Raw genomic sequence first — 56023 nt, forward strand, 5'->3', positions numbered from 1 at the left:
CGGACGGGTAAAGCTGGCGAAGGCTTCGGCAAAGGCGTCGACGGCCTCGCGATAGCCGCGATGCGCCTTGCCCGCGTCGCCGAACGCCTTGACCACGGGAATGCCGCCCACGAACTCGACCGTTGCGCCGTTCAGGCGCCCAAGCCGCTCGACGAACTCCTGCATGTTCGCCCCTCCGGCCTTCATCGCCCGGCGCAGGAACAGGAAGAAACCGGGAAATGGCAACAGCGCCGCAAGCGCCATGTGCCAGTCCTGCGCGAACAGGTAAGCAACCGAAATGACGATGGCGCCCGCGGCGCGTCCCACTGCCGTATAAAAATGGGCGGTCAGGCTGTGCAGCGTGCCGATGTCGTCCTGCATCGCCTGCTTGACCTCGCCCGACGCCTTGCTGGTGAACCAGCCCAGCGGCACCTGGGACAGCCGCTGCGCCGCGGCCAGACGCAGGCGATGCGTAAGGCGGTTGTCGGCCAGATGGGCGGTCAGTTCGCCGGCCGAGATCAGCCCCATGCCCGCGAACATGCTCGCGACGCTGGCGATGACGGTCCATCCGATATCGGTCCAGGCTGGCGCAGATGCGGAGTCCCCGGCGCCGAGGCCGGCGAAGACGATTCTGGCGATGTGCGCAATCCCTGCCAGCGGCACCAACGTGAGCATGGTACCCACTGCGGCCAGCACAGCGGCTGCCATTAACTGCCCGCGTATGGGGGCCAGCACCAGGCCTAGCGGGCCGGGCTTTGCAGGCTTGGCCGCGGCTGCTTCAGAACTGCTCATGAAATCGAAGTGCTCAGATGTGGGTGATAATTATTTGCATCACTATAAACTAATTTCCGCAATTAGTTTCATTACCATAAACTAAATAAATCGGGCCGGGTTAAAGTGAGGGATGAATGACCCCACGGAACCAGGAACAGCCATGACACCGCCAGAGCGCCGCCCGGCGCGGGGACGCCCTCCCACCATCACCCGGGAGCGTATTGCCGACGCCGGCATTGCAATGGGCCTGCCGAACATCACCTTCGTCGGACTCGCGGCGGCGCTCGGCGTCAGCCATATGGCGCTGTACAAGCACGTGCCCAGCCTGGAAGAACTCAAGCGCCTGGTCGCCGAAGAGATCTTCAGCCGCTGGCAGATTCCGCAAGCCTGTAGCAACGAGCGCGGCGAATTGAAGCAGTACCTGACCCTGTTCGCCGCGTCCGTGCGGGACTTCGTCAAGGCGCATCCGGGCGTGACGCCCTATGTGATCCGCAGGCTGGCGGCCACCCCGTCCATGCTCGCGAAAATCACCGAGCAACAGCGCCATATCGCCGATGCCTACGGCATTTCCAGGGAGCAGTCCCGCATCCTGCTGGCGACCGTGGCCTTCCACGGCATGGCGGTCGCCGACACGGTGTATTCAGTCGCCGGGCTGGAGCCGGTGGTGGACGCGGAACGGGCGGCGGAAGAGTCCGAAATGGAAGGGGAACTGGATCAGGGCATGCAGGCGCTCATCATCGGCCTCTTGGCCATGCTGGAAGATGGCCCACGGCAAGCTGTTGCGGAACAGGCCAAAAAGCGTGTCCCTGCGCAACTGAAGCCATCGCGCGGTTGACCTGCGGCGCAGGCGTGGCTCCTGCTTTTAGATTTCCTAAATTCAAGATTGAGAAATGATCGCTGTACCCGGTCTCTTCCAGGAAGGAGAATTTCCAGACCGCAGCGAATCCTGAATATCTAGCCAATCTTGAATGAGCAAGCCCATGCTGAACCTATACACCGACAGTTCTCCGAACGGCTACAAGGCCACCATCGCCCTGGAGGAACTGGCACTTCCCTACCGCCTGCATCATGTGCGCATCGCGCAGGGCGAGCACCGCCAGCCGGAGTTTCTTGCGCTGAACCCGCATGGCCGCATCCCGGCCCTCACCGACGAAGACACCGGGGTCGTGCTGTTCGAGTCGGCGGCGATACTGCTGTACCTCGCCGAAAAAACCGGGAAGCTGCTGCCCGCGGACACCCAAGGCCGGTGGGAAGCGATCAAGTGGCTGCAATTCCATTCCAGTAGCGTCGGCCCCATCATCGGACAGCGCGTGAACTTCGAAGTGTTCGACAAGGCGCGCAATCCTGCCGCGCTGGAACGCTACCAACGCCTGACCGAAGATGCGCTCGCGGTGCTGGACCGCAGGCTGGCCGACCATTCCTATCTTGCTGGCGACACCTACTCCATCGCCGACATCGCGCATTTCGGCTGGAGCCATATCGCGCGCATCATCGACTTCGATTTCAGCCATCACCGGCATCTGAGCGCATGGCACGAACGCGTGGCGGCCCGGCCTGCGGTCGCCAAAGGCATCACCCTGCCTGCGCCGGCAACGGGCGCCTGAAAGCATCGAGGACTGTCGCAATGGATACCACTCACTCGCTCCATGACACGGCCGGAGCGTCGCACTTCGCCTTCTCCGCGCATCCCGGTTATCGGCGGATGTTCGCACCCGATCGCCTGACCCTGGGCATTTTCCTGCCGCTGCGCTTCTACGAAGGCAGCATGGCGGTCCTTGCGGGCCAGGCGGAACTGGTACGGCAGGTCGACCGGCAGGACTTTGCTGCCGTCTGGGTGCGCGACGTGCCCTTGTACTCCCCTTCCTTCGGAGATGCCGGCCAGGTCTTCGATCCGTTCACCTACCTGGCATTTCTGGCGGCGCAAACGAAGAAGATCGCCTTGGCGACGGGGAGCGCAATCTTTTCCCTGCGCCACCCCATCGATCTGGCCAAGGCGGCGAACACCATCGACCAACTGTCGGGCGGGCGGCTGGTGCTGGGGATCGCATCGGGCGACCGGCCAGTCGAGTTTCCCGCTTATGGGCTGAACCATGACGAGCGCGCAACGCGTTTCGCCGAAGCTGTCTCGTACTTCCGCCAGCTCATGCGCCCAGGACGCCTGGAGATCGATTCGTCGCTGGGGCGCTTCAGCCGCGCGGAATTCCTGCCCAAGCCCGCTGCGGGCGTCATTCCGCTCATCGTCACCGGTTCGTCGGGGCAGTCCTTGCCGTGGATTGCCGAGCACGCCGATGGCTGGCTGACCTATCCCGATGCCACGGATACCCCGATGGGACCACAGCGCCTGGGCGAAAAAATCCGCGCCTGGCGCGCGCTGATACCCGATGGCGGCTTCCGTCCGCACATGACCAACGAATGGCTGGACCTGGCCGACGACCCCGACCATCCGCGCACGCCCTTGCACAACGGCTTCGTGCTGCGCACCGGCAGGAAAGGCTTGATCGCGTTGCTGGAGGAATGGCAGGCGGCCGGGGTCAATCACGCCGCGATCGGCATCCAGTTCTCGCAACGGCCTGCCGCGGAAGTGCTGCAGGAACTGGCGGAGGAAGTGCTGCCGCATTTCCCCACGCATCAGGGGCCGGCGACCTTGCCGGATGCCTGGTAGCCCACGGAGGCCGCTACGCTATCCTTGACGGTTTTCATCCCGCACCCCGTCATGGCGCAGCCCTCCGCCCGCATCCTCGAAGGAACCATCGACCAGATCCGCCTCGCGGTGCCTCTGGTGCGGCACGATGCGTTCCTGCGCATCGGAACAGAAGCCGTGATCGCCGCCGGGCTGGAGGCGCCGCAGATCAACCAGCTGCAGCGCTTGCACCAACAGGGCATCCCCGTGCGCATGGGCGTGATGGACGGCGAAGAAGAGCAGGCGGTCTTCTCCTGGGCGGTTCCAGCGCGCGGAGATCCCATCCCGCCGCGCTACTACCAGACCCTGAAACGGCGCGGCTGGCGCGAGGCCGCCATCGGCGGCGCGATCGCCGCGGCGTTCGTATGGCTGGCGTGGCTGCTCGGCATCGCCAGCCTCACGCGCGTGTTCCTGATGGTCTTTTCGCTGGTCGTCGCCCTGGTGGCGCTGGTAGTGGCGGGGTCGGCCTTGCATGGCCTCTGGCATAACCGCCGCCACCGTCCGTTGATACTGGCGAGCGAGGCGCTCTTCGATCCCGAGCAACGGCCCGCAGCCGGCACGCCCGCCCCGCCGCCCAAGCCGCCACGCCTGGAGCCGCTATCGACGCAGGACGAAGGCGAACCGCCCATCGGACATGTGCGGGGCCATCTCGTCGGCCTCACGCATGAAATGCGCCAGGTCCACAAAGGTCCCAACTATGGCATCTACCGCTACGCCGTCAATGGCGAGAACTTTGTGATGATCGCCCAGGAAGCGTTCGGCGACGCGCTGCCCTTCCTGGCCGAGAACGACCGCGTCGAAATGGCGGTGCGCGCGGCCCCGGCCCACGACGGACAGCGCGTCGTCTATGCGCTGCGCAATCTTGAAGACGGCCGCTGCTATATGTGCCACCGCTACTACGGCGGCGAACAAGGCCGGGACACCCCCATCCGCGTAGGCATGAGCCAGCGCGCGCGCATGCTCAAGCTGATGGGCGCGCTGTTGCTGACCGCCTGGCTGTTCGTGGTCGGCCTGCAGTACTTCGCGGGATCGGACGATGGCTCGTTCCAGGACTTTCCCGAACTGGCGGTCTTCCTATTGGCGCTCTTCTTCGTCGTGTGGCTGGGCTTCGCCCTGCCCCTGCTGTGGCTGGACACGCGCTGGCGCATGGGCCGGCCCACCCGGCGCCAGCGTTTCACCCAGCGGGTCTACGCCATGCTGGATCTGGGCACGCCCCTCGCGCCATCGCGGCGCATTGAAGACGTATAGCGCGCACGCAGGCTTCAGTTGCCCAGCAGCTTCACGGTCTGCGGGTTGTAGCCGAAATACGCGCCGCCGCAGCCCGTATGGGCTTGCGCGGCGGCGGGCAGCCCGGTGGCGCGGACGGACAGTTCGCCGCGCACGCGGATCTCCCGATAGCGCTCGGCCGCCACCGTCTCATCGGGCAGGAAGTACAGGCGCACGCGCAACAGGCCCTTGCCCGGATCCTTGCTGCTCGCCGCGCTGAAGGCCGGCACATTAACCGTCGCCTCGCGCCAGGTCCCGGGCTGTTCCAGCGTCTGCCAACGCACCCGCAAGGGCTGCTCCAGATCAAGTAGTACCGGGCTGCCGCCACGCACCGGATCGCAAGGCCGCGACAACACGCTGCGCGTCGCGTACGAACCCATGTCGTAGGCCTGGCCGTTGATCTCCACCCTGGCGATGGTCTGCGGCGTCAGGTTCTGCAGGCCGAATATCGCCAACCCAGGCATCCCCGCCGACTCCATCCGCTCATCGGTCGTGCCGGCGAAGCGCGCGAGGCCAGGCGCAACCTCGACGTGGTCGGCATAGTGGTAGTAGTGATAGACCACCACCTCAGCCTCGCCCTGCGAGGACGCCGAGGGCAGCTTGCCCAGATCGGGATACGGCAGGCGCTTCAACGGCACGGACGCGCCCGGGCTTCCGTCCTGGCTGGAGTACACGTAGTGGTCCACGCCGTCCTTCAGGCGCGCGCCCTGGTAGGGGAAATTCTCGCTGGCCGCTGACCCCTGGTTCGGATAGCGGTGAAAGCGCGAAAACATGTATTGCACTGCCGACCCGGGCTCCAGGTACGGCGACGAGCCGGAAGACAAGCTTCCGCCGCGCCTGTCCGTCCAGATGGTGCGCCCGCTCAGATTGACGTGGACCTCATCGATCGCGGGGTGAGACGCCCGAAAGCGGTCGTACCGGCCCTGCTCGATGGAGTCGCTGACGGGCACGATGGCCAGGGCAAGCACCGCAGGCAGGAACATCAAGCCATGGACACGCCCCGGCACCTGGCCCTTGTCGCGCACCATGTACACGATCCAGCAAAGCGCCAACACCACGGCCAGCGGCCCGCCGAACAACACGCCATAGCTCAGCAGCGCCTGCGCGCCCCAACCGAGATTGGGGGTGGAAACGAACACGACGCCCAGGAATGCCAGCAGTCCCGCCAGCAGGAGGGAAACCGCGATGCCGAACCAGTAATCCCGGATCTTCTTCAAGTGGATCGTCCTCGTCAGTTGCGGCCTGGCAGCGCTGCGCCGCTACGCTGGCCGTCTATTTGCCCTTGCGCAGCGACAGCGGCACGCCCCAGACCGGGTCTTCCATACCCTGCTTGCCCAGCGGCGTGATCTGCATCGGTATCATCGTCGACAGGAGTTTACGGTGCTCATCGCTCACGTTCGCAAGCCGCTCGATGTACTTCTGCGTGAACTCCATGGGCGCCGGGCGAGTGTAGACGGTCAGGTCTTCAAGCGGGCATTCGATCATCTTGGGATCGACCGCGCGGCAGGCGGATTGCCGGTACTTGTAGCTAGGCGTCTTCAAATGCATACGCTGGCTCAGCACCAGTTGGCCGCCCTTGAGCGTGAAGCTTGCCAGCGCCTGCTGCGGCGGGATGCGGGCCTGCACCTTGATCGCCGGAATGTCGCGGGAATCGGTCTGTTCGACGTAGCCCGCCGCACCGAGCTGCGTGGTCTCGCTGTACTGCTGCTCGCCCCAGCTCACGCAGGCGCCCGAAGCCATGTGCACGGCGGTGCAGACCTTGCGCGTCTTGGTTTCGGTGCCGTAGGTAGCGTCGCGCCAGTTGGTTTCCCGGTAAAACTCGCGGTAGAGCTCGGGCGACAGATAGGCAGTGCCGTTGGCGCCGCGGCCAGAACCCACCTTGCCGCCCGGAGCGCCGACCTGCTCAAGCAGCGCATTCAGCTTGTAGTCGTCGCCGCCGGTCAGCAGGTATTTGCCGGGCGGCAGGATATGCACCTCGAAAGCCTGGAACAGATAAGTCGCGTTCTTGTCCCGCTGCAGCGCATTGGTCTCGAAACGGCGGCTGAAGGTGATCCGCGGGTCCTTTTCGAACATCCAGATGACGTGCGAGGTCCACTTGGTCATTTCCAACGCGTCGCCCAGCGAACGATGCGGCATGATGTCGGCCACCAGCACCACGGCCATATCGTCCTTCAGCGCCGCGTCTATCAGGTCCAGCAGCTGGGCATAGCGCGGATCGTTCCTGGTGCCCTCGGCGCTCAGGAACGGGTGCTGCGCGCAGCCCGACAGGGCCAGCGTGAGCGTCAGGGCGGACAGGGCAAGTCGCGGGCGCGTCAGGGTCATGGAGTGGTCCTTGATGTAAGCGGTATCGGTCTGTTGAGCGCGGATACTACTGGCTCGGGGCCGGACCGCAATCCTTGCGTGACGGCTGAAACACGCCCTGGCCGGAGCTGGTCCAGCGCGCCGCGGACTCACTCAAGCACCCGGCCATGAATCTCGGCGGCGAGCCCAGCAACGGCGCGGGCTGCGAACCCGCGCCGCCCAGCCGCCAGGCGTGGGCACCCTGATCGCTGACACAAAGGGTTTGAAATTATTTGTTGCGATTGTTTCCCGTCTCGGCGACGCTAGGCGTCGTCCATAGCGATTCCGCCCGGAGACCCCCCATGTCGCTCGCGCTTTACGGCCATCCCTTTTCCTCCTACACGCAGAAGGTGTTGATCGCCCTGTACGAAAACGGCACCCCGTTCGAGTTCCGATGCATCGGCCCCGACACGCCGCAACACGCGGCCGAATGGCTGCGGCGCTGGCCTCTGCACAAGTTTCCGCTGCTGGAAGACGGGGACCGCAACGTCGCCGAGACCAGCATCATCATCGAGCACCTGCAGCTGGAGCATCCCGGTCCGCAGCGCCTGCTGCCCGCCGATCCCAAGGCCGCCCTGGAAGTGCGCTTCCTGGATCGCTTCTTCGACCTGCACGTCATGAACTGGACGCAGCATGCGGTCGGCGGCGCGCTGTCTGGCGACGAGGCCAAGCGCCGGGAAACGTTGGCGCTGGCCGTGGAAAAACTGGAAGTCGCCTACGCCTGGCTGGAAACGCATCTGGCCGGCAGGACCTGGGCGACTGGCGAGGACTTCACGCTGGCGGACTGCGCCGCCGCGCCGTCGCTGTTCTATGGCGACTGGACGCACCGGATCGCCGAGGCGTATCCGGTGTTGCGCGCGTATCGGGCGCGCCTGCTGGCGCGTCCGTCGTTCGCGCGGGCCGTGGAAGAAGCGCGGCCATACCGGCCGCTGTTCCCGCTGGGCGCGCCGGACCGGGACTGATTCCGGCCCGCCTGGAACCTCACTCGTTGCCGGCGGCCATGTCCCATACCTTCTGGGCGATGGGGTTCTTCTGTTCCTCGATGATGTGGGCCATCAGGCCCACCGAGCGGCCTATCATCGTCAGCGCCTTGCCCAGTTCCGGTGTCAGGCCCATGTCCAGCACGATGGCGCCCTTGGCCCCGGTGGCGTTCAACGGAATCTTGCGGCCCGACTGCCGAGCGGCCGCCGCGGCCAACTCCACGGCAAAGCGCGAATAGTTGCCGTAGTAGCCGCAGTCCCGGGCGATCTCGAACATCTTTTCGCAACGGGGATCGCCGTCCACGTGTATCGGATGCCCCACGCCAGGAATCTTGCGCTTGGCCGCTTTGTTGGCCTTGACGCATTCCTCGGCATACTGGCGCAGTTCCCCGTCCGTGTAGCTGTCCTGTGGGGGCAAGGCGTCGCGCAGGAAGCGCGCGGCGTATTCGATCACGCCCAGGAAACGGCTGCCGGCGCCCAGCAGTCCCGCCGCCAGGGCGCCCTGCATGGCCTCGGGCGCGCCATGCAGGGTCAGCCGCGCCGACAAGGCGCTGGGCGTGAGGCCATGATCGGTCGCGCTCACCAGGAACAGGTTGAGCATGGTCTTGAGCTGGGGCGTGGGGAACTCGCCCAGCAGCTCCAAGGCCAGAACGTCGATAAAGTCGCGCTTGAAGAGGTCCTGCACCAGGTCATGGCCACGCACCAGGATGGTATGGGCGTCGCCGCCGCCGATCTTGCTGTCGAACATCTGAAATCTCCGTATTTTTTTGGGGGCAGCGGCCTCCAGGATGGAGGACGGCCGCTGCACCGGTTCGCTATTCGATGACCGCGTCCAGGGCCACCACGCCCTGGCCCTGGTTCAGCACCACCAGCGGGTTGACCTCCAGCGATTGCACGCCATCGCCCAGGGCGGTGAACAATGCCGCGATGCGCTGCACGGCATCCACCAGAGCCGCCTTGTCCCGCGCCGGCAGGCCGCGATGGCTGGCCAGGCGGCGCGCGATGCGCGTCTGGTCCAGCGCCTGCTCGACCTGCGCGCGGCTCGCGGGCAGGTGGCAACGCGCCACGTCGGCCTCGACCTCCACCCACACGCCGCCCGTGCCCATGCTCAGCACCGGGCCGAAGACCTCGTCGCGATGCAGGCCCACCAGCATTTCAACGCCGTCCACCACCATTTCCGACACCAGCACGCCGCGGATGGCGGCGGCCGGCACCTGATGCCGCGCCGCGTTCGCGAGGATGCGTTCGAAAGCCTCGCGCACCTCGGCCTCATCGCGCAGCCGCAGCTGCACACCACCGATTTCGCTCTTGTGCAACACGCCGTCAGCCACCAGCTTGAGCGCCACGGGAAAGCCGATGGCGCGCGCCGCCGCTGCCGCCGCTTCAGCGGAAGCAGCCTGGGATTCCCTAGGCGAACGCACGCCATACTGCGCCAGCAGCGCCTTGGCCTGCGCTTCGTTGCAGGGCAGTTGAACGGCAGGCGCAGCTGCCGGCAAACCCGCGGGCGGAACGTCCTGAACCTCTTCCACAGATTGTTCCGCATATCCGCTGACGCGCTTGAGCGCCTGCATGGCATTGCGCAGGCTGTAGACGGGCGCGAAGCCTTCCTGGATCAACAGATCGTGGGCCGGTCCGCGGCGGCTGCTCATCCAGACGGGCACGAAAGCCTTGGCCCCGCCCCGCGCCACGGCCAGCATGTTGCGCACCAGTCCTTCGGTGCTGGCCGAATAGTTGGAAGTGATGGGATAGAGCACGGCATCGACGCCCGGATCGGCGAACAATGGCGCCAGGCAGCGCCGGGCCAGCTCCGGATCGGTCAGCGCCTTGGTGGTCAGGTCCACGGGATTGGTCAGCGCCGCGTAGGCAGGCGCATGCCGCGCCATCTCTGCCACCGTTGCGTCCGCCAGCACGGCCATGGCCAGACCGGCTTCGCCCACCTTGTCGGCCGACAGCACGCCCGCGCCGCCCGACGACGAATACACGCAGATATTGCGCAAGCTGCGCACGCCCACGCGCGATATCAGGCTGGCTACGTCCAGCAGCTCATCCAGGTCTTCCACGCGGATGACGCCGTACTGCGAGAACACCGCATCGTTGACGGCATCCTCTCCGGCCAGCGAGGCGGTGTGCGACTGCGCCGCCTTCTTGCCAAAATCCGAGCGGCCGATCTTCAGCGCGATCAGCGGCTTGCCCGCGCGGCGGGCGGCGGCCGCCGCCGCGATGAAGCGCGGGCCGCTGCGGATGCCTTCCATCACGGTGCAGATCAGGTCGGTGCCGGGATCATGCGCCAGCCAGTTGATGAAATCCGCGCTGTCCAGGTCCAGTTCGTTGCCGGTGGAGAACCAGCGCGAGAAGCACACGCCGCGTTCGTTGCCCTGCATCAGCGAACGGCCCAGGCCGCCGCCCTGCGTCACCAGGCCGATGCGCGAAAGCTTGCCGGTCCTGCCGTCGTTGCGGAATTCAGTGGAAAAGGTCAGTCCCAGGCGCGGCGCCAGCATGGTCATGCCCGCGCAGTTGGGGCCATACAGGCGCATGCCGCTGCGCTGGGCCACTGCCAGCATCTCGGCCTCGACCGAGCGTCCCGCCTCGCCCAGTTCGGCGAAGCCGCCCGTGAACACGATGGCGTAGCGCACACCCTTCGCGGCGCAAGCGCGCAGCGTGGCGACGGCGGATTCCGCCGGCACCAGCAGCAAGGCCACGTCGATGCCATGGACCGGCACCACGTCCACGCTGGCATGCAAGGGCTTGCCGAAAAGCTCGCCGCCCTTGGGGTTGACCAGATGCACCTCGCCGTCGAAATCCGAATGCTCCAGCACGTTGACCACGGTGGTGTGGCCGAGTGTGCCCGGCTTGCTGGAAGCGCCCACGATCATGACCGACCGCGGCCGCGTCAATTCCACCAGGTCGTCGAAGCTGACCTTGGGATCGAACTGGGAAGGACTCGCGCTCATGCGGCCTCCGGTCGGCATTTCATCAAGGTGGTCCATTCGGATTCCACCACGGTCTCGCCGTTCTGGTTCTTCACCGTGCGCAGCATGGTGACACGTCCCGTTCCGGGGCGCTTCTGCGACAGCGTCTTCTCGCCTATGCTCAGCTCGACATGAATGGTGTCGCCGATGAGCACCGGCTTGCGCCATTGGCAGCGCAGTTCGGTCAGCGCCAGCCGGGTGCCGTCCATCAGGCGGTACACCGGCATGCGAGTGGTCAGGCCCGAGGCGATGGCCAGGGTCAGCATGCCGTGCGCGGCGCGCTGGCCGAAGGGATGGCCGGCGGCGAACACCGCGTCCGTGTGCAGCGCGTTGTAGTCGCCGGACAGCCCGGCGAACTGCACCACGTCGGCCTCGGTGACCGTGCGGCGCGGGCTCTCCCAGGATTGCCCGGACACCAGGTCCTCGAAGTACAGGCGCCGGCCCAGGTGTTCGTCCAGATCGAATGGCGTGCTCATGCGTAGCGCCCTCCCGTCACGTGCACGGTTTCGCCCGTGGTGAAGCCCGCCAGACGCGACGCCAGGAAGGCCACCGTGGCGGCCACGTCGGCCGGATCCCCAAGACGGCCGACCGGCGTGTTGGTCTTGGCGCGTTCGGTCAGGTCTTCATAGTCGGGGCGCTTCTGCATGCGCGGGGTCGAGATGACGCCGGGAGCGACCGCATTGGCGGTGATGCCGAACTTGCCTGACTCCAGCGCCAGCGAACGGGTGAAGCCGATCAGCCCGGCCTTGGCGGCCGAATAATTGGTCTGCCCCGGATTGCCCAGATGGGCGCGCGAGGCAATGTTGATGACGCGGCCGAAGCGCTGCTCCATCATCAGCGGCAGCACGGCGCGCGAGCAGTGGAAGGCGCCCAGCAGCGTCACGTCCAGCACCGCGTGCCAGTCTTCCTCGGACATCTTGGTCAGATAGCGGTCGCGCGCGAAGCCCGCGTTGTTGACCAGGATGTCCACTTTCTGCCAACGCTGCGCCGCCTGCTGCACGGCGCTGCCCACCTCGTCCTTGTTGGTTACGTCGGCGCGCACGCCCAGCACCTGTCCGCCCAGGGCCGACAGTTCCTTGCAGGCCGATTCGATCGCCACTTCGTTGGCGTCGCACACCACCACATTGCAGCCTTCCTGCACGAAGCGCCTGGCCATTGCCATGCCCAAGGTGCCCGCGCCGCCCGTGATGAAAGCGGTGCAACCCTTCAGTTCCAGATCCATGATGCCATTCCATTCAAGTTTCAATGTTCCTGCCGCGCCTGGCCCGACCGGGCCCGGCGTTCAATCGACCTGCAAGCGCGCCTGTTCCACCAAGGCCTTGGCGCCCGCCCGTTCCTTGGCCCAGAACGCCGCGAAGGCTTCCGGCGTGCTGCCCACCAGCGGCGTGTAGATGCGCGCAAAGCGCTCCCGGACCTCGGGCATCTGCAAGGTTTCGCGCAACGCGCCTGAGAACTTGTCGACGATGGGCTGGGGCGTGCCGGCGGGCATGACCACGGCCTGCCAGGTCGTCACCTTGAAGCCCGGCACCCCGGATTCGGCCACCGTTGGCACGTCGGGCATGTCGGACACGCGCTGGTCGCCGCTGACCGCAAGCGCGCGCAACGCGCCTTCCTTGATGAAAGGCGCAGTGGTGGAACGGCTGTCCACCATGAAGGACAGACGCCCGGCGATCAGGTCCTGCAAGGCCGGGGCGCTGCCCTTGTAGGGCACGTGCGTCATCGGCGCGTTCAGGGCCAGCGACAGCGCGGCGCCGGCAACGTGCATGGAGCTGCCATGTCCGGCGGACCCGTAAGACAGCCCGGCGTCGGGCTTCTTCGCCGCCTGCACCAGGTCCTGCATGGTCTGGAACGGCGAAGACTTGGGTACCACCACCACCAGCGGCGAATCGGTCAATTGCGTGACCGGCACGAACGCCTTGCCCGGATCGACCTGCACACCCTTATAGAGGTAGGTGTTGATGGCCAGCGGTCCGACGTTGGCCCACAGCGCCGTGTAGCCGTCGGGGTCGGCCGTGGCCACGGCCTGGTTGGCGATATTGCCGTTGGCCCCTGGCTTGTAGATCGGCACGATGGGCTGCCCCAGCTTTTTCGACAGCTCGTCCTGCACCATCTTGAAAGCGATGTCCGAAGCGCCCCCGGGCGCGAAGCCGATGACCATGCGGATCGGCCGGTCGGGCCATTCCGCGTGCGCACCCGCCGCCAGCACGCAGGCGGCCAGGCCCGAGGCCAGTTTGACGATGAACTTCATGTTGTCTCTCCTGAGCGACACGCTAGATGGTGGTGTCGTACTTGACGTTCTTGAGCTGCGTGTTTTCGTAGATGGCTTCCAGTCCGCGCTCCTTGCCGATGCCGGACTGCTTGTAGCCGCCGAAGGGCGCGTCGAACGACGTACGCAAACCCGTGTTGATGGCCACGCTGCCTGATTGCAGGCCGCGCGCCATGCGCAGGGCGCGGCCGCCGTCGCGTGTGTACAGCACGGCGGCCAGGCCGTAGCGCGTGTCGTTGGCGATGCGCAAGGCGTCGGCCTCGTCGCGGAAGCCGATGAGGGATTGCACCGGGCCGAAGATCTCGTCCTGCGCGCTTTGCATGCGTGCATGGGAGTTCAGCAGCAGCGTTGGCGACACGAAGTAGCCCTTGGCCGTGTCGCCTTCCAGCTTCATGGTCCCGTAGTGCGCCGGCAGCGCGCCCTCTTCTTGCGCCAGCGCTACGTACTTTTCTACACGTTGCTTCTGGGCCGCGCTGACCAGCGGCCCCATCTCGGTGGCCGGGTCGGCGGGCGAGCCGATGCGCACGGCGTCCAGGCGTTGCGTCAATAGGCCCAGGAATTCCTCGCGCACGGACTCCTGCACCAGCAGACGGGTGCAGGCGATGCAGACCTGGCCGGAGTTCTTGATGATGTCGCCTGCGGCCACGGCCGCGGCCTTGTCCAGCGGCGCGTTCTCGAACACGATCAGCGGCGACTTGCCGCCCAATTCCAGCGTGACCCGCTTCACGTCCGCGGCGCCTGCCGCCAGAATGCGCGCGCCCGTCACGGTGCCGCCGGTGAACGACACCCGCGACACCAGCGGATGGGTGACCAGCCGTTCGCCCACCGTGGCGCCCGGGCCGTTGACCACGTTGACCACGCCCGGCGGAAAGCCGGCTTCCTCGAACAGGCGCGCCAGCGCCATGGTGGACAGCGGCGTCACCTCCGAGGGTTTGAGGATCACCGTATTGCCCGCGGCCAGCGCCGGACCAAGCTTGTTGACGGTAAGCGTCATCGGGTAATTCCACGGCATGATGAGCGCGCATACGCCCAGCGGCTCGCGTATCGTGAAATTGAGCACGTCGGCGTTGCCCACCGGAATGGTCTCGCCACGCAGGGCCGGAATGATGCCCGCGAAGTACTCCAGCGACGCCGGCATGCCCTTGAGCGAATCCAGCGAATGCGTGATGGGCTTGCCCACGTTCAGCGTTTCGATCCAGGCAAGCTTCTCGCGGTCGCGCTCGAACAACTCGGCCAGGCGCCGCAGCAGCTTGCCGCGCTGGGCTGGGGTGGTCTTGCGCCAATGCGTCTCGAAGGCAGTGTGCGCGGCCTGCACGGCGGCGTCGACGTCGGCGGCCGAGGCTTCATGCACATGGGCAAGCACCTGCGCCGTGGCCGGGTTGAAGGTCTCGAACGTGCGGCCTTCGGCGCCTGCGCGCCAGTTTTCCCCGATCAACAGTTCGTAGGGGTGGGAATCTATGACATCCATGCGGGCGCTCCTTACGCGGCCATTTGCAGGTATAGGGATTGGATTTCTTCGGGCGCCAAGACACGCGGATTGATGGGCATGGAGGCGCTCAGCATGGCCTGGCTGGCAAGCTGCGCGGCGTCCTGCGCCGACAGCGCCAATCCGGCAAAGCGCAGGGGAATGCCCGCCAGCCGCGCCAGCGACTCGACCGCCTCGATCAGGGCCGTGGCGTCCTGTTGTTCGTCTTCGCTGGCGGCTATGCCCAGGGCGCGTGCGGCCTCGGCGTAAGGTGTCGCGGCGGTCTGCGCCGTGTGGCGCGCCACCACGCTGAAGATCGGACCCAGCACTTCCGCATGGGCCATGTGGACTCGCGATTCCAGCGGCGTGCACATGGCATGCACCGCGTCCACCTTGCTCATGCCGATGGCGAGGCCCGCCATGTAGGCGCCCATCTGCATGTCGGCGCGTGCACGCAGGCTGTCCGGCGCGCGCAGCACGTCGGGCAGCGCCCGCATGCACAGGCGCAAGGCCTGCAAGGCCATGGCCTTGCCGACCGGGGAAGGATCGGTGTTGATCCAAGCGCCCAGCGCATGCAGCACCGCGTCGAAGCCGCCTTGCGCAGTGGGGCGCAACGGCAGGCTGAGCGTCAGATCGGGCTGCAACGCCACCAGCGACGGGCGTGCGCGCAGGGAACGGTACAGGCGCTTGCGGCCGTCGTCGCCCTGGATCAGCGCGGCCGAGCTGCTTTCGCTGCCGGTGCCCGAGGTCGTGGGTACGGCGATGAAGAGTGGATCTGTGCCTTCGACGGCGGAGTTCAGCCAGGCCTGTCCGCGCGGCGTCGGCAATTCGTCGGCTTCCAGTCCGCCAGCCAGACAGGCGTAAACCGCTTTGGCCACGTCGATGGCGCTGCCGCCGCCGACGGCCAGGATACTGGCGCAGTCCAGGTCGTGCGCCGTACCCAGCGCCGCCCGCACCTGCGCGATGGCGGGGTTAGGCACCACGCCGTCATAGACATGCCATTGCAGTCCCGGCACGGCCGCAAGCGCCGCCTCAACGGCAGGCCCCAGCGCCCCCCAGGTGCCGGCGTCGGTCACCACCAGCGGCAGGCGCAGTCGCGGGCCGGCAGCGGCGAGCGTTCTGGCCAGGGCGTCCGCGCCCCAGTGACAAACGCCCGGCCAGGCCATCACGCCCTGGGCCTGAAGCGCACAATCTTGCTGACCGCTCACATCGTCCTCCTGATCTTGCATAATTTGCTATGCGAATTTATAATTCATTTAGTGAATTGATAATAGAAAAGGAGCTTGTCCATGTCAAGAGCCTCATCCCGCACGCCTGCCAACGACGCAGCCGAAGACACCGCCGAACCCGACCGCCAGTTCGTCACCGCGCTGGCCCGCGGGCTCGACATCCTGCGTTGCTTCAGCGCCGAACGGCGCATGTTGGGCACGACGGAACTGGCGCATCTGACCGGCCTGGCCCAACCCACGGTCTGGCGGCTGTGCCATACCCTGCAAAAGACGGGATTCCTGACCGCCGTGCCCGGCAAGGACAAGCTGCAATTGGGCATCGCCGCCATCGCGCTGGGCGGCGCCGCACTGGCAGGACAGGAAGCGCTGGACGTCATACGGCCGCTGCTGCAATCCCTGGCCGATCGTTACCAGGTGGCGGTGGCGCTAGGCCGGCGCGACGGCGACAGCATCGTCTACCTGCTGCGCTGCCAAGGGAACTCGCCGCTGCTGATGAACCTGCGCGTGGGTTCGCGCATTCCGCTATTCCATAGCGCGATCGGCTGGGCCTACCTGGCCTGCTGCTCGCCCGAGGAACGCGAGACCCTGCTCCAGGAAGCCCGCGCATCCGGCAAGGCCGGCGACGCCGCGGAACAACAAGCCATCGCCGAAGCCATCGCCCTGTATGCGGAGCGCGGCTTCGTCTATCACGAGCGCCCCGCCTACCAGATCAATACGGTGGCCGCCGCCATCGAATTGCCCGCCGGCGAACGCTACGTGGTCAGCTGCGGCGGCCCCGCAGCGCTGCTGCCCCGGTCACTGATGCTCGACGAAGCCGGCCCCACGCTGCAGCGGCTGGCAGGCGAGTTGCAACCCATCCTGCTGATGGGGAGGCACGTGTGAACCAGGCTCTCGCGCCGGCCGATGCCACTGAGGTTCCGCCACGCTGGCCCACCCGCATCACCGAGCTGATGGGCATACGCTGGCCGCTGCTGTTAGGCGGCATGATGTGGCTGTCCGATGCGCGCCTGGTGGCCGCCATGGTGCGCGCGGGCGGCATGGGCTTCATGACTGCGCGCAGTTCGCGCACGGACGAGGATTTCAGGCAGGCGCTGCGCGACTGCCGCGAACTGACGGGCGGCCTGCCCTTCGGCGTCAACCTCACGCTGTCGCGCCGCGCGGCCCACAACGACGCCATGCTGACGCGGCTGCGCATCGCGCTGGAAGAAGGCGTGCGTCTCTTCGAGACGGCGGGGCTGCCGCCCACGCCGCTGCTGCCCACCCTGCGCGAGGCCGGCGCCATCGTCATCCATAAATGCGCGCACGTGCGCCACGCCGTCGCGGCGCAGAAGATGGGCGTGGACGCGGTCACCCTGGTCGGCATGGAAGAAGGCGGCCACCCAGGCAGCAATCAGCTGCCCACTTTCCTCAACGGCGCTTACGCCCTGGAACAGCTGCACATTCCGCTGGCGCTGGGCGGCGGCATCGGCCACGGCCGGCAGATCGCCGCGGCGCTGGCGCTGGGCGCCGACGCGGTGGTGATGGGCAGCGTCTTCACCCCCGCGCAGGAAACCCCGGCGCACACTGCCTACAAGCAGCGGGTGGTCGACACCAGCGAGCACGGCACCCGCGCCGTGCTCGGCAGCCTGGGCGACACCTGGCGCATCCTCGACAACGAAAACGCGCGCAAGGTCGCCGCCCTGGAGCAGGCCGGCGCAAACCGCTACGCGGACTTCGGCGAACTGATCAGCGGCGAGCGCACCCAAGCCCTCGCCTACCAGGCGGGCCAGCATGAAGAAGGCATGCTGTCCATGGGACCGGCGGTGGGCTTTGCCCGCGGCATCGAGCCCGTGGAAAGCATCGTCCGGCGGCTGCAGCAGGAATGCGTGCAGGCCAGCATGCGCTTCCGGCGCATGGTCGATTCCGCCTGAGCGCCGTCCCGCGCCAGCGGGATATTCCCTCCCTCGATCCCTGCCCCGCCCTTGCGCGCGGCAGGGATTTTTCATGCGCTGGCGCAGCCGATTTGGCCGCCGGCTGCCAGCCCGTTATTGCGGCGTCCCGACAGCCGCAGTATCATCAATTCATTAAACGAATTAATAATTCGCTGTGTGAATTATTAAACGGACCACCCAAGAGTCCGCCAAGCGCATCACAAGCGCGCTCAACCCAGAAAAACAGGAGACAGGAATGAAGTTCAGCAAGTTGGTCGCGGCAGCCCTGCTGACCGCCGGCTTCGCGACGGCGGCCACGGCCGCGGAATGGCCCGACAGGCCGATACGGGCGGTAATCGGCTTCGCGCCGGGAGGGCCTTCCGACATCGCGTTCAAGATGATGCAGGACGAGTTGAGCAAGAAGCTCGGCCAGCCCGTCATCCCGGAGTACAAGCCGGGCGCCAATGGCAATCTCTCGCTGCTGGCCGCCGCCAGCGCCCCCGCCGACGGCTACACCATCCTGTGGACCAACGCGGCCACCATCGCCGTCAACCAGTACCTGTACAAAGATCTGAAGGTCGATCCGGCCAAGGCGTTCGCGCCCGTGGCGCAACTGACGGATTCGCCGCTGGTGGTGGTGGTGCCCAAGGATTCGCCCTACCAGACCATGGCGGACCTGATCGCCGCCATCAAGGCGGACAAGCAGGCCACGCTCACCTACGGCTCGCCGGGCTACGGCAGTTCGGCGCACACCGCGGCCTCCTCGCTGGCGCTGGCGCTGAACACCAAGCTCACGCACGTGCCGTACAAGGGCAGCGCGCCCGCGCTGCAAGACCTGATCGCCGGACGGCTGACCTTCATGATCGACAGCCGCTCCAGTTCCCTGCCATACATCAAGGACGGCATGCTGCGCCCCCTGGCGGTCAGCGGCGCCACCCGCGTCAAGGATCTGCCGGACCTGCCCACCATCGCCGAGTCCGGCGTCCCGGGCTTCAAGGTCACCACCTGGCAGGCGGTGGTCGTCCCCACCGGCACGCCCAAGCCCATCATCGACAAACTGGCCCAAGCCCTGGAAGAAACCGCCGCCATGCCTATCGTGCAGGAACGGTTCGAGCGCATCGCCACACCCTTGGTCAGCAGTTCGCCCGAGGCGTTCGCCAAGTTCTGGGCGGAGCACCGCGAGGTCACCCGCGATCTCGTGGAACGCGCCAACCTGAAGCTGGAGTAAACGCATGAGCAACATCGACCTGACGCCCGAACAAGAGGAACTGCAGCACAGCATCCGCCGCTTCATGCAGGCGGAAGTGGCGCCCATCGTGGCGCAGCACGAAAAGGCGCGGACCTTTCCGTTCGACCTCATGCCCAAGCTGGCGGATCTCGGCTACCTGGGCGGCAACCTGCCGGAAGACCAGGGCGGACACGGCATCGACATGCCGACCTGGGCCATGATGATGGAAGAGCTGGGTTACCACTGGCTGTCGCTGCGCACCATCGTCAACATCACCAACGGATCCATCAAGCGTTTGGCCGCTCATGGCTCGCCGGCGCAGAAGGAGAAGTACCTCAAGCCGCTCATGGCCGGCCGCCTCAAGGCCTGCACCGGCCTGACGGAACCGAACACCGGCTCCAATATCGCCGGCATCCAGACGCGGGCCGAGCTGGTGGGCGACGAATGGGTCATCAACGGCCGCAAGCTGTGGATCACCAACGGCTGCGACGCGGACTTCGCCATGGTGGTCGCGCGCACGTTCAGCCCCACCTGCGAAGGCAAGCTGTCGACCTTCATCGTGGAACGGGCGCTTGCCAACTACGACGTGCGCAAGCTCGACACCATGGTGCTGCGCTGCACCGGCACGGCCGAACTCGGCTTCACCGACGTGCGCATCCCGAAGGAAAACCTGGTCGGCGTCGAAGGCGCGGCGCTCGCCGGCACCCTCAAAGGCCTGGACGCCGCGCGCTTGAACATCGCCATGGGCGCCGTCGGCGCCGCGCAGGCAGCCTTGGACATGTCCATCGACTATGCCAAGCAACGCGAGCAGTTCGGCCGCCCCATCGGCAGCTTCCAGCTGGTGCAGAAGCACATCGTCGACATGACGGTCCGCGTCGAAGCGGCGCGCGCCCTGGGCATGCGCGCCGCCCACGCGCTGGAAGCCGGCAAGGACGTGCGCCAAGCCTGCTCCATCGCCAAGCTCTACGCCACCGAGGCCGCCCACGAAGTGGCCAACATGGCGCTGCAAGTGCACGGCGGGCTGGGCTATTCGGAGGAGTACCCGATAGAGCGCATCTTCCGGGACACGCGCGGCGGCATGATTCCCGAAGGCACGACGGAGATCCAGACGCTGATCGCGGGGCGGGAGATCCTGGGGATGAACGCGATCAGCTAGGCAGCGGAAAAACCTAAACGCCGGCGTCGTGCTCCCAGGCACGCATCCGGGTGCGGCAATGCCGCAGCGCGCGCGTGAGATGCTTGTTCACCATGTCGGTGGATATGTCGAGCTTGCGGGCGATCTCGTCGTGAGACATGCCTTCGACCTGCCGCATCAGGAATGCGCGGCGGCACGCCGACGGCAGTTCATCCAGGGCCCGCTCCAGACGCGTCAATTGCTGACGGCGATATAGCTGCTCTTCCTGCAGCGGCGCCTCGCATCGCACGGCTTCCGCTTCGGCATCGAGCGACAGCGCCTGAATGCCGCGCCGGCTGCGGTACAGATCAGAGCAAAGATTGAGCGCAGCGCGAAACAGGAAGGCCCGCGGCTGGGCGATGACGCACTCAGCGTTGCGGTCCAGCACGCGCGCATAAGCCTCCTGGGCCACGTCGGCAGCGTCGTTCGCGTCGCCGAGCTTACGCCCTAGAAACCGCAGCAACTCTTTGTAGTACTGCTCCATTCGGACATTCCCCCGCGATGATTCCGAATAAGGCGCGACGGGTGAAATCCTGGATAATCCCACCTGATTCCATGCGTTCCACCCCTCGGCGCCGCAGCGCGACCGAAGTGTAACAAATCTCATTCATATTAACTGCCATGGCCGTCCCTCCCACGACTTTCTCCGGCAACCAGGATGATCTCCTGACCGAGCAGGCCGTCGAATGGTGCGTGCGCATACACGACGAATCCTGTTCCGAACAGGATCGCGCCGCTCTGCAGGCCTGGCTCGAGGCAGATCCGCGCCATGCCCGCGAGTACGAAGCGGTGCGTGATCTGTGGTCGCTGTCCCGGGAACTGCCGGCTACCCCCGCGACCGGAGCGGCTCCCGCCCGGGCATCGCGCACGCCGCGTCCCTACACCCGCTGGGCGCTCGGCGCCTGCGCGCTAACTCTGGGTTGTTGGGCCGCGGGTTGGTGGTTCGCCCTGCTCCCCAGTGCCTATCATCGGTATGCCAGCGGCACGCAGATGACCACCGTCACGTTGGGCGACGGCAGCGAGGTCGACATGAACATCGACACCTCCATGGTGTATCGCAACTACCGCGACACCCGGCGCGTACGCCTGAGCGACGGCGAGGCCTATTTCCGCGTGTCGCACGACGCCAACCAACCTTTCGTGGTGGAAGCGGGCCGGGGCACCATCACCGTTACCGGCACCGCGTTCAATGTCTGGAAATCCGGCGATACCGTCGTCGTCACCCTGCTCGAAGGCAGCGTCGACTTGCGCACCGACACAGGCGGCAGGAAGGTAAGCATGCAAGCGCTGACGCAGGCGCGCTATACCGAACGCAACGAGCCGCAGACCCGTACCGTCAGCGGCTCGGCGTCGACAGCCTGGCGCAACGGCAAGCTGGTGCTCGACAACACCACGCTGCGGGACGCCATCATGCAGATCAATCGCTACCTGCCCGTCGAGGCGCGCTATACCTCGATCGACCCCGCCATCGCCGGTCTGCGCCTTGGCGGCACCTACGAAATACGCAATGTGGCCGAGCTGGCTCAGGCTCTGCCCAACATTCTGCCCGTCCGCTCCTTGCGGCGTCCGGACGGCAGCCTGGCCCTGGTGGGCGGCCCGGCTCCATAGCGCCCGGCTGACGCCTATTCGGCGTTGAAGTTTCATTTAGTTTCAATTTCCCGTTCCTAGTGGGGCCGCGGATTTCGTCTCAGGGATTGATAACGGTAATTATTTTCAATCCCCTTTGGACAGCCCATGCGAGCCAGATCGACCGCGTCCTCCCGCGCACCGTTTGTTCCCCTCATCCCCCGCCGTTTCCTCCTGCCGCTGTTTGGGGCATGCGCATGGCTAGGCGCCGCCTCCACGCAAGCAGCGCCCGTCGATATCGATATTCCATCCCAGAGCCTGTCACGTGCATTGCATGAGCTTGGCAATCAGGCACGGCTGCAGGTCCTGTATAGCCAGGACCTGGTCGAAGGCCTGCGCAGTCCGGGCGTACGCGGCCGCATGGAGCCAGCGGAAGCGTTGGAACGCCTGATAAACGGCCGCGGCATCCGCTATTCGATCCAGAACGACACGGTTACCCTGACCCCGCAGCCCCACACGGCCACGCTGCCGCCAGTGAATGTCGTGGGGACCTTGCCCGACGCCGAAACCTATGTGGCCACGGCCACACTGGCCGGCACCAAGACGGATACCCCGCTGATCGAGGTGCCGCAATCGATCTCGGTAGTCACTGCCGCGCAGATCCGGGAACAGAACCCGCAGACACTGGGCGACGCCGTGCGCTACATCCCCGGCATCGTGGTGCAGGAAGGCTTCAACCGCACCGATGACCCCTTCATCATTCGCGGCTTCGATGTCCGCACCAACCCAGGCGTCATGTTCCGCGACGGCCTGAAAGTGCCGCTGCCACACTACAGCGCGATGTCCGAGCCCTATGCGCTCGATCGCATTGAAGTCGTGAAAGGCCCGGCGTCGGTCCTGTATGGCCAAGCCTCGCCAGGCGGGATCGTCAACGTGGTGTCGAAGCGGCCGACCGACACGCCCTTGCACGAACTGCAACTCAGCGGCGGCTCGCACGACAACAAGCAACTGGCGGGCGACTTCGGCGGCCCTCTCGACGACGCAGGGCGGCTTACTTACCGATTGACCGGCCTGGTGCGCGACGCCGACACCATGATCGACCATATTCCGGATGATCGTCTTTACCTGGCGCCCGCGCTCACCTGGCGCATTGCGCCCGACACCTCCCTGACCTTGCTTGCGAGCTACTTGAAGAACAAGACCATCAACAACGCGGGGTATCCGCTGGAAGGGTCGGTGCTGCCCAATCCCAACGGCCGCATCGCGCGCGACCGTTTCACCGGCGAACCCGACTGGAGCAAGTGGAACCAGGAAGTGGGCAACGTGGGCTACCAATTCGCGCACCGCTTCAACGAAACATGGCAATTCAGGCAGAACCTTAACTACGCCCAATCCCGCAACCGGGTGAACCATGTGTACTGGAACACTTGGGTGCCCGGCAGCAATTTTTCGACAGCCGAACGCGGCGCCTACCGGCGCGACGACGACGCGCATGGCGTCAGCGTCGACAACCAGTTCGAAGCAAAGTGGGAGACTGGCCGTTTCAAACAGAACGTGTTGTTCGGCCTTGATTACACCGAGACTTCCTTCACGCGCAAGCAGTATGCCGGCTACAACAACCTGACGCCGATCAACTTCTTTGATCCCGTGTATGGGTCGTCCGTGGTCCTTCCGGCCGAGCCCAACACCTACACCAACGAGAAGCGCAGCCAGGTCGGCCTGTACTTGCAGGACCAGATCAAGTTCGACGACAAACTGGTGCTGGTCCTCGGCGGCCGCTACGACAGCGCCGACAGCAAGACGCTCAACAAGCTCAATGACAGCAACACACGCACTGACGACAATGCGTTTACATACCGCGTCGGCTTGCTCTACCTGGCGGAAAATGGCGTGGCTCCGTACGTCAGCTACTCCACCTCATTCCAGCCTCAGACTGGCACTACCTCGCCCGCGCGCGGCACCGCCCCTTTCGACCCCACCAAGGGAAAACAATGGGAAGCCGGCGTGAAGTATCAGCCCAGCGGCTCGAACTCCTTCATCACCGCGTCCATATTCGAACTCACGCGTACTAACGTTCCCACGACCGATCCCGACAACTCCATCTACAACGTGCAGGAAGGCGAGGTCCGGTCGCGCGGTCTTGAACTGTCCGCTACCGCCAATCTGACTCCGGGATGGAACCTGATCGCGGCCTACACCTACACGGATGCCGAAATCACCAAGAGCAACTCCAACACGCTGGGCCGCACGCCCGAGGCCGTGCCGCGCAACATGGCCTCGCTTTGGTCCGACTACACCGTGCAATCCGGCGCGCTGGCGGGTTTGAACGTTGGAGCCGGCGTGCGCTACATCGGATCCTCCTTCAACGGCGCCAACAGCGCCAAGGTGGGCGACTACACACTGTTCGACGCTGCGCTGCGCTATGACCTCGGCGCACACAGCCCTGCGCTCAAGGGCTGGATGGCCGATCTGACCGTGCGCAACCTGTTCAACAAGGACTACGTGGCTTCGTGCACGTACGCCTGCTTCTTCGGAGAAAGCCGGACTGTGCTGGGCCGGGTGACGTACAAGTGGTAGAGCCCCGACGTCACTCCAATTGAAGCCGCGACACCATCGGGCCGAATTGCGCGAACTGTCCCTTCAACAAGGTGTTCATGTCGGCTGGACTGGATCCGCTCGGTTCAGCGCCCAGCTCGGCAAGACGCTGACGAATGGCGGGCTGCTGGACGGCCTTGGCCACCGCCCCGCCGATGCGCGCCACAACGGCGTCGGGCGTCTGCGCCGGCGCAAGCAAGCCGTTCCATCCCTCGGTGTCGATGCCGGTAAAGCCCAGCTCGCTGGCGGTGGGCGTATCCGGCAAGGACGGCGAACGCTGGGGTGAGGTGACAGCCAGCGCGGTCAGGGAACCCGCGCGAATATCGCTTAGCGAAGAAGACAGCTGGTCGCCGCCCATCTGGATGCGGCCCGCCAGCATTTCGCTCTTCAAGGGCGCGGCGCCCTTGAAAGGCACGTGCGTCATGGCGGCGCCAGTCTGTTCCTGGAACCATACGCCGAACACGTGGATGTAGGAGCCGGGGCCGGTGGAGCCATAGGCGTAATGGGTGGCAGGATTTTTCTTGAGCAGCTCGGCGAACTCGCGCAGATTGCGGGCCGGCACCGAAGGCGTGGATGTGATGACCAAGGGCACGTTGGCCACCACGCTGACGCTGCGCAGATCCGCCAGGGGATCGAAGTTGAGCCGCTTCGCGCCCTGCGCCACCAGCGCCGCCAAGGGATAGGAGATATTGGCCATCAGCACCGTATAGCCGTCGGGCGCGGCCTTGGCCACGGCATCGGCGCCCAGCAGGCCGCCTACGCCCGGACGGTTCTCGACGACCACTGGCTGTCCCAGTTCCTGCGACATGGGCGTCGCGATCAGCCGCGCAATCAGGTCGGTGGTTCCGCCGGCGGCAAAGGGCACCACGATCTTCACGGGCCTCGCCGGCCAATCCGCGGCGCTCGCCAGGCCCAGGCTGGACGCCAGGCCCGCGGCCAACAGCAGCCTGGCCCAACGGCGCCGGGCGGGGTTCGTCACGGATCGGTACACCAAGCAACTTGCGATTCGCATTTCTGGAGCTCCAAGAGGGGATCGTGGGCGTGCGCCGCGGCGCCATGCATGGCGCCGGAATTTCTGGATACCTGATGAAAAACCTGGGCTGAGGGCGTCTCGTCGCGGATGCGCTTGCGCAACATGCCGATGTGTTCGATATCGACCTCGACCGTATCGCCGTCCTTCATGTAGCGCTTGGGATGATGGTGCTTGTCCGGAGAATATGTAATCAGATTAAATATATATATTCTGGTTTTCCCTCTATGATTTTCATAGACAAAACCCCTATCGTTCCTCATGACTTCCGCCTCCCCCCCGTTCCGGACTGCGGCATCGGCCCTGGCCAATGACATCCGCGCCGACATCATCACGGGCAGCCTGCCTCCCGGAGCGCGCCTGCGGATCAAGGATCTGTGCGACCGCTACGACAGCGGGGCCATCCCGTTGCGGGAGGCGCTGTCGCGCCTGGCCACCAGCGGCTTCGTGGTGGCGGAAGACCAGCGCGGCTTCCGCGTGGCGGACGTATCGGCGGAAGAACTGCTCGACATCACCGAAACCCGCATCCATATCGAATGCGAAGCGCTGCGCCGCGCCATTGCGCGCGGCAGCCTGGACTGGGAAGAGCGGCTGGCCGGCGCGCACCACCGCCTCAGCCGTCTGCCCCTGCACGCGCCGGACGGATTGGGAATGTCCGCCGAATGGGAACAAGCGCATTCCGCCTTCCATTCCGCACTGATCAACGGCAGCGACTCCAAGTCGCTCATCGCCATCGCCGAGCTGCTGCGCGACCAGACCGCGCGCTACCGCTACCTGTCGGTGCAGCGGCACGCCGGCGCCCGGAACGCCAAGGCTCCCAAAAAGGGCAAGGAACGCAACATCGCCGGCGAACACCGCGACCTGCTGGAAGCCGCGCTTGCGCGCGACGCCGGCACCGCCGTCGAACTGCTGGCCCAGCACCTGCGCCAGACCACCCAGCTGGTGCTGGCGCAGATTCCAAGCCACTAGCAGCAGACCTGATCTTCGGCGGGACGCCAGCGCCGCGCGCCCCCCGGGGAACAACCCGGCGCTCCACGTCAAAACCACAACCTACCAAAAGTAAGTTACTATTGGTAGGTTAACTATTTTGATGGAGCCGATACGCCATGCACGCACTCATTGTTGTCGCCCACCCCGATCCTGCATCGCTTACCCACGCGGTGGCACGACAGATCGCGGAAGGAATTTCCGCATCCAATTCCGAGCATTCCTTCGAAGTCGCCGACCTGGCGGCGGAGGGTTTCGATCCTAGATTCACCCAGCCAGACACGGCGCTGGCCATGGGCCGGGGCGAGCCGCTCGCGGAAGTCGCGGCCGAACATGCCCGCCTGGAACGCGCGGATGCCCTGGTCCTGGTCTACCCCGTGTACTGGTGGTCTTTCCCAGGACTGCTCAAGGGCTGGATCGACCGGGTGTTCACCCAAGGCTGGGCCTATGAAGACGCGGACGGCAAGCTGGTCAAGAAGCTGCAACACCTCAAGGTGCATCTGGTGGCGTTGGGCGGAGCCAATCAGCGCACCTATGCGCGGCACGGCTACTTCGGCGCCATGAAGACGCAGATCGACCACGGCATCTTCGGTTACTGCGGCGCCCAAGTGCTCACCTCAGACTTGCTGCTGCCCTCGGACGCCGGCTTTCCCGCCGCCCATCTCGCGACCGCCCAGGCGATCGGCGGGAAGATTTTCTCCTCGCGTGCTGTAATCCGCGAGGAGGAAGTCGAACCATGACAGCAAAAGCATCAAGCACCGCCAAAACCGCCACGCAGCGTCGCCTGTCCCGCGACGAGCGCCAGCGCCAGTTGCTGGATGTCGCCTGGAAACTGATCAGCGACGAAGGCACGGACGCGCTGACCCTGGGACGGCTGGCCGCGGATGCAGGCATCACCAAGCCGGTGGCCTATGACCACTTCGGCACGCGCAATGGCTTGCTGGTGGCGCTGTATCAAGACTTCGATGTGCGCCAGACCGCGCTCATCGACGCCGCGATCGCCGCCAGCAAACCGGCCTTGAAGGAAAAGGCCGGGGTCATTGCATCGGGCTACATCGAATGCGTCATGACCCAAGGGCGCGAGATTCCCGGCGTGCTAGCCGCGCTGGGCGGCTCGCCGGAACTGGCCGCCGTCAAGCACCAGTACCAGCAGGCTTTCATCGAAAAATGCCAGGCCATACTTGCGCCTTACGCCGGACCCGCGGGAATCCCGGCCGCCGGCATGTGGGCGATGCTTGGCGCGGCCGATGGCCTGGCGCACGCGGCCGTGGCCGGAGACATCAGCGTGGAACAGGCGCGCGACGAGTTGATGGAAACCATCGTGGCGATGGTCAAGCGCAGCAAGTAATCAGAGAACGCGGAGAAGGCACCGAAGCGAGGACTCGCCGCGCGCCCTCACCCGCGGGCGCGGCGGCATTCCGCGCCTTATTCCTCAGCGCAGCGGCATCGCCACCGGACGCAGCGGCGCCGCATCGCCACCGCGGATCTTCAGCGGTCCGCCGATGAAGGCGAATTCATAGACCTGGTCGCGCGACAGCTCGTCCAGTGCCGCGAGTTCGATGATGGGCACGCCCTTCTGCGCCAGCAGATAGGTATGCAGCGGCACATAGTCGTCCGACACTTCAGAGGGGAAGGTCTCGAAGCTGAGATTGTCCGCCCCCAGGATCATGGCGCCGCCCTCCTCGACCAGGTAGCGCGCCGCGTCCAGGCCCATGCCTGGCGGCTTGGCCATGTAGGCGGCCGGATCGTTGTACAGCTTCATGCGGCCGGTGCGGATCAGCACGATGTCGCCCTCGCGCAGTTCGGTCTTCTGGCGCGCCAGCGCGGCCTTCAGGTCCTGCCGCGTGATGCGGTACTGGTCGGGCAGCATGTCCACGCCCTTGAGCGCGGCCACGTCGATCAAGACGCCGCGCGCCACCAGCGGCGGGAATTTTTCGATGCCGGTGCGCTTCCAGCCACGGTCGCCCAGATGCTCGTCGGCACGGAAGCCGTTCCAGATCTTGCCGTGGATGCCAAAATGGTTGAGCGCGTCGATGTGCGTGCCGGTGTGGCTGTACATCGAGAACGCCGTGCCGGTGTAGCTGCGCATGGCGTTCATGTCCTGGCCCACGCCCATGGGGTCGTCGACCTCGGTGCCGCGCGGCGTGTGCGTCATCCAGAACTGGTACCGGGGATCGCCCGCGTCCTGCCAGCTGGGCATGCCCATGTAGTATTCCGTGGCCAGGTCATAGACCTTGCCGCCAGCCACGCGCGACATGACCGCGGCGCGCGATTCGGGCGTGATCAGATTGAGGCGGCCAATTTCATCGTCCGGCCCCCAGGGGCTGATGCCCACCTCCTGGCCGGACGCGGGCGCCCGGGCGGGCGCGCCATGCGCGAGGACGTTGAAGCTGAGGGCGGCGCCCAGCGCCAGGCCGAGCAGTTTGCGGGTGTAGCGGATAGTCATGATGCACCTTGTGCGTGTGGCTGCCGTCCTGCGGACGGCAAAATGAAAAGAAGAAAAATGTGGGCGATGGCCGGGTACGCGACGATCAAGCCCCGGGCAAGGCCGGGATCAATGCCTGCAATCTGTCCCGCAACTCAGCGGTCGACATGGTCCGCAGGCGGGCCCGGTGCGGGCCGGCGATCAAGGTAGGAATGGAATCGATGGCCAGCCGCGCGGCGGCCGCGCGGTCGGCCTGCACGCGCCGCAGCGCCTCTTCGCTCTGCATCAGCGCGGCGAATGCGCCGCGGTCGTGACCCAGCCCGGCAGCGATATCCAGCAGCACGGCGTTATCGCCGACGTTGCGGTGCGCGCTCAGGTGGGCGTGCTGGATCGCGTCGAACATGTCCCAGTGGCCAGCATCGCCGGCCAGCAGGTGGGCCGCCTGGCAGGCCAGCGCGCCCGCCATGCCGCTGGGATAATCGAATGGCTCGGCGCGCATGCCCTCGACGTCGATGCGAGGCTGGTCGTCATGGCGGGCGCAGGCTTCCCAATGGCCCAGGATCACCTGCTTGGCGCGCTCCATCGAGCCGAACACCTGGCACATCTGTTCGGGCGAGTCCTGCAGCACGAAGCTGCGCTGGCGCACGGCGATGCCCAGTTCGGCAGCCACCTGGCGCAGGCGGGGAGACATTACATAGCACCAGCCGCAGACCACGTCATGGAAGAAGTCCACGGTCAGCGGCGCAGCGGGTGCGTAATCGGGTGTCGAAGTCATGATGGCGTCCATCTCGTTTCAATGGACGCCAGCTTAAGGACGGGCCGGCGCGGGAGTAAGGTGTCCGCCGGCAGGACTTTATTAGCTGGCCGTCAACAATCGCCTTGCATCGCCGCCGGCAGGTGCGCCACCAGGAAATCCACGAAGGCCTTGACCTTGGGTTGCAGGTGGCGGCTGGTCGGATAGACCGCGTAGACGTGGCGCGGCGCGGCCGGCAGCTGCGGCAACACGCGCACGAGCCGGCCGCTGGCGATGGCCGGCGCGGCCAGAAACGACGGCAGCGCGCCTATGCCCAGCCCCGCTTCCAGCAGGTCCCGCAGCATCAGGCTGTTGTTGACCTGCACCTGCGCCGGTCCGGCCAACGGATCCGCCTGCTGGCCGGTTTCCTCATCCGCAACGGCGCCAGGGCTTTCGGCCAGGCTATAGCTGAGGATGTCATGCCCCCGCAGCGCCTCCATGCTGTCCGGACGGCCGCGGCTGTCCAGGTAGGACGGCGCCGCGCACAGCACCTGCGTCAGCGACGCCAGCCGGCGCGCGATCAGCGACGAATCATCCAGCTGGGCGCGCAGCCGGATCGATACGTCGAAGCCCTGCCCCACCGCGTCGACCAACCGGTCCTCCATGGCCAGGTCCAGCCGCAGGTCGGGATACTGGTGCAGAAAGCGCGCCAATAGCGGCGACAACACGCTCAGGGCGAACGAGACCGGCGCGTTCACGCGCAGCCGCCCCGAGACCAGGCGGGACTCCCGCTTGACGGATTTTTCCAGCGCATCCAGCTCGTCCAACAGCCGGCAGCATTCGGCGTAGTAAGCCGCGCCCGTGTCGGTCAGGCTCATCTTGCGGGTGGTGCGCTGGATCAGCACGGCGCCGAGGTGGGCTTCCAGCGCCCGCAGCTGCTTGCTGAGGCCGGCGGACGACATGTCCAGATTCTCGGCCGCCTTGGCGAGGCTGCCCAGTTCCACGATGCGCCGGAAGGCGCGCATGTAGTTGAAGGTGTCCATGCTTGCGGTTCAGTGTTTGCGTGCGCGGGCTTTGCGTCTGCCTTGCGCCGCTTTCAATTCCTCGTCCGACAGCGTGTGCTGGGACGAATCCATCAGCCGCTCGACGGCCAGTTCCACGAAGGCCCGCGCGCGGCGCGGCGCCGCGCGGCTGCCATAGTAGACGTACACGCCCAGATGATCGCAGACATGCTCGCACAGCACCGGCACCAGGCGGCCGGCGCGGATATGCGGAGCCGCCATGACGCCGGTCAGTTGCGCCATGACCTGGCCGGCCAGGGTGGCCTGAAGCTCCAGGTCCATGTCATTGGTGCATAGCGCCGGCGCGAGATCGTACTCCACCAGATTGCCGCCGGCACGCACCGTCCATGGCATCGGCTTGCCGGTGTTCGGATGGCGGTAGACGCTGCAACGGTGCGCCACCAGCTCGGCCAGGCTGGCCGGCGTGCCATGCCGCGCCAGGTATTGCGGCGCCGCGCAGATAACAAGCTGCAGCGGAAACAGGCGGCGCGCGATCACGCCATCCGCGGGCGGGGTGCCCGTGCGGAAACCCACGTCCACGCGATCCATCACCCAGTTGCCGATGTGGTCGTCCAGCTGCACGTCGGCTTGCACTGCGGGGTACAAGGCGCAGAACTCGTCCAGCACCGGCTGCAGCACCGGCAGAAAGGTGGATCGCGGCCCAGCAATGCGCAGCGCACCGGCGATTTCCTCGCGTGCGCTGCGCACGCCTTGCACGGCCTTCTGCAGCGCAATCAGGCCGGGCTGCGCCGCCTCCAGGAACTGCTGTCCGGCATCGGTAAGCGCCATGTTGCGCGTGGTGCGATGAAACAGCCGGGTTCCCAGAAAGTGTTCAAGCTGGGCGAGCGCCTGGCTGGCAGCCTGCGGCGAGATTCCTTGCGCGATCGCGGCCTGGCGCAAGCTGCCCAGCTCCGCCGCCTTGGCAAAGATCGTGATGGCGCGCAATTCGTTGATGGGCATGGGACAGGAGTCGCGAGGATGTCACGCCATTATCAAGTAAAACTTGCCTATTCAACAAGAGATTAGGCAGTAGTTGATTGTCGCTCCCATCGGTACAGTCCATCTCATCGCTTCCACCCGAAAGCGGCTGAAACGAAGCACCCACCCTCGAAAGGACTGCCCCATGACTACCTCTTCCTCCCAACGCGTCTGGCTCATTACCGGCGCATCGCGCGGCTTCGGCGCCCGCATCGCCCGCGCCGCCCTCGACCGCGGCGATGCCGTGGTCGCCACCGCCCGCAAGCCCGAAGCCGTGACCCAGGCGCTGGGCGCGCATCCCGCCCTGCTGCCGGTGGCGCTGGACGTAACCGACGAAACGCAGGCGCAACGCGCCGCCGCCGCTGCCCTGGAGCGCTTCGGCCGCATCGATATCCTGGTGAACAATGCCGGCTACGGCCTGCTGGGCGCCGTGGAAGAGGCCAGCGCGGATGAAGTCCGCCGCCTGTACGAAACCAACGTCTTCGGCCTGCTCAACATCACCCGCGCCGTACTGCCCGCCATGCGCCGGCAGCGCGCCGGCCGTATCGTCAACTTCTCGTCCATCGGCGCCGTGCGTGCCGCCGCAGGCTTCGGCGTGTACAGTTCGACGAAGTTCGCCGTGGAAGGCCTGTCCGAGGCGCTGCGCGCGGAACTGGGCCCCCTGGGCATCCACGTGAGCTCGGTGCAGCCCGGCTACTTCCGCACGGACTTCCTGGATTCGAGCTCGCTGGCCGTATCGCCGGCGACGATCGGCGATTACGCCGCCACCGCCGGCCGGGTGCGCGAAGCCGCGCGGGACCTCAGCCACAAGCAGCCCGGCAACCCCGAGCGCCTGGCCGACGCCATCCTCGCCCTGGCCGATGCGCCCACCCCGCCCTCGCGCTTGCCCTTGGGTACGGATACGCTGGGCGCCATTGCGCAGCGGTTGGCCGAGGTTGACCGGGAGACGGAACAGTGGCGTGGCGTTGCTACGTCCACGGATTTCTAGGCCCGATTGCACGCGTCGTCCATCGGGCCCGCCATCCTTCGGCGCCGCTGGCAAGGCCGGCGGCGCCCATGGCCGCTTACCCGGGCATATAGCCGGACAGCCCGTCCCACAACAGCTTCAAGGCCGTCACGATCAGCAAGAAATAGCAGGCCTTGTACATCTGCCGCTGATCCAGCCTCGCGTGCAGGCGCCAACCCAGCCATACGCCCGCGGGAATCGCCGGAAGACAGATCGCCATCAGGATCCAGACGCTCCCCGCCGGCTTCGCCAGCGCCAGCCAGGGCACGGCCTTGATGAGATTTCCCACCGTGAAGAACATGCTGGTGGTGCCGGCATAGACCTGCTTGCTCAGGCCCAGCGGCAGCAGATACATCGCCAGGGGCGGTCCGCCCGAATGCGCGACCATGGTGGTGATGCCGGACGCCACGCCGGCGGCCACGGCCTTGGGGCGGGAGCGCGGCCGGACCGCGACCTGGCCGCCGCGCATGAACCACAAGGCCACGAAGGCCAATGTGATAACGGCCATCACAATAGCGATTGCGCGGTGATCCAGCCCGCGGAACACCAGGTAGCCAGCCCCGATGCCGACGACCAGGCCGGGCAACAGCAAGGCGAGATCGGGCCTGGACCATGTAGATGGCCGCCAGTAGCGCAGGCCATAGAGATCCATCGCGACGAACAGGGGCGCGAGCAGGCCGCCGGCCGTCACGGGATCCATGACGAGCGAGAGCAGCGGAATGCCGATGATGGCAAAGCCGCCTCCAAACGCGCCCTTCATGAAGCAGATCAGGAAGACGCCCGCGAAGGCGACAAGGATGGTGCCGACGGTCAATTCCATGTCGTGCGTCAATCAAGGGGAAAGAAGCATCGTATGCGCGCAACTCAGTACAATCAAATTATTGTCATGGATACATTTCCTCATGCCGCAAGCGCGCTACAAGCAATTGGTGGACCGGCTGGCCGATGACATCCGCCAGGGCCGGCTGAAGCCGGGAACGGCGCTGCCCACCCACCGCCAGCTGGCGGCGAGCGAACGCATTTCGCTGGCCACCGCCACGCGCACCTATGCCGAATTACGGAACATGGGCCTGGTCGCTGGCGAAGTGGGCCGCGGCACCTATGTGCGGGAGCCGCTGCCCTCCAGCGAGGAGGTCGGGATGCATATCGCCAGCGGCGATCTCGCGGATCTCACGTTCAACTACCCGGCCTTGCCCACGCAGACCGAGCTGCTGCGAACAGCGCTGCGGCAACTGGCCTCCACCGGCGAGCTGGAGTCCGTGCTGCGCTACCAGCCGCATGGCGGCCGGTCGCACGAACGGGCCATCGTCGCGGAACATTTGCGCAGCCGGGGCCTGTCGGTAGCAGCTGATTCCGTGCTCATCGTCAATGGCGCCATCCACGGGCTCGCCACCGTGGCCATGTCCTTGCTGCAGCCCGGCGACGTAGTGGCGGTGGATGCGCTGAGCTACCCCGGCATCAAGGTGGTGGCCGAGCAATGCAGGCTGGAAATGGTTGCAATCCCCGCAGGCAGAAGCGGCCCGGACCTCGAAGCGCTGCAGGCGCTATGCCGCAAACGCAAAGTCCGGGCCTTGTACTGCATGCCCACGCTGCATAACCCACTGGGCTGGGTCATGACCCGGGCCGAACGCGAGGCCCTCATTGCCGTGGCGCGGCGCCATGGATTGCTGCTGCTGGAGGATGGCGTCTACGCCTTTCTGGAAGCCAAGGCCCCTCCTCCCCTGGCGGCGCTGGCGCCCGACATCACCGTCTACGTATCCAGCCTTTCCAAGAGCGTCGCCGCTGGCCTGCGCTTCGGCTTCGTGAGCGCGCCGGCGGCCTTCGTCCCGAAGATCAACCGCGCCATACGCGCCACCGCCTGGAACACGCCCAGCCTGGTGACGTCGCTCTGCTGCGGCTGGCTGCAGGACGGCACGGTGGCGCGGCTGGAACGGGAAAAGCGCCGCGATGCCGGCGCGCGCCAGGCCATCGCGGCCAAGGCGCTGGCCGGCTTGCAGACCGTGCGTCATCCGGCGTCCTATTTCATCTGGCTGCCCATGCCGGGCGAGGTGCGCTCGGACGCGGTCGCCATGCGGCTCAGGGAGGAAGGCGTGCTGGTCTCTACCGCGGAACCCTACGCCATCGGTAGCCAGGCCCCGCATGCCATCCGGCTGGCGCTGGGCTCGGTCACCCACGCGAAGCTGCGGCAGGCACTGGAAACCGTGGCAGCCACGGTGTTCAGCCTTGACTGCTGAAATCAGCCCCGCCTAGGCGCCGTTCGAGCGTGACGCCTCGACCAGGTTGTCGCGCAATTCGACCACCTGCTCCCTCAGCGACTTGAATTGATCGCTCGTGAGCCCGCAAGCGTCGCTCAAATTGATGCCCGCGGTCTTCTCGCGCAATTGCCGGCCTTCCCCGGTCAGGCAAATCCGCACCTGCCGTTCGTCCGCCGAATCGCGCACGCGTTCCAGATAGCCCATGCCTTCGAGCTTCTTGAGTATCGGCGTAAGGGTATTGGACTCAAGAAAGAGCTTTTCGCCCAGGCCGCTGACGGTCTGCGCGTCTTCCTCGAAGAGGGCGATCATCGTCACGTATTGCGTATAGGTCAGCCCCAGCGCGTCCAGGATCGGACGGTACACCCGGCCGAAAGCCAGGTTGGTCGAGTAAACGGCGAAGCAGAGGAATTCCGCGAGCTTTCTTTGCGACGGATCGGTGGCGGTCTTGGGCTTCTTCATCTGCACCTCGTGGATATCTGGCCTGATCAATGGCATCACTTTACATCGCATACGATGCGGTCGCAAACGATTTGATACCAATTTCCCTTCGAACACTCTTGACCTGCGCATTCTCGATCTTTACCATGCGCTTCAATCGCATACGATTTAATCGAATTCGATCAAACTTTCAACTCCCAGGAGCGCACCATGCCCACCCGAATCCAGAAAGTCCTCTTGACCGGCAAGACCCATACGACCCTCGCCCGCAACTACGCCTCCCAAGGCGGCGAGGAACGGCTCGACATCCGTCTTTCGACCCCCAACAACCCGGACCTGGTCCACGCGTTCGAGGATATCCAGCCGCATCCGACGGCGGAACAGCTTTTCGCCGGCGCCTGGTCCGCCTGCTACACCAGCGCGCTGGAAGTCATCGCCAAGCAGATGAAAGTGCAATTGCCGGCCGATCGCGCGGTGGAAGTGGAAGTGGACCTGGGCATGTCGGGCAGCGCCTACTTGCTGCAGGCCCGCTTCAACGTGTTCCTGCCCGGACTGGACCTGGCCCTCGCCGAACAGATTGCCCATTCGGCCGACGAAATTTGCCCGTACTCGAAGGCCACCCGCGGCAACATCGACGTGAGCTTGAACGTGCATGTGTCCTGAACGGGAATCGACGTGCGCAAGCTCTTGCTCGTACTCATCCTATTTGCCGGCGGGCTGGCGCACGAGCTGCGCAACCCGCTGAGCTGCCAGACCATCACGGCGCGCAAGGACATAGGCACGCGCCGGCAAAAGCGAGAGTCCTGAACCAGAGGCGGGCTCTCGCGCCCTTCCCCACTCTGCCCATAGCGGTGCATCCCCATGCTGATCATTCTTGTGGCCTTTCTCGGCGGCGTCCTCACCATCGTGAGCCCCTGCATCCTGCCCATCCTGCCTTTCGTGTTCGCACGCGGAGCGGGTTCATTCCGGACTCATGCCCTGCCCCTGCTCGCGGGCATGGCGGTCGCCTTTGCGGCAGTCGCGAGCCTCGCGGCGGTCGGCGGAGCCTGGGTCGTGACACTCAACGAAGGCGCGCGCTACGCCGCGATGGGATTGCTGGCGCTTTTCGGGTTGGCGCTGCTGCTGCCCGCCATGGGCGACTGGATGAGCAGGCCCCTGGTTGCGCTGGGCAACCGCTTGACCAGCGCGACGCCCGGCTCGGCTCGCACCGCTCCGCTGCTGTCCCTCGGGCTGGGCGTGGGCACCGGCCTGCTGTGGGCGCCGTGCGCCGGTCCCATCCTGGGGCTGCTGCTCACCAGCGCGGCGCTCAACGGGGCCAACATCCAGACCTCCTTGCTGTTGCTGTCATTCGCATCCGGCGCGGCGGTGGCGCTGGCCGCGGCGCTCTGGCTGGGGCGCGGCATGGCGACAGCCCTGCGCCGCATGCTGCCGGCGGCCCATGGTTTGCGCCGGTTGGCTGGCGCCGCCGTCTTGGTCGGCGTTGCCCTGCCGGCGCTCGGCTGGAACCCCGCGCTCCTGTCCAGCGCCTCTGCGCCGGGCGCCGCACGGCTGGAGCAGCAACTGGTCGAACAGGTCCGTCCGAGCGAACCCGCCCAAGCGGCGCCGCGCGCGAGCGGTCCGCTTGCATCGCTGCCAGACGCCCGCGGCTGGCTGAATTCAGGCCCGCTCAGCGCGACCGATCTCGACGGCAAGATCGTGCTGGTCGACTTCTGGACCTACTCCTGCATCAACTGCCTGCGCACGCTGCCCTATCTGAAGACCTGGCACGACAAGTACAAGGATGCGGGGCTGGAAGTGATAGGCGTGCATACACCCGAATTCGCTTTCGAGAAGAGTCCGGCCAATGTGCGCCGCGCGGTCGCGGATCTGGGCATCCAGTACCCGGTCGCCCAGGACAATGAGTTCAAGATATGGCGCGCGTTCCGCAATCAGTCCTGGCCCGCCTTCTATCTGCTCGATGGCCAGGGCCGCTTACGGTACACCGTCGCGGGCGAACACGACTACGCGCAGACGGAGCGCATGATCCAGCGGCTGCTTGCTGAAGCGGGCCGGACGCTTCCCGACAGCGGCGTCGCCCTGCCCCCGGCTCACGGCGTGGAAGCGCCGCCGCAGTGGTCGACGCTGCATTCGGGCGAGAGCTACCTCGGTTACGGCAAGGCCACGAGCTACGCGCCGGGCGGCACCCCGATCAGGCAGGACCGGGACGCGGCCTATGTCCCCGCCGCCGGACTGGGCGCCAACCAGTGGACGCTGGCCGGATCGTGGCGGCTGGAGCCGGAGCGCGCGGTGGTCACCGGCAACAACGGCCGCATCATCCAGCGTTTTCACGCGCGCGACCTGCATATGGTGCTGGGCCCATCCGCCGACGGCCAGCCGGTGCGCTTTCGCGTCACGCTGGATGGCCGGCCGCCGCTCGTCGATCACGGGACGGACGTCAATGAACAGGGCGAGGGAGTCATCGACCGGCAGAAACTGTATCAATTGATCCGCCAGCAGGCGCCGGACCGCGACCGGGTCTTTCAGATCGAATTCCTGGAGCCTGGCGCAGAGGCTTACGCCTTTACGTTCGGCTAGGCAGACCCACGCCGTTTCAAAATGAACGTCATCGAGGAATTCGGCGGCATCCAAAGGCTAGGCCACGCCCCCCCTGAAATTGTGTCTTTTCATTTCAATTTTAGGCGAAGAACGGAACAAAGCACGGCCATGTCTCAACAACGGGATAAACCACATTCAATGGGCGCGGAAAACCCACTCCTGAGACAGCAACCGAAGAAGTTGGAAATAATGCGAAATAAATTGCGTACCCCCCCTCCGCTAAGGTCGTTACAGCCATGACTTGAAGGAGAGCGAGCATGAAGTCCATCGGTTCCGCTGCGATTCTGTCTGCGACTATCGGCTTTTCCCTGCCCGGCGCGGCCCTGGCCCAGGTGTATGAGAACGGGAGTTCGACGGCGACTTTCAATGTGTCCCTGACCGTGCAGGCGAATTGCACGATTGCGGCCGATCCGCTGGTGTTTCCATCCACCGGCCTCTTGAGCGCGCCGGTAAACCAGGAAACGACGCTCAGGGTCACCTGCACCAATACCACTCCCTACAACGTGGGCCTGGATGCCGGGACCGCCACGGGGTCGACGATTGCAAACCGTCAGCTCGCAGGCACGGCGCCTGGCAATACCGGCACCAATGTGGGCTACCAGCTCTATCAAAACGCCGGCCGCACGACGGTGTGGGGCAATACCCAGGGTACGGACACCGTGGGCGGCACCGGCACGGGCACGGCCCAGGCGCTGACCGTCTACGGCCGGGTTCCGCCCCAGGCTGCCCCCGCGCCGGATACCTATCAATCGACGGTTACGGCCACCGTCTACTTCTAGCCCCGGATCGACATGACGATGCTTGGGATCGTTCGCCAGGCGGCGGGAGCCTGTCTCTTCGGCATGGCATTGCAGGCGCATGCCGCCAGCCTGCAGATCTCGCCGGTAATCCTGAACATGGATGGCGCGGAGCGCGCCACCAGCATGACTTTGCGCAACGAAGGCGCCGAGCCCATCTATGGCCAGGTCCGCGTCTACGCCTGGCGCCAGACCACGACCGAGGATGTGCTGCAGGAGACCGCGGCCCTGGTGGCTAGTCCGCCCATGATCCAGATCGCGCCGGGCGGCACGCAAGTCGTCCGCCTGTTGCAGCCCGAGGCCGCCAAGCGTCCGGGCGAAGCGTCGTATCGCCTGATCATCGACGAGATCGCGCCGCCCGACCCATTGCGGGCGACGGGCGTGCAGGTGCGGCTGCGTTACTCCGTGCCGGTGTTCGTGGGAGCCGCCCCGCAAATTCCGGCACAACGGCACCTGACATGGTCCCTGGTACGCGATGGCCGCGATTGGGCCTTGCGGGTCGACAATAGCGGCGCGCACCGCGCGCAGCTCAGCGATGTGGCGCTCGTCGTCAATGGCAAGCGCCACAGCTTGCGGGACGGTTTGCTTGGCTATGTCCTGGGCGGCAGCGCGCGCCAATGGCCGCTGCCCTTCCAACCCGCGATGCAGGGAGCGATCACAGTCGATGCGCGGGTCAACAGCGTTCCCGTCCAGGCGGACGTGCAAACCGACACAGGGAAGTGAAACATTGCGCGCGCACCGCACAGCTGACACTGATGCTCGCCGTCGCAGCCGTTCATTGTGGCGCGCGGGCGCAGCCCGCCCCGGCGGCGGCCATCGGGCAAGCGGCCATCGAGGTCTATCTGAACGTCAGCTTCGGCGGCCAGCCCAGCCATCAAATCGCGCGCTTCGAAGACCAGCATGGCCGCCTGTCGGCGCGCGGCGCGGACTTGCGGGGGATGGGGATCGATACCCAGGCCCTGGGCATATCGGACGAGACACGCATTCCCCTGGACCGGATTCCGGGCCTGAAGTACCGCTACGACGCGGCCGCGCAAGACGTCGATCTTGACATGCCGGTGCGCTATCGCATCCCGAATCGCATCGATGCGCGCGGCTTGAGCCCGGTTGCCGCCGCGACTGCGGATCGGGGCCTGCTCATCAATTACGATCTTTATGCCCGCACCGATCGCGAGAACCCGCTGGCAATCTGGAGCGAACAACGCTATTTCGACCAGCACGGGGTCTTCAGCAACACCGGCACGGCTTATCTGTACCGCGACCTGCGGCGCTATGTCCGCTTCGATTCCAGCTGGACCCGCTCGGATCCTGCCACGCTGACGGCCACCCAGGTAGGCGACACCATTTCCGGATCGCTGGCCTGGTCGCGCTCGATACGCATGGGCGGCCTGCAATGGCGGCGCAATTTCTCATTGCGGCCCGACCTGGTCACATTTCCCATGCCGGATTTCGCCGGCAGCGCCGTGGTGCCGTCCGCCGTCGATGTCTACATCAACAACATCCGACGCTATTCCGGCAATGTTCCCAGCGGCCCTTTCGTGGTGGACAACGTGGCCGGCATCACGGGCTACGGACAGGCCAATCTCATCACGCGCGACGCCCTGGGCAGGCCGGTGTCGCAGTCGGTTCCCATCTACATCGACACCCGGCTGCTGGCGCAAGGCATGTCCAGCTATTCGGTCGAAGCCGGCTTTCTGCGCCGCGCCTACGGCTGGCGATCGTTCGACTACAAGGACGATCCGGCGTTCAGCGGCACATGGCAATACGGCGTCTCGAACGCCCTGACCGTGGAAGCCCATGGCGAAGCCAGCGCCGGGCTGTACAACGCGGGCGCGGGCATGCTGGCGAAACTGGGCATGGCGGGCGTCATCAATGCGTCCCTGGCCGGCAGCCTGGGCCGGAACACGGGCCTGCAGGCCGGCCTGGGCTACCAGTATGTGGACGAGCGCTATTCCATCGACATACAAAGCCTGCGCGCGATCTCTGATTATGCGGACCTGGCGGGCAACGACGGCATCCCTGTGCCCCGCGCCAGCGACAGGGCGACGCTAGCCGTGCCATTGGGCGGCGGGCAAACCGTATCGCTGAGCTACATCGGCCAACGCTATCCAGGCGTCGAGGCCGCCCATATCGGATCGGTGGCCTACAGCAGCCGCCTGGGCAATCGCGCCACGCTGACCATGAGCGCCTATCAGGACTTCAATGACAGCGGCAGCCGGGGCGCATTCCTCAGCCTGGGCATCACCCTGGGCGACGTCTCGCTCAATGCCATGGCCGGACGCCAAGACGGCGGCACGTACACCAACGCCAGCGCCATCCGCAGCCCCGACTATGGCGGCGGATTCGGCTGGGGCGTGCAGGCCGGCACCTACGAGGCGGGCCGCTACGAGCAAGGCTGGGGCCGCTACCTGGGACGCTACGGCGAAATCACATTGGGCGCGCAGCGCTACGACGGACGCACCACGGGAGAACTCGACGTCAATGGCGCCCTGGTGTTCATGGACGGCGTGGCGCAGGCGTCCCGGCGCATCGACGACGGCTTCGCGCTGGTTTCCGCCGGCGAGCCTGGCCTGCCCATCCTGCACCAGAACCGGGTCATCGGCCATACCGGGTCCGACGGCCATATGGTGGTGCCGGACCTGAACAGTTATCAGACCAACACGCTGGAGCTCGACGGCCTGGACCTGCCGCCCAACGCCCAGGTGTCAGCCTATGCGCTCGACGTGGTGCCGCAGTCCCGTTCCGGCGTACTGGCGGAGTTCGGCATCACCCGGGAAGCCGCGGCCACGATCGATCTGGTGGACGGCGACGGCAAGCCGCTGCCGGTGGGCGCGCAGGTCGTGCACAGGGAAAGCGGGTCCGAAAGCGTGGTGGGCTACGGCAGCCAGACCTTCGTGCGCAATCTGGGCAAGCTCAATCATCTGGACGTGCGGGGACAGGATCTTGCCTGCACTGCGCGGTTCGCCTTCCAAGCGCCGGCAGACGGCAGCCTGCCACGTCTGGGACCGGTGGCTTGCGTGGAGCCGCAGCCATGAAACAGCTGATTGCCGCGTTGTTGCTGGCGGCCCTGTGGCTGGGGGGAAACAGCGCGCAGGCGCAAACCTGCACCGTGTCCATGGCCCCCATCACATTTCCGAACCTCAATCCGGTGCTCGGCTCGTCGGTGACGCAAACCGGCACGCTGACGGTGACCTGCACTTGGGGACTGCTCACAGGGGGCTATGCCCGGGTGTGCGTGAGCCTGGGCATAGGCAGCGGATCGACCGTGCAAGACCCGCGGCAGATGGCCAATGGCGCCAACCGCCTGCAGTACCGGCTTGCGCCGAGCTCGTCCATGAGTCCGCCGTGGGGTTCGAGCGCCAACGGCTCGACGCCCGTCGTCGTCGACCTCACCCAGCCCCTGCTGGGAAGCCAGGCCACCGTCAACCAGCCCATCACCGGGCAGATCCTGCCAGGCCAATACACGGTGCCGACGGCCAATAACGCCACCACCGCCTACTCGGAAACCTTCCCTGGCGTGGCGACCTTCAACTACGGCTTCTCCATTCTGGTCCGGCCCGCGTGCGCATCGCTGACCTCCCGCGGCAGCTACAACTTCACGGTGCGCGCCAACGTGACCAACAACTGCACCATCTCCGCCAACCCCTTGAACTTCGGCTCGATGGCGGACTTTCGCTCTGCCCGCCTGGCCAATACGACGCTGGCGGTGCGCTGCACCAACAACGATGCCTACCGGATACGCCTGAACGGCGGCCAGAACGGCACCGTGAGCCAGCGCTACCTGCGAGACACCACCGGCACGCGGCTGGTAAGGTATGACCTGCACACGTCGGCGGACCGCACGGTTCCCTGGGGCGACGGCACCGCGGGCACGGCATTCGTCACGGGCACGGGGACGGGCAACATCCAGCAGGTACAGGTCTATGGACGGGTACCCGCGCAGGCAGCGCCAGTTCCGGGGCAATACAGCGATGTGGTGACCGCCACCATCGAATTCTGATGGTCAGAACATCACCGTCCAGTGCTGCTCGCCCACGGCGCGCTGCGCGTGCCAGGGCGTTCCTTGGGAACATCGCACCGCCGGCCGGGCCGGACCCGGGCTGACCGTGCAGAGGCTGGGGACCGTGAAGCGCACCAGCATCGGCGCAAGAGGCGCGGACTCTGCCTGGTGGACCGCCAGGCCGACGCCGCCCGCCAGCAGTAGTCCCAACGCCGGGAGTAAGAACTTGGAGGCCATGAAAAGCTCCAGACCAGAGTTGAGCCACTTGCAATAACGGCCACGCGCGGCATTTCTTAATGCGCGGCTCGACCCCGCCCCATTTTTTGACCAGATCGCACAGGAGATTCCCTAGTGGTTGGACCCGCAACGACAGCATCGATTCCTTTCCCGCCCCACATCCACGCCGGCCCCCATCGGCGGCGCAGACGCGAGAGGCCCTGGTTGGCAGCCCTGCTGCTGGCGGCGATGCTGTGTTGCCTGTCCTTATCCTGGCAAGCCCAGGCCGCTGGGCTGCTGCAACCGCAAGCAACAACGGCATCCCCCACAGCCCTGACTCCGGCCGCGCTGGCCGACCTGCTGGAGAATCCCGAGGCACGCAAGGCGCTGGTGGACGAGCTGCGGACGCAGGCAGCGGGTGCGAAGCCAGCTGCTCCCCGCGCCACGGGCGCGGCCCCAGTCCCCGCCGAACCCGGCCTGCAGGAACGCATGGCCGACAACGTCCAACGCTTTCTGACTGGCCTGGCGACCGACATGGGCCAGGGCGTGGAAGACATGCGCGCGCTGGCCTCGGGCGACAGCCTGCGGATGGACGGCGACGCCGCCGGCCATGCCTTGAAGCCTCTCGCGCTGGCTGCCGCCACCGCCGTCCTCGCCTTCATCCTGCTGCGGATGATCGCCATGTACATCTACGGCCGCATCGACCGCTGGGTCGCCGAACAGCGCCATCATCCCGAAGCGCCTCCCAAGCGCGGCGCGCCGACATCCATGCGCGTGCTGTCCCGCCGCGCGGGCGCCATCGTGGGCGCGCTGGCCATCGATGCGGGCGTAGTGCTGCTCGCCGCCATGGCGGGCGGCGCCGCGGCCCTGTGGGGCACGCCCGGCCGCGGCACGCTGGACACGCTGGCGGCCGTGTTCCTGCGAGCCTTCGTGTCGGTGGAAATCGTCAAGGTGCTGATCCGCACGGTGTTCGCGGTGAAGCATCCGCACCTGCGCCTCCTGCCCATGACCGACGACAACGCCAAGTACTGGAATACCTGGCTGCTGCGCATTGCCACCGCAGCCGGCTACGGCACGTTGCTGGTCGATCCCGTGGTGTCGGCTTCACTTTCGCCCGCGCTGGGCCGTCTGGCCAACCTGCTGATCATGCTGGCGGTCTACGTCTACGCCGTGCGCGTCATCTGGCGCAACCGCCAGACGGTGCGCGGACACCTGGACCGGCGCGCCGCCAGCGCGACCACGTTCATGGGCTCGCGGCTGCACATCCTGGCGCGCGTGTGGCATGTGCTGGGCATAGGCTATTTCACCATCCTGCTGGTGGTCAGCCAGGTGGATCCGACCAACGCGCTGCCCTTCATGGCCCGCGCCACCGCGCAAACCCTGCTGGTGATCGGCGTGGGCAGCCTGCTGATCCTGCTGCTGAACACCGTACTGGCCAAGCCCATCAGGCTGCCGGACGACTTGCGCAAACGCCTGCCGCTGCTGGAGGCGCGCGTCAACGCCTATGTGCCCGCCACCTTGAAGCTGGTCGGCCTCATCATCCGCATCGTCCTGGTGCTGCTGGTCCTGGACGCGTGGCGCGCCTTCGACCTGTCGCGGTGGCTGGCCTCGGATGCCGGCGGCGCGGCTATCAAGATGACGGTGAACATCGTGATCGTGCTGCTGATCGCGGCCCTGGCCTGGACCGTGATCGCCAGCATCATCGAGCACCGCCTCAGCCAGCGCGAAGGCCGCGGCATGCCCAGCGCGCGCGAGCGCACCCTGCTGGCGCTGTTCCGCAACGCCGCGCTGATCGTCATCGTAACGATGACGCTGATGGTGCTGCTGTCGCAGATCGGCATCGACGTGGGGCCGCTGATTGCCGGCGCGGGCGTGGTCGGCCTGGCCATCGGCTTCGGCGCGCAGAAGCTGGTTCAGGACATCATCACGGGGATCTTCATCCAGCTCGAGAACGGCATGAACGAGAACGACGTGGTGCAGGTCGCGGGCGTGTTCGGCACGGTCGAGAAGATGACGATACGCTCGGTCGGCATACGCACGCTGGACGGCGGCTACCATCTGGTGCCGTTCTCGTCCGTGGACGTGGTGACTAACCACATGCGCGACTTCTCCTATCACCTGGGCGAATACACCATCGCGCATCGCGAAAGCGTGGACGACGCGATCGCGCATCTGCGCGCCGCCTTCGCCGAGTTGATGACCGACACGGTGCTGGGACCCGAGATCCTCGAAGACATCACGGTCGCCGGCGTCACCGCGGTCAACGAAAAGGGCGTGACCATCCGCATCCTGATCAAGACCACGCCGGGCATGCAGTGGGCGGTGCAGCGCGGCTACAACCGGCTCCTGAAAAAGCACTTCGACGCCGCCGGCATCGAGCTACCCTACCCGCACACCGTGGTGTACTTCGGCCAGGACAAGCGGGGCTACGCACCGCCGGCGAATGTCTTCATGCAATCCGAGCGCGCCGACGAAGGCGAGGACGCCCGCGCGGCCGGGCACACCCGACGCCCGCTGGAACCCGCGCCGCGCGGCGAGGATTCGGCCGAGGTGCTGGGCAACGAACTCGAGGCGCGCGAGGAAGGCGAAGCGCCGCGTACGTAGCGGTACGCGCGGGGCCTACTTCCCGTAGGTCGCGATCACCGTTTCCAGCGGAACATGGCCCTTGCAGAGCCCCGAGTAGGCGGGGCTTTCGCCATCTTCCAGTGCGATGGCATATTGGACTGCCGGATCGCTTTCCAGACGCTGTCGCAGCGCCGCCAGCTTGGGCCAGCGGGACTTTGCGGCGACCTCATGGAAATCCAGCCAGCGCGCCACGCCGACCAGCACCGCGTCCGCCAAGGTCGGATGGTCGCCCACCGCGAACGGCGTGTCGCCCAACATTGCCTCCAGCTTGTCGTGACGCTCGATGACGCGCTGCGCGCCCCAGTCCCGCAGCGTTTGCTGCAACGCCGGATCGGGCGGATCCATTTCCAGGGCGACCCAATGCGGGGTGAAGGCGGCGGTGAAGCCGGTGTTCAGGAAGGCCATGAACTGATGCATGCGATCGGATTCGGGCGAAAGCGGATCGAAACTGATCCTGCGTTCGTTGTCCCGGTTTTCGATCCAGCGCGCGATCGCCATGGTTTCCGTGAATACTGCTCCTCGTTCGCTGACGAATGCGGGCGTCTCGTGGCGCGCATTGATCCGCGCATAAGAAGGCAGCCGCATATCCCCAAGCATGTCCACGCGGCACAAGCGGTAGGGTTGGCCCAACCACTCCAGCGCGGCGACAAGCCCCATGGAACTTCCTAGCGGAAAGCCATAAACAAGAATGGGTTCCAAGATGATTTTCTCCGTAGATAAGGGTCACGCTGCGCAGCGGAATGAATTCTACGGATCTGATAGGCTAAGTAAATTACGCACATTTTTGTCACCATGACCCTCCCATGAAAGACCTGGTTTCGCGCTGCCCCATCGAAGAAGCCATGCAGATACTGAGCGGCAGATGGCCGACGCTGCTGATCTACTACCTCAAGGAAGGCACCAAGCGCTTCAGCGACCTGCGCCGCGACAATCCGACCATCTCGCATCGGATGCTGACGCTGGAGTTGCGCAAGCTGGAATTGGCCGGCATCGTCCGGCGCACCGATTTCGACGGTTATCCGCGGCGCGTGGAGTATGACCTCACGCCTGGCGGCAAGGCGCTCGTGCCACTGCTGGATGCGTTGGGCGATTGGTGGGATGACAATGGGGCGGCGTCCGAAGACGCCCCCTGAGCAGGCCAGTCAGCCTTAAGGCTGGACTCGCCCGCCACCCTGCTTGCCCGTGCCGATCAAATCCAGCAGCCCATCCGACAAGGTGCCCCGCCAGACCAGGTAATCGTGCCCGCCCGCCACCTCGCGGTGCGTCACCAGATAGCCCTTGGCAAGCAGCACGTCACGCAGATGCCGGTTGGTCTCCAGAATGCCCGGCTGGCCGCCGCGTCCCGATTCGAACAGCCCCGCGCCGAGGAAGAATCGCACCGGCAGCTTGCGCACCGCGACGAATTGCCGCGTCAGCCATTGGTCTTCTTCGCCCGCGGGCGACCACCAATAGGAACCGGACTGGCTGAGCACATTGCCGAACACCTCGGGGTGGCGCAGCGCGGCATAGGCCGACGCCAGACCGCCGTAGCTGGAGCCGCCGATGACGGTACGCGCGGCTGGCGCGCCGATGCCTTGTTTGCGCGCCCACGGCATCAGTTCTTTCGCGAGGAAGTCGGCAAAGTCCGGATTGGGCGGCAACTCCTGGCTGCGGGATTCGGCCGTGGGGTTGTCGATGAGCAGCGCCGCGGTCGGTGGAATGACGCCCGCCGCGATCATGTTGTCCAGGATGGTCGGCGTGGGCACGCGGCCCAGGTAGGCGCCGGCATCGAATAGCACCAGTACATGATTGTTTGCGGCACCGGGCTGCCAACCCGCGGGACGGTACAGGTGGATCTTGCGCGTGTTGCGCATGAGATCGCTGCGCAGTTCCATGGCCTCGACCGTTCCCCGTGGCACGTCCGCGTGGGCTTCGACCCAGGGCTGCGGCGGCGCTTGCGCCAGCTCCAGCATGGAATAGGTTTGAAACGCGTCGACGCCGCGCTCGGGGTAAGCCTTGGGATTGTGCGGATCGGCCTGCGCCGTGGCCAGGATCGCGCGGCGCCGCGCCATGCCGGAACCCGGGAGCTCCGGTACATCGGGCGCCAGGCGATATGACAGCCGCGTGGATCGGGGAACGACAAAGCTGGCATGCCATACATCGGAATCGCCCAGGCGCGCCAATTGCGCATGGTCCGACGACGGCCCGCCGAACAGGCGCACGTTGCGCTCGGCGCCACGCCACAGGAACGTGACGCGGTCATGTTGGACATCGGCGGCTTCGACCAGCGGCGTGCCTTGCTGAGCCACCTCTGCCCAGAAGTCTTCCGTCGTTCCGCCTGCGGCCAGCGTCGCCGCCAGCGCGGTCAGGCGCGGGCTGTCGAGTGCAGGCGCTGGCGCGCGCTGTTCGGCAAGGGGCAAACGTTCCGTCACGGCCCACCTGAACACGCCCTTGCCCTGCGCGCGCACCGTGTAAAAACCGTCCGCCGGCGCCACCAGCATCAGCGCCCCGGCCGGCTTTTCCCGGTCGCTCAGCCGACGCACGTGCTGGCCGGCGCTGTCCAACAGATCCAGGGTCACGCCGGAGTCGGCGGCCCAGGTACCAGCAAGGAATTCGCCTTTTTGCAGCGAAATCCGTTCGTCCACGTGGGCCTCGGGCGTCACGGCGCCTTGCTTGGACTGCGCCGCGGCCATGCTCGGTGTCACGACGGCCATCGAGACCGCCAGCGCCGCCGACAACATCCAATCCCGCCATTCCAATCTGTTCTTTCTACGCATATTCATCCGTTCATTTTTTCATGGCGCATTCGGCGCGATCCGCTATCCCTCGCGCGCAGCGAGCCGTCTCGGCGCCCATGCGCTGTCGGGCTCGCCCCGCCCGATCCTGCGTGCACTGGCCTTTGCCATCCAGGCAAACCCCAGCGCTGCCACCAATGCCGTCGCATCCACTGCCAGCGCCGCGGCCGACGTGTGCGCCCAAAGCCCGGTGGCGGGCAGCAGGCCGCCCACCAGCGAGGTCGCCGGTATCGCCAGCGTCAACGCTGCCGCCAGCCATAGCAGGTGTACGCCCGCTGCCGCGCCCCCGCGCAGGAAAGCCCAGGCGACGCTGGCGAAGAACGCCGCGTAGTACAGCCCCTGGAGCCAGGCATTCAGATCACCCACATGCCCGCTCAACCATTTGGACGCGACCATCATCAAGGAAATGCCGCATACGCATCCCAGACAGACGCCCACGGTCGCCGATGCCATCAACCTTGTGTCCAACCGCTGCACCGGAACCTCGCCGGTCTGCCGGTTGGCGCGCTTGCGGCGCGTTTCTATCCACAGCAGGTTGCCGCTATAGAACAGCCATGCGCCCGCCAGTCCCAGCAGGAAATAGAGCCACTGCACCTCCGCGCCCCCGAAGGAAGCCATGTGCAGCGCGAAGAAGCTGCTGACCCAGAGGTTGGGGGCGTCCTGCCCGCCCGGCAGATAATCGCGATTGAGCACCTTCCCGGTGTAAGGGTCGAGCGCCACGAAGCCGCCCCGCGCGCGCGGCGACACCGCGCTGTCGTCCTTGCCCCAGACGCGCACGATGGCGCGCGGGCCGGTGACTTGCTGATACTGCAACGTTTCGGGCTCGAAGCCCGGCGCCAAGCCGCGCGCCTGGGCCAGCAATTCCCGGGGCGTCAGCATGTCTGCGGGATTCCTGGCCTCGCCACCTGGCGTGTTGCCGCCGGCGCGCTGGAAGACTGCCCCCAACTTGCCTTCGTACATCAACTTGTCCTGCAGATCGTAGATGCCGTCATGAAACGCGAACACCACGGAGCTGAGCGCCATGATGATGTGAAATGGCAGCGAAACGATGCCCACCACGTTGTGCGCGTCCAGCCACATGCGCTTCAGGTTCTTGCCGACCCGCAGGGCGAAGAAGTCTTTGACCAGCGACGGCAGCAGCACGATCACGCCCGACACCAGGGCGATTGCATAGAGCGATGCGACCACGCCCATGAACCAGCGGTTGGGGTCGCTGTCCACGGGCAACCCCACTACGCGGTGGAGCACGTCGATGAACGACATCAGCCCGCTGGGCGAGGACTCCTCCAACCGCAGTTCGCCGCCCGAATCCAGATAGGCCGAGTAATGGCGGAGCGACGACTCATCATGGTCGCCGGCCTGCCCGTCACGCACTTCCCAAGCCATGCGCGCCGGCACGTGCTCGGCATCCTGAAGATGGATGCTGAATCCCTTGGCCACGTCCGGCCGCGCCGCAAGCGTTCTGGCGATGAGGCCTGGCGTCTCGTCCAGCGGCACGGGCGCGACGGCTGCGGGCGGCGTTGCCCAACGGGTCAGGGGCTCCTTGAACACCGTCAGCGCGCCGGCATAGAAGGCAATGAAGAGCGCCATGCCTGTCAGGATGCCCGTCCAGGTATGGACCGATTTGTAGATGCGTATGTAGTCGGCTCTCATGGTCGCAGGCCCTCCTCAGATCGCCTTGGCAAGATACAGCCCGCCATAGAGCAGCACGCAGGCGCCGCCCAGCCAGATCCAGGCGCGCAGGCCGCTGGCGAAAAAGTAGACCGTGCTCGCAATGCCGAGCCAGACCGGAGGCACCAGCCACATGGCCAGCTGCGAGCGCGTTGCCAAAGGAATGCCGCCAGTCAATGCGGCAAGCGCCGCGCTTGCGCCGATGGCCAGCGCGAAGCCGAGCAACGCGCCTGCCAGGCTCTTGGATATCCAGTCGCGCCGGATCGGCGCGGGTTTAGCGGGCTTCATGCGTATCGCTTCGGCGCAAGCCTGCCAGCACGCCCAGATAGGGGATCAGGCTGAAGAACAGCATCAGGGCCGTACAGAACACGAACACAGCCGCAACGGCAGAGAATGCGCGCAGGCAGCCCCAGCCGCCCAGCGTCAGCAGCAGAAGGCCCGTGGCGCGGGCGGGCAGAACCGGCCAGGGATCTACGCCCCAACGCTGGTTCGGCGAAGCGCGATAGATGCAGAAGCAGCCCACGAACAGGCTTGCCAGGCTGAGGAGTATTAGGACTTCCATGGTCATCCCTGGATGCAAGGTCCGCTACCTGACCGCCAATTCCTGTTCCGGACCGGCTGTCCGGAACAGGAGTCGGCGTTCAGAAACTGATGCTGGCGGAGGCGGTAACGGTGCGCGCCGGTCCCAGCGTCACGATAGGCGTCGTGTCGCTGAAACTGCCGGCGTAATAGTGCTTGTCGAACACGTTGTTGACGTTCAGGCGCAGCACCACGTCCCGGCCGTTGATCTGCGTGGCGTAGCGGGCGCCCAGGTCCAATTGGCCCCAGCCCGGAATCTGCAGCTTGTTGGCCGCGTCGGCGTATTGGCTCGACGTAGCCTGCACGCGCCCGCTCAGCGTCAGGCCGGGCACCCACGGCGTGTCCCATTCCAGTCCAGTGTTGGCCTGCCACCGCGGCGCGCCCACCGCGGTGTTGCCGTCATAGCGACCATAGGAAGTCTTGACCTGCGTGCCCTGCGTATAAGTGACGCCGCCCAGCACGCGCACACCTGGAGCCAACTCGCCGAAGGTATTCCATTCCACGCCGCGGACGCGCTTCTCGCCGCCGTCCGCGTACGTCGGCTTGGACGTAGAGCCTTCCGTGACCAGCATGGGCTTGTCGATCTGGAAGAACGCCAAGGTATTGGTAAAGGTGCCAGCGTTCCACTTGACGCCCAGCTCCTGCTGCTTGGTCTTGTAGGGCGCGAACACCTGCCCATAGTTGCTGGCCGTGGTGTCCGTGACGCTATCGCCCTTGCTCAGGCCCTGCACGTAGTTGGCGTACAGCGAAACGTCCGGTCCCCAGGGCTTGACGACGATGGCGAAAGCGGGCGTCACGGCATCCTCGTCGTAGCGCGCGGTCGTCTTGCCCGTCTTGTCGAAATTCGTGGTCTTCACGCGCTGGTTGCGCAGGCCGCCAGTCAGGAGCAGCTTGTCGTCGAAGAAGGACATGGTGTCCACCAGCGCCAGGCTGGACAGCGTGTTCTCGGCGGTCTTGGGTGCGCTGCCGGGTACCGCCGGCATGACCGGTGTGATCGGGTCATAGATATTGGACTTGAAAGTCGATGCCGGCCCGGTGGCCGATCCGTCCTCCAGCTTCAGCAGGGAAGCCTGGAGCACCAATTCGTGTCGCACGCTGCCCGTGTTGAAACGCGAACGCAGACCAGCATCGGCAGAGGTGGCGTCCGTGTAGGCGCGCTGCCCGATGATCGAACCGGTGAAATTGCCATTGGCGTCGATCTGCCGCGCATGGGTGCCGTTGATCAGGCCCGATTGATGACTGTCGCGCCGGCCCACGCCGGCGAATGCCGACACGCTGTCATTGAAGCGGTACTCGGCGCGCGCCATGACGGCGTTGCTCTGGATGCTGCCGTAGCCCGTGCTGAACTGGTTGATACGGGGATCGGGCGCGTCGGGCACGACGGAGCCACCGAACCAGAACATGGCGGGCGTGCCACCCGAGAACGACTCTTGGCTGTGATAAGCGTCTATCGACGCGCTGAAGGCGCTGCTGCGATAGTCCAACCCTGCGGACAGGAACTCGCGCTTTCTGGATTGGCCGTCCAGCGTGGTGGCGCCATCGCTGAAAGAACCATTGACGCGCGCGCCCCATTCATTGGCCGAACCGAAGCGGCGGCCGGCATCGATGGTCGTGCCCAGTTGGCCGTCGGCCTGCCAGTTCACGCCGAAGGTGGCATTGGGGGTGTCTTCCGCGCGCTTGGGCACCAGGTTGATCGTGCCGCCCACGGCGCCGCTGGGCGCCATGCCGCTGAACAAGGCGTTCGGGCCTTTCAACACCTCCACCCGCTCGACGAATTCCAACGGCGTGCGGCCCATGGGCGCCAGGCCATACATGCCATTGATCGCCACATCGTTCTGGTTGACGTCGAAGCCCCGGATCCGGAAGTTCTCGTAGGCATGTCCGCTCGACGTCGTGAACCGCACCGAAGGGTCGTTCGCCATGACGTCGGCAAGCGTGCGCGCCTGCTGGTTCTGGATCAGCTCGGAGGTATAGCTGGTGACGTTGAAGGGCGTATCCATCACGTCCTGGTTGCCCATCAAACCCAGACGCGCGCCCTGTGCCACCTGCCCTCCGGCGTAAGGCGCAGGTAAATCCTCATCCGACACCGACCCTGCAGTCACGGTGACGGGCTGCAGCGTCGTGGTTTGCGCGGCGGTCTGGGCACTGGCGCCAGCGGGAAGCATCAAGGACAGCGCAACGGCCGGGCTGAAGCATTGGGCGCACAGCGCGATTGTCAACGGAGTTTTCTTGGACACAATTCATCATTCCGATATTTAAATGCGAATGCTTATCAGATGAATTATATATTTGGAAAAAACTCAATGGACCAGAAATCTGTAGGTACGGTTCCGCAATCCGGTCGAATTTTCAGCGCAACTCGATAAAAATCAATGACTTATATTTTTTTGATTGACTTCCTGCGTGGGCGGCCGATCCGTTTGCGACCCGGTAATCCTTGCTGAACAGGTTCTCGACATTGGCGCGCAACACCTGCGCACGGTCAGGAACCCGGGCCCCAGTCCAGCATTGATGAAAGTGCAGCCGCCTCTGCGCGGCAAAAGTCCAGGAAATCCGCCACTGGCCCAGACAGCCGCACGTCGGGGTTCCTGAGTATTTCAAGCGATATGTTCAACGGCATGCCCTCCGTTTCCAGCGTAGCCAGGGCGTTTCGATGCAGGGCGGGCTGCACGGCGTGGCGCGGCAAAAATGCCAGCAGGTCGCTGCTCTGGACGATAGCTATTACTGCCTGGACCGAACCTAATCCGAGCGCAATATGCAAGGCACCGACGCCACTCTCGAATCTCCGCCGTACCGCGTCCTGGGCGGTTGCCGACGTCACCAGCCACGCCCATTGGGCTTGGTGGCGCATCATGTCCAGCGATATCGGCCCCACGCCCTGCGCCAAGGGATGCTGCGGCCGCGCGACGACCAGCCACGGTTCTTCCATCCAGCGACGGGCAAGCAATCCCGCCGTCCCGTCGACACCATGCATGAAGCCGATGTCCAGCTCGTTCTCCCGCAAACCGGCACAAATGGCTGCGGAGCTGAGAACCCGCAGCCGTATGGGTACGCCGGGATGTGTTTGGGCCCAGCGGACCAACAGCGGCGGCAGCAGGCAGGAGGCAGTCGCCTCTGCCGCGCCTATGCGTATCACGGTCCGCCTGCCAGCAGCCGTTCCAGCACGGATTCGCACATCCCGAGCTGGCTGCGCAGGATGTACTCATCCGCCGTGTGGGCCTGAGCGATGTCGCCTGGCCCGCAAACCAAGGCCGGAATGCCGGCTTGCTGGTAGAGCCCGCCTTCCGTTGTGTAGGCCACGTGCCCGCCGGCCTGAGCCCCCGCCCGGAACAGGGCCTCCACCAGCATGTCGGTATCCGCCCGAGGCACCAATGCGGGCACCGATGTCCGCCGCATCAGCAGCACCTGCGATTCCGAGACCCTTTGCCGCATCGTCCCCTCAAGCTCCCGGGCGCGCTGATGGATGGGCTCCAATACGGCGTCGGGATCGACGCCTGGCAGGAACCGCAGGTCAAAGTCGAACTCTGCCTCCTCCGGGATCACATTCGACGCATGTCCGGAATGCACGCGGCAGACCGCCATCGTCGAGAACGGCACATAAAAGCCCTCGTCACGCGTTGCAGACTGCAATGCCTCAGCCTGCGCCGCGACTTCTGCCGCCAGGAAGCAAGCCGTCTGCGCGGCATTCACGCCCAGGCCGCTCAGTGACGAGTGCTCTGCCCTGCCCCGGATATTGCAGCGCCAGGAATGGCGGCCCTTGTGCGCACGCACCACCTCCATCCGGGTCGGCTCGCCGACGATGCACGCGGACGGCTGAATGCCGTGCTGCCGCAGGTCAGCCAGCAACCCTCGCACGCCTACACAGCCGATCTCTTCGTCATAGGTCAGCGCGATATGCACGGGCTGGGCCAGCCTGCCGCTGCCCAGGCGCCCCACGGTCGCCAGCACACAGGCGAGGAAGCCCTTCATGTCGCACGTGCCGCGGCCGTAGAGCCGCTCGCCTTCGTCGGTCAGGCGAAACGGATCCCGAGTCCAATCCTGCCCCGCCACCGGCACGACATCCGTATGGCCGGAAAGCAGGATTCCGCCCGCGCCGCCTCCAAGGCTGGCGAACAGGTTGGCGCGTTTGCGGTCCTCGCTGTATGTGTAGCGCACCGCGAAACCGATCTTGCGCAGGAATGATTCCGTCTGCGCCAGCAACTCAAGGTTGGAGTTGCTGCCGGATACGGTGGGCCAGGCGATCAACGATTCCAGCCAGGCTAGCGCTTCGCTGGAACAATCAAGAGATTGATCAGTCAATTGGCCTCCAGGGAAATGTTGCCGGCTTTGGCCACACGACGCCATTTGTCCAGTTCGGACTGGATATCGGCCATGAACGCCTCCGGCATGCCGCCTTGAGGCACCGCGCCCAACTGCGTGATGCGGCTGGCCACCTCCGGATTCTTCAGCGCGGCGGCGGCCGCCTCGCTGACACGTTGCACAAATGCCGCGGGCGTTCCTGCGGGCGCAACCAGGCCGAACCAGGCAGGGTCATTGAGTGCCTGCACACCGACCTGCGCAAACGTGGGAACGTCCGGCAGCTGCTCCACCCTGCCGGGCCAGGCTACGCCCAGCGCGCGCAAGCGCTTGCCCTGGATATGCGGCAATGACGCGGGCAGGTTGTCGCACAGCACGTCCACGTGGCCCGCGATGGCGTCCTGCAACGCCGGGCCGGCCCCGCGGTACGGAATGTGCCGCATGGGCGCGCCCGTGGCCTGGGCAAGCAATTCACCCATCATGTGCCCCAGCGAGCCCACTCCCGGCGACCCGTAGGTGATGTCGCCGCCGCGCTGTTTGGCCAGCTCGATGAACTCTGCCATGTCCTGCGCTGGCAGGCCCGGATTGATGGAGATCACATTGGGCACCCGAGCCAGGTTGGAGATGGGCGCGAAATCCTTCAACGGGTCGTACGGCGGCTTTGCCAGCACCGCAGGCTGTATCGCATGCGTGCTCACGGTCGCCACCCCCAGCGTAAGCCCGTCGGCGGGCGCGCGCGCCACATAGCCCGCGCCGATCGCGCCGCCAGCGCCGGCCCGGTTCTCCACGATTACCGTCATGCCCAGCCGTTCCGACATGGCCGGCGCAACAATGCGTGGAATCAGATCTCCAGAGCCTCCTGGCGCGAACGGCACCACGATCCTGACGATGCGGTCCTGGGCCCGCGCCACCACGGGCGCCGCGACCATCGATACAGCACATACCCTGAGAAAACAGCGTCGCTTCATTAGGCATTCCCCTTGGTTTTTTTGAAGCTGGAAGTACTCTCCTGCCTGGTTGCTGCAATCCGTCCTTCGCGTGCCTCAGATCCGGTTGTCGTACGCCTTGCGCGGGATGCGGCAGGAGATGATCGAATACGTCTTTGCCGCCAGGGCCTCGCGTATCGCTCGCGCCAG

Annotated in this window: 55 protein-coding genes (2 of these 55 only partly in view); 25 read left to right on the forward strand and 30 right to left on the reverse strand. The window is 65.8% G+C overall.

Annotated elements, in window-relative coordinates; translation table 11 throughout:
• Positions 1-771: the beginning of an ABC transporter ATP-binding protein gene (locus tag AC6LKD_RS00515; protein WP_498114716.1), read on the reverse strand. It extends 1038 nt beyond the left edge of the window; the window shows 771 of its 1809 coding nt (coding positions 1-771); it begins with the start codon at positions 769-771; the stop codon falls past the left edge of the window.
• 142 nt (positions 772-913) lie between these two features.
• Between AC6LKD_RS00515 and AC6LKD_RS00520 the strand changes: the two genes are divergently transcribed.
• From AC6LKD_RS00520 to AC6LKD_RS00535, 4 genes are all read left to right on the forward strand, one after another.
• On the forward strand, positions 914-1588 hold the full coding sequence (locus AC6LKD_RS00520) for a TetR/AcrR family transcriptional regulator (protein ID WP_498114717.1): 675 nt from the start codon (positions 914-916) through the stop codon (positions 1586-1588).
• Between the two features lie 145 nt (positions 1589-1733).
• Positions 1734-2357 (forward strand): glutathione S-transferase family protein, encoded by a 624-nt coding sequence (locus AC6LKD_RS00525; protein ID WP_041654320.1) that lies wholly within the window; start codon positions 1734-1736, stop codon positions 2355-2357.
• 98 nt (positions 2358-2455) lie between these two features.
• Positions 2456-3415, forward strand: coding sequence for an LLM class oxidoreductase (locus tag AC6LKD_RS00530; RefSeq protein ID WP_498114801.1), 960 nt, complete (start codon positions 2456-2458; stop codon positions 3413-3415).
• A gap of 51 nt (positions 3416-3466) precedes the next feature.
• Positions 3467-4681, forward strand: coding sequence for a hypothetical protein (locus AC6LKD_RS00535; RefSeq protein WP_498114718.1), 1215 nt, complete (start codon positions 3467-3469; stop codon positions 4679-4681).
• Positions 4682-4695: 14 nt separating this feature from the next.
• Here the strand turns inward: AC6LKD_RS00535 and AC6LKD_RS00540 are convergent, their stop codons facing one another.
• On the reverse strand, positions 4696-5916 hold the full coding sequence (locus AC6LKD_RS00540; RefSeq protein ID WP_498114719.1) for a hypothetical protein: 1221 nt from the start codon (positions 5914-5916) through the stop codon (positions 4696-4698).
• Between the two features lie 55 nt (positions 5917-5971).
• Positions 5972-7021 (reverse strand): hypothetical protein, encoded by a 1050-nt coding sequence (locus tag AC6LKD_RS00545; RefSeq protein ID WP_013396070.1) that lies wholly within the window; start codon positions 7019-7021, stop codon positions 5972-5974.
• Between the two features lie 320 nt (positions 7022-7341).
• Here AC6LKD_RS00545 and AC6LKD_RS00550 point away from each other — a divergent pair, with 320 nt between their 5' ends.
• The gene (locus AC6LKD_RS00550) at positions 7342-8001 is read left to right on the forward strand and encodes a glutathione S-transferase family protein (RefSeq protein WP_013396071.1); all 660 of its coding nucleotides are present in this window, start codon (positions 7342-7344) and stop codon (positions 7999-8001) included.
• Positions 8002-8020: 19 nt separating this feature from the next.
• Here AC6LKD_RS00550 and AC6LKD_RS00555 read toward each other — a convergent pair whose 3' ends face one another.
• From AC6LKD_RS00555 to AC6LKD_RS00585, 7 genes are all read right to left on the reverse strand, one after another.
• The gene (locus AC6LKD_RS00555; protein WP_013396072.1) at positions 8021-8767 is read right to left on the reverse strand and encodes a citryl-CoA lyase; all 747 of its coding nucleotides are present in this window, start codon (positions 8765-8767) and stop codon (positions 8021-8023) included.
• A gap of 67 nt (positions 8768-8834) precedes the next feature.
• Positions 8835-10970, reverse strand: a complete 2136-nt coding sequence (locus AC6LKD_RS00560) for an acetate--CoA ligase family protein (protein WP_498114720.1) — start codon at positions 10968-10970, stop codon at positions 8835-8837.
• The gene (locus AC6LKD_RS00565) at positions 10967-11464 is read right to left on the reverse strand and encodes a MaoC family dehydratase (protein WP_013396074.1); all 498 of its coding nucleotides are present in this window, start codon (positions 11462-11464) and stop codon (positions 10967-10969) included. Before AC6LKD_RS00565 ends, AC6LKD_RS00560 begins: the two co-directional genes overlap by 4 nt.
• A complete protein-coding gene (locus tag AC6LKD_RS00570) occupies positions 11461-12210 on the reverse strand; it encodes an SDR family NAD(P)-dependent oxidoreductase (RefSeq protein WP_498114721.1) in 750 nt (249 codons plus the stop codon). Before AC6LKD_RS00570 ends, AC6LKD_RS00565 begins: the two co-directional genes overlap by 4 nt.
• A 60-nt stretch (positions 12211-12270) precedes the next feature.
• Entirely contained in the window at positions 12271-13236 is a 966-nt protein-coding gene (locus tag AC6LKD_RS00575; protein WP_013396076.1) for a Bug family tripartite tricarboxylate transporter substrate binding protein, read from the reverse strand.
• A gap of 22 nt (positions 13237-13258) precedes the next feature.
• Positions 13259-14722: an aldehyde dehydrogenase family protein gene (locus AC6LKD_RS00580; protein WP_498114722.1), complete on the reverse strand. Its 1464-nt coding sequence runs from the start codon at positions 14720-14722 to the stop codon at positions 13259-13261.
• A gap of 11 nt (positions 14723-14733) precedes the next feature.
• Positions 14734-15927 (reverse strand): iron-containing alcohol dehydrogenase family protein, encoded by a 1194-nt coding sequence (locus AC6LKD_RS00585; RefSeq protein WP_498114723.1) that lies wholly within the window; start codon positions 15925-15927, stop codon positions 14734-14736.
• 81 nt (positions 15928-16008) lie between these two features.
• On the opposite strand from AC6LKD_RS00585, the gene AC6LKD_RS00590 reads away from it, so the two are divergent.
• From AC6LKD_RS00590 to AC6LKD_RS00605, 4 genes are all read left to right on the forward strand, one after another.
• Positions 16009-16830, forward strand: coding sequence for an IclR family transcriptional regulator (locus AC6LKD_RS00590; RefSeq protein ID WP_498114724.1), 822 nt, complete (start codon positions 16009-16011; stop codon positions 16828-16830).
• Positions 16827-17858, forward strand: coding sequence for an NAD(P)H-dependent flavin oxidoreductase (locus AC6LKD_RS00595; protein ID WP_498114725.1), 1032 nt, complete (start codon positions 16827-16829; stop codon positions 17856-17858). The genes AC6LKD_RS00590 and AC6LKD_RS00595 overlap by 4 nt, the downstream gene beginning before the upstream one ends.
• Positions 17859-18114: 256 nt before the next feature.
• Positions 18115-19086, forward strand: coding sequence for a Bug family tripartite tricarboxylate transporter substrate binding protein (locus AC6LKD_RS00600; RefSeq protein WP_498114726.1), 972 nt, complete (start codon positions 18115-18117; stop codon positions 19084-19086).
• A gap of 4 nt (positions 19087-19090) precedes the next feature.
• On the forward strand, positions 19091-20242 hold the full coding sequence (locus tag AC6LKD_RS00605; RefSeq protein ID WP_498114727.1) for an acyl-CoA dehydrogenase family protein: 1152 nt from the start codon (positions 19091-19093) through the stop codon (positions 20240-20242).
• A 13-nt stretch (positions 20243-20255) separates the two neighbouring features.
• Here AC6LKD_RS00605 and AC6LKD_RS00610 read toward each other — a convergent pair whose 3' ends face one another.
• Entirely contained in the window at positions 20256-20744 is a 489-nt protein-coding gene (locus AC6LKD_RS00610) for a sigma-70 family RNA polymerase sigma factor (protein WP_013396083.1), read from the reverse strand.
• Between the two features lie 137 nt (positions 20745-20881).
• On the opposite strand from AC6LKD_RS00610, the gene AC6LKD_RS00615 reads away from it, so the two are divergent.
• Both AC6LKD_RS00615 and AC6LKD_RS00620 read left to right on the forward strand, forming a co-directional pair.
• Positions 20882-21868 carry a FecR family protein gene (locus AC6LKD_RS00615; protein ID WP_498114728.1) on the forward strand — a complete coding sequence of 329 codons (987 nt, stop codon included), beginning with the start codon at positions 20882-20884 and terminating at the stop codon, positions 21866-21868.
• A 126-nt stretch (positions 21869-21994) separates the two neighbouring features.
• On the forward strand, positions 21995-24403 hold the full coding sequence (locus AC6LKD_RS00620; protein ID WP_498114729.1) for a TonB-dependent siderophore receptor: 2409 nt from the start codon (positions 21995-21997) through the stop codon (positions 24401-24403).
• Between the two features lie 10 nt (positions 24404-24413).
• Here the strand turns inward: AC6LKD_RS00620 and AC6LKD_RS00625 are convergent, their stop codons facing one another.
• Positions 24414-25400 (reverse strand): Bug family tripartite tricarboxylate transporter substrate binding protein, encoded by a 987-nt coding sequence (locus tag AC6LKD_RS00625; protein WP_207470743.1) that lies wholly within the window; start codon positions 25398-25400, stop codon positions 24414-24416.
• Positions 25397-25603: a fumarylacetoacetate hydrolase family protein gene (locus AC6LKD_RS00630; protein ID WP_242702660.1), complete on the reverse strand. Its 207-nt coding sequence runs from the start codon at positions 25601-25603 to the stop codon at positions 25397-25399. The genes AC6LKD_RS00625 and AC6LKD_RS00630 overlap by 4 nt, the downstream gene beginning before the upstream one ends.
• A gap of 109 nt (positions 25604-25712) precedes the next feature.
• On the opposite strand from AC6LKD_RS00630, the gene AC6LKD_RS00635 reads away from it, so the two are divergent.
• The 3 genes from AC6LKD_RS00635 (at position 25713) to AC6LKD_RS00645 (ending at position 27786) form a co-directional block, all read left to right on the forward strand.
• Positions 25713-26420, forward strand: coding sequence for a GntR family transcriptional regulator (locus AC6LKD_RS00635; RefSeq protein ID WP_207470741.1), 708 nt, complete (start codon positions 25713-25715; stop codon positions 26418-26420).
• Between the two features lie 137 nt (positions 26421-26557).
• Positions 26558-27178 (forward strand): NAD(P)H-dependent oxidoreductase, encoded by a 621-nt coding sequence (locus tag AC6LKD_RS00640; protein ID WP_498114730.1) that lies wholly within the window; start codon positions 26558-26560, stop codon positions 27176-27178.
• Positions 27175-27786, forward strand: coding sequence for a TetR/AcrR family transcriptional regulator (locus AC6LKD_RS00645; RefSeq protein ID WP_498114731.1), 612 nt, complete (start codon positions 27175-27177; stop codon positions 27784-27786). Before AC6LKD_RS00640 ends, AC6LKD_RS00645 begins: the two co-directional genes overlap by 4 nt.
• A gap of 84 nt (positions 27787-27870) precedes the next feature.
• Here AC6LKD_RS00645 and AC6LKD_RS00650 read toward each other — a convergent pair whose 3' ends face one another.
• From AC6LKD_RS00650 to AC6LKD_RS00665, 4 genes are all read right to left on the reverse strand, one after another.
• Positions 27871-28884, reverse strand: a complete 1014-nt coding sequence (locus AC6LKD_RS00650; protein WP_207470734.1) for a cyclase family protein — start codon at positions 28882-28884, stop codon at positions 27871-27873.
• 85 nt (positions 28885-28969) lie between these two features.
• A complete protein-coding gene (locus AC6LKD_RS00655; RefSeq protein ID WP_498114732.1) occupies positions 28970-29650 on the reverse strand; it encodes a DsbA family oxidoreductase in 681 nt (226 codons plus the stop codon).
• 80 nt (positions 29651-29730) lie between these two features.
• Positions 29731-30639 (reverse strand): LysR family transcriptional regulator, encoded by a 909-nt coding sequence (locus tag AC6LKD_RS00660; RefSeq protein WP_498114733.1) that lies wholly within the window; start codon positions 30637-30639, stop codon positions 29731-29733.
• Between the two features lie 9 nt (positions 30640-30648).
• The gene (locus tag AC6LKD_RS00665) at positions 30649-31617 is read right to left on the reverse strand and encodes a LysR family transcriptional regulator (protein WP_498114734.1); all 969 of its coding nucleotides are present in this window, start codon (positions 31615-31617) and stop codon (positions 30649-30651) included.
• A gap of 163 nt (positions 31618-31780) precedes the next feature.
• Here AC6LKD_RS00665 and AC6LKD_RS00670 point away from each other — a divergent pair, with 163 nt between their 5' ends.
• Positions 31781-32623 (forward strand): oxidoreductase, encoded by an 843-nt coding sequence (locus AC6LKD_RS00670; RefSeq protein ID WP_498114735.1) that lies wholly within the window; start codon positions 31781-31783, stop codon positions 32621-32623.
• Positions 32624-32699: 76 nt separating this feature from the next.
• Here the strand turns inward: AC6LKD_RS00670 and AC6LKD_RS00675 are convergent, their stop codons facing one another.
• Complete coding sequence (locus tag AC6LKD_RS00675) at positions 32700-33461, reverse strand: sulfite exporter TauE/SafE family protein (protein ID WP_207470721.1); 762 nt, start codon at positions 33459-33461, stop codon at positions 32700-32702.
• Positions 33462-33543: 82 nt separating this feature from the next.
• Here AC6LKD_RS00675 and AC6LKD_RS00680 point away from each other — a divergent pair, with 82 nt between their 5' ends.
• On the forward strand, positions 33544-34875 hold the full coding sequence (locus AC6LKD_RS00680; protein WP_207470720.1) for an aminotransferase-like domain-containing protein: 1332 nt from the start codon (positions 33544-33546) through the stop codon (positions 34873-34875).
• A 12-nt stretch (positions 34876-34887) separates the two neighbouring features.
• Here the strand turns inward: AC6LKD_RS00680 and AC6LKD_RS00685 are convergent, their stop codons facing one another.
• Positions 34888-35355, reverse strand: coding sequence for a MarR family winged helix-turn-helix transcriptional regulator (locus AC6LKD_RS00685; RefSeq protein WP_207470870.1), 468 nt, complete (start codon positions 35353-35355; stop codon positions 34888-34890).
• A gap of 189 nt (positions 35356-35544) precedes the next feature.
• On the opposite strand from AC6LKD_RS00685, the gene AC6LKD_RS00690 reads away from it, so the two are divergent.
• From AC6LKD_RS00690 to AC6LKD_RS00720, 7 genes are all read left to right on the forward strand, one after another.
• Entirely contained in the window at positions 35545-35997 is a 453-nt protein-coding gene (locus tag AC6LKD_RS00690) for an Ohr family peroxiredoxin (RefSeq protein WP_207470718.1), read from the forward strand.
• Positions 35998-36009: 12 nt separating this feature from the next.
• Entirely contained in the window at positions 36010-36141 is a 132-nt protein-coding gene (locus AC6LKD_RS00695) for a hypothetical protein (protein WP_013396093.1), read from the forward strand.
• A gap of 54 nt (positions 36142-36195) precedes the next feature.
• The gene (locus AC6LKD_RS00700) at positions 36196-37908 is read left to right on the forward strand and encodes a cytochrome c biogenesis protein DipZ (protein WP_498114736.1); all 1713 of its coding nucleotides are present in this window, start codon (positions 36196-36198) and stop codon (positions 37906-37908) included.
• 278 nt (positions 37909-38186) lie between these two features.
• Positions 38187-38708, forward strand: a complete 522-nt coding sequence (locus AC6LKD_RS00705; protein WP_498114737.1) for a Csu type fimbrial protein — start codon at positions 38187-38189, stop codon at positions 38706-38708.
• Between the two features lie 12 nt (positions 38709-38720).
• Positions 38721-39449, forward strand: a complete 729-nt coding sequence (locus AC6LKD_RS00710; RefSeq protein WP_498114738.1) for a fimbrial biogenesis chaperone — start codon at positions 38721-38723, stop codon at positions 39447-39449.
• A gap of 32 nt (positions 39450-39481) precedes the next feature.
• The gene (locus tag AC6LKD_RS00715) at positions 39482-41761 is read left to right on the forward strand and encodes a fimbria/pilus outer membrane usher protein (RefSeq protein ID WP_498114739.1); all 2280 of its coding nucleotides are present in this window, start codon (positions 39482-39484) and stop codon (positions 41759-41761) included.
• Positions 41758-42726 (forward strand): Csu type fimbrial protein, encoded by a 969-nt coding sequence (locus AC6LKD_RS00720; protein ID WP_498114740.1) that lies wholly within the window; start codon positions 41758-41760, stop codon positions 42724-42726. Before AC6LKD_RS00715 ends, AC6LKD_RS00720 begins: the two co-directional genes overlap by 4 nt.
• A 3-nt stretch (positions 42727-42729) precedes the next feature.
• Here AC6LKD_RS00720 and AC6LKD_RS00725 read toward each other — a convergent pair whose 3' ends face one another.
• Entirely contained in the window at positions 42730-42963 is a 234-nt protein-coding gene (locus AC6LKD_RS00725) for a hypothetical protein (RefSeq protein ID WP_498114741.1), read from the reverse strand.
• A 228-nt stretch (positions 42964-43191) separates the two neighbouring features.
• Between AC6LKD_RS00725 and AC6LKD_RS00730 the strand changes: the two genes are divergently transcribed.
• Positions 43192-45546: a mechanosensitive ion channel domain-containing protein gene (locus tag AC6LKD_RS00730; RefSeq protein WP_498114802.1), complete on the forward strand. Its 2355-nt coding sequence runs from the start codon at positions 43192-43194 to the stop codon at positions 45544-45546.
• Positions 45547-45561: 15 nt separating this feature from the next.
• Here the strand turns inward: AC6LKD_RS00730 and AC6LKD_RS00735 are convergent, their stop codons facing one another.
• Positions 45562-46266, reverse strand: coding sequence for a glutathione S-transferase family protein (locus tag AC6LKD_RS00735; protein ID WP_498114742.1), 705 nt, complete (start codon positions 46264-46266; stop codon positions 45562-45564).
• 104 nt (positions 46267-46370) lie between these two features.
• Between AC6LKD_RS00735 and AC6LKD_RS00740 the strand changes: the two genes are divergently transcribed.
• Positions 46371-46700, forward strand: coding sequence for a winged helix-turn-helix transcriptional regulator (locus AC6LKD_RS00740; RefSeq protein ID WP_498114743.1), 330 nt, complete (start codon positions 46371-46373; stop codon positions 46698-46700).
• 15 nt (positions 46701-46715) lie between these two features.
• Here AC6LKD_RS00740 and fes read toward each other — a convergent pair whose 3' ends face one another.
• The 9 genes from fes to AC6LKD_RS00785 all read right to left on the reverse strand — a co-directional run.
• Positions 46716-48323, reverse strand: coding sequence for an enterochelin esterase (gene fes / locus AC6LKD_RS00745; protein ID WP_498114744.1), 1608 nt, complete (start codon positions 48321-48323; stop codon positions 46716-46718).
• 42 nt (positions 48324-48365) lie between these two features.
• On the reverse strand, positions 48366-49994 hold the full coding sequence (locus AC6LKD_RS00750) for a PepSY-associated TM helix domain-containing protein (RefSeq protein WP_498114745.1): 1629 nt from the start codon (positions 49992-49994) through the stop codon (positions 48366-48368).
• 15 nt (positions 49995-50009) lie between these two features.
• Positions 50010-50300 (reverse strand): hypothetical protein, encoded by a 291-nt coding sequence (locus AC6LKD_RS00755; RefSeq protein WP_498114746.1) that lies wholly within the window; start codon positions 50298-50300, stop codon positions 50010-50012.
• Complete coding sequence (locus AC6LKD_RS00760; RefSeq protein ID WP_498114747.1) at positions 50287-50574, reverse strand: hypothetical protein; 288 nt, start codon at positions 50572-50574, stop codon at positions 50287-50289. The genes AC6LKD_RS00755 and AC6LKD_RS00760 overlap by 14 nt, the downstream gene beginning before the upstream one ends.
• Before the next feature lie 79 nt (positions 50575-50653).
• Positions 50654-52828 (reverse strand): TonB-dependent receptor, encoded by a 2175-nt coding sequence (locus AC6LKD_RS00765; protein ID WP_498114748.1) that lies wholly within the window; start codon positions 52826-52828, stop codon positions 50654-50656.
• A 245-nt stretch (positions 52829-53073) separates the two neighbouring features.
• Entirely contained in the window at positions 53074-53766 is a 693-nt protein-coding gene (locus AC6LKD_RS00770; RefSeq protein WP_498114749.1) for a substrate-binding domain-containing protein, read from the reverse strand.
• Positions 53724-54890: an acetylornithine deacetylase gene (argE, locus tag AC6LKD_RS00775; RefSeq protein WP_498114750.1), complete on the reverse strand. Its 1167-nt coding sequence runs from the start codon at positions 54888-54890 to the stop codon at positions 53724-53726. Before argE ends, AC6LKD_RS00770 begins: the two co-directional genes overlap by 43 nt.
• Entirely contained in the window at positions 54887-55816 is a 930-nt protein-coding gene (locus tag AC6LKD_RS00780) for a tripartite tricarboxylate transporter substrate-binding protein (RefSeq protein WP_498114751.1), read from the reverse strand. The genes argE and AC6LKD_RS00780 overlap by 4 nt, the downstream gene beginning before the upstream one ends.
• A 114-nt stretch (positions 55817-55930) precedes the next feature.
• On the reverse strand, positions 55931-56023 hold the end of the coding sequence (locus AC6LKD_RS00785) for a thiamine pyrophosphate-binding protein (protein ID WP_498114752.1). Its footprint extends 1515 nt past the window's final position; 93 of the gene's 1608 nt are visible here — the last part of the coding sequence; its start codon lies beyond the right edge, outside the window — the gene reads right to left on this strand; the stop codon is at positions 55931-55933.

This window comes from Achromobacter sp. D7-1 (assembly GCF_059760445.1).

Bases quoted from the DNA above. Each gene is read 5' to 3' on its own strand.
- AC6LKD_RS00710 (WP_498114738.1), top strand. From the start codon at position 38,721: ATGACGATGCTTGGGATCGTTCGCCAGGCGGCGGGAGCCTGTCTCTTC.
- AC6LKD_RS00760 (WP_498114747.1), bottom strand. From the start codon at position 50,574: ATGGAAGTCCTAATACTCCTCAGCCTGGCAAGCCTGTTCGTGGGCTGC.
- AC6LKD_RS00650 (WP_207470734.1), bottom strand. From the start codon at position 28,884: ATGACTATCCGCTACACCCGCAAACTGCTCGGCCTGGCGCTGGGCGCC.
- AC6LKD_RS00575 (WP_013396076.1), bottom strand. From the start codon at position 13,236: ATGAAGTTCATCGTCAAACTGGCCTCGGGCCTGGCCGCCTGCGTGCTG.
- AC6LKD_RS00580 (WP_498114722.1), bottom strand. From the start codon at position 14,722: ATGGATGTCATAGATTCCCACCCCTACGAACTGTTGATCGGGGAAAAC.
- AC6LKD_RS00605 (WP_498114727.1), top strand. From the start codon at position 19,091: ATGAGCAACATCGACCTGACGCCCGAACAAGAGGAACTGCAGCACAGC.
- AC6LKD_RS00755 (WP_498114746.1), bottom strand. From the start codon at position 50,300: ATGAAGCCCGCTAAACCCGCGCCGATCCGGCGCGACTGGATATCCAAG.
- AC6LKD_RS00550 (WP_013396071.1), top strand. From the start codon at position 7,342: ATGTCGCTCGCGCTTTACGGCCATCCCTTTTCCTCCTACACGCAGAAG.
- AC6LKD_RS00635 (WP_207470741.1), top strand. From the start codon at position 25,713: ATGACTTCCGCCTCCCCCCCGTTCCGGACTGCGGCATCGGCCCTGGCC.
- AC6LKD_RS00640 (WP_498114730.1), top strand. From the start codon at position 26,558: ATGCACGCACTCATTGTTGTCGCCCACCCCGATCCTGCATCGCTTACC.
- AC6LKD_RS00545 (WP_013396070.1), bottom strand. From the start codon at position 7,021: ATGACCCTGACGCGCCCGCGACTTGCCCTGTCCGCCCTGACGCTCACG.
- AC6LKD_RS00730 (WP_498114802.1), top strand. From the start codon at position 43,192: ATGCTGTGTTGCCTGTCCTTATCCTGGCAAGCCCAGGCCGCTGGGCTG.
- AC6LKD_RS00520 (WP_498114717.1), top strand. From the start codon at position 914: ATGACACCGCCAGAGCGCCGCCCGGCGCGGGGACGCCCTCCCACCATC.
- AC6LKD_RS00565 (WP_013396074.1), bottom strand. From the start codon at position 11,464: ATGAGCACGCCATTCGATCTGGACGAACACCTGGGCCGGCGCCTGTAC.
- AC6LKD_RS00685 (WP_207470870.1), bottom strand. From the start codon at position 35,355: ATGAAGAAGCCCAAGACCGCCACCGATCCGTCGCAAAGAAAGCTCGCG.
- AC6LKD_RS00720 (WP_498114740.1), top strand. From the start codon at position 41,758: ATGAAACAGCTGATTGCCGCGTTGTTGCTGGCGGCCCTGTGGCTGGGG.
- fes (WP_498114744.1), bottom strand. From the start codon at position 48,323: ATGCGTAGAAAGAACAGATTGGAATGGCGGGATTGGATGTTGTCGGCG.
- AC6LKD_RS00700 (WP_498114736.1), top strand. From the start codon at position 36,196: ATGCTGATCATTCTTGTGGCCTTTCTCGGCGGCGTCCTCACCATCGTG.
- AC6LKD_RS00645 (WP_498114731.1), top strand. From the start codon at position 27,175: ATGACAGCAAAAGCATCAAGCACCGCCAAAACCGCCACGCAGCGTCGC.
- AC6LKD_RS00655 (WP_498114732.1), bottom strand. From the start codon at position 29,650: ATGGACGCCATCATGACTTCGACACCCGATTACGCACCCGCTGCGCCG.
- AC6LKD_RS00600 (WP_498114726.1), top strand. From the start codon at position 18,115: ATGAAGTTCAGCAAGTTGGTCGCGGCAGCCCTGCTGACCGCCGGCTTC.
- AC6LKD_RS00620 (WP_498114729.1), top strand. From the start codon at position 21,995: ATGCGAGCCAGATCGACCGCGTCCTCCCGCGCACCGTTTGTTCCCCTC.
- AC6LKD_RS00725 (WP_498114741.1), bottom strand. From the start codon at position 42,963: ATGGCCTCCAAGTTCTTACTCCCGGCGTTGGGACTACTGCTGGCGGGC.
- AC6LKD_RS00705 (WP_498114737.1), top strand. From the start codon at position 38,187: ATGAAGTCCATCGGTTCCGCTGCGATTCTGTCTGCGACTATCGGCTTT.
- AC6LKD_RS00690 (WP_207470718.1), top strand. From the start codon at position 35,545: ATGCCCACCCGAATCCAGAAAGTCCTCTTGACCGGCAAGACCCATACG.
- AC6LKD_RS00630 (WP_242702660.1), bottom strand. From the start codon at position 25,603: ATGAAGGACGGCGATACGGTCGAGGTCGATATCGAACACATCGGCATG.
- AC6LKD_RS00590 (WP_498114724.1), top strand. From the start codon at position 16,009: ATGTCAAGAGCCTCATCCCGCACGCCTGCCAACGACGCAGCCGAAGAC.
- AC6LKD_RS00610 (WP_013396083.1), bottom strand. From the start codon at position 20,744: ATGGAGCAGTACTACAAAGAGTTGCTGCGGTTTCTAGGGCGTAAGCTC.
- AC6LKD_RS00615 (WP_498114728.1), top strand. From the start codon at position 20,882: ATGGCCGTCCCTCCCACGACTTTCTCCGGCAACCAGGATGATCTCCTG.
- AC6LKD_RS00530 (WP_498114801.1), top strand. From the start codon at position 2,456: ATGTTCGCACCCGATCGCCTGACCCTGGGCATTTTCCTGCCGCTGCGC.
- AC6LKD_RS00660 (WP_498114733.1), bottom strand. From the start codon at position 30,639: ATGGACACCTTCAACTACATGCGCGCCTTCCGGCGCATCGTGGAACTG.
- AC6LKD_RS00670 (WP_498114735.1), top strand. From the start codon at position 31,781: ATGACTACCTCTTCCTCCCAACGCGTCTGGCTCATTACCGGCGCATCG.
- AC6LKD_RS00675 (WP_207470721.1), bottom strand. From the start codon at position 33,461: ATGGAATTGACCGTCGGCACCATCCTTGTCGCCTTCGCGGGCGTCTTC.
- AC6LKD_RS00740 (WP_498114743.1), top strand. From the start codon at position 46,371: ATGAAAGACCTGGTTTCGCGCTGCCCCATCGAAGAAGCCATGCAGATA.
- AC6LKD_RS00680 (WP_207470720.1), top strand. From the start codon at position 33,544: ATGCCGCAAGCGCGCTACAAGCAATTGGTGGACCGGCTGGCCGATGAC.
- AC6LKD_RS00665 (WP_498114734.1), bottom strand. From the start codon at position 31,617: ATGCCCATCAACGAATTGCGCGCCATCACGATCTTTGCCAAGGCGGCG.
- AC6LKD_RS00715 (WP_498114739.1), top strand. From the start codon at position 39,482: ATGCTCGCCGTCGCAGCCGTTCATTGTGGCGCGCGGGCGCAGCCCGCC.
- AC6LKD_RS00570 (WP_498114721.1), bottom strand. From the start codon at position 12,210: ATGGATCTGGAACTGAAGGGTTGCACCGCTTTCATCACGGGCGGCGCG.
- AC6LKD_RS00780 (WP_498114751.1), bottom strand. From the start codon at position 55,816: ATGGTCGCGGCGCCCGTGGTGGCGCGGGCCCAGGACCGCATCGTCAGG.
- AC6LKD_RS00535 (WP_498114718.1), top strand. From the start codon at position 3,467: ATGGCGCAGCCCTCCGCCCGCATCCTCGAAGGAACCATCGACCAGATC.
- AC6LKD_RS00750 (WP_498114745.1), bottom strand. From the start codon at position 49,994: ATGAGAGCCGACTACATACGCATCTACAAATCGGTCCATACCTGGACG.
- AC6LKD_RS00560 (WP_498114720.1), bottom strand. From the start codon at position 10,970: ATGAGCGCGAGTCCTTCCCAGTTCGATCCCAAGGTCAGCTTCGACGAC.
- AC6LKD_RS00555 (WP_013396072.1), bottom strand. From the start codon at position 8,767: ATGTTCGACAGCAAGATCGGCGGCGGCGACGCCCATACCATCCTGGTG.
- AC6LKD_RS00525 (WP_041654320.1), top strand. From the start codon at position 1,734: ATGCTGAACCTATACACCGACAGTTCTCCGAACGGCTACAAGGCCACC.